Annotated in this window: 57 protein-coding genes, 3 tRNA genes and 1 pseudogene (1 of these 61 running past the window's edge); 54 read left to right on the forward strand and 7 right to left on the reverse strand. The window is 39.9% G+C overall.

From position 1 onward, the window contains the following. Window positions 1-26: 26 nt before the first annotated feature. The 6 genes from ACFPQ3_RS07680 to pcsB all read left to right on the forward strand — a co-directional run bounded on the left by ACFPQ3_RS07680 (window position 27) and on the right by pcsB (window position 2,981). Window positions 27-99, forward strand: a tRNA-Thr gene (locus ACFPQ3_RS07680). A gap of 13 nt (window positions 100-112) precedes the next feature. Next, window positions 113-186 (forward strand) — tRNA-Ile (locus tag ACFPQ3_RS07685). 8 nt (window positions 187-194) lie between these two features. Beyond that, window positions 195-282: transfer RNA gene (locus ACFPQ3_RS07690), tRNA-Ser, on the forward strand. Between the two features lie 64 nt (window positions 283-346). After that, window positions 347-1,174, forward strand: coding sequence for a rod shape-determining protein MreC (mreC, locus tag ACFPQ3_RS07695; protein WP_161978934.1), 828 nt, complete (start codon window positions 347-349; stop codon window positions 1,172-1,174). A gap of 1 nt (window position 1,175) precedes the next feature. Beyond that, on the forward strand, window positions 1,176-1,673 hold the full coding sequence (gene mreD, locus ACFPQ3_RS07700; RefSeq protein WP_156806219.1) for a rod shape-determining protein MreD: 498 nt from the start codon (window positions 1,176-1,178) through the stop codon (window positions 1,671-1,673). A 108-nt stretch (window positions 1,674-1,781) separates the two neighbouring features. Beyond that, a complete protein-coding gene (pcsB, locus tag ACFPQ3_RS07705) occupies window positions 1,782-2,981 on the forward strand; it encodes a peptidoglycan hydrolase PcsB (protein WP_156806218.1) in 1,200 nt (399 codons plus the stop codon). Window positions 2,982-3,063: 82 nt separating this feature from the next. Here pcsB and ACFPQ3_RS07710 read toward each other — a convergent pair. Then, a pseudogene (locus ACFPQ3_RS07710) lies at window positions 3,064-3,368 on the reverse strand (transposase); the annotation flags it as partial. 376 nt (window positions 3,369-3,744) lie between these two features. Here ACFPQ3_RS07710 and ACFPQ3_RS07715 point away from each other — a divergent pair. The 16 genes from ACFPQ3_RS07715 (at window position 3,745) to ACFPQ3_RS07790 (ending at window position 20,549) form a co-directional block, all read left to right on the forward strand. Further along, on the forward strand, window positions 3,745-4,710 hold the full coding sequence (locus ACFPQ3_RS07715) for a ribose-phosphate diphosphokinase (protein WP_156806217.1): 966 nt from the start codon (window positions 3,745-3,747) through the stop codon (window positions 4,708-4,710). Window positions 4,711-4,781: 71 nt separating this feature from the next. Continuing rightward, window positions 4,782-5,957 carry a pyridoxal phosphate-dependent aminotransferase gene (locus tag ACFPQ3_RS07720; protein WP_156806216.1) on the forward strand — a complete coding sequence of 392 codons (1,176 nt, stop codon included), beginning with the start codon at window positions 4,782-4,784 and terminating at the stop codon, window positions 5,955-5,957. Beyond that, the gene (gene recO, locus ACFPQ3_RS07725; RefSeq protein WP_156806215.1) at window positions 5,947-6,711 is read left to right on the forward strand and encodes a DNA repair protein RecO; all 765 of its coding nucleotides are present in this window, start codon (window positions 5,947-5,949) and stop codon (window positions 6,709-6,711) included. The genes ACFPQ3_RS07720 and recO overlap by 11 nt, the downstream gene beginning before the upstream one ends. Window positions 6,712-6,769: 58 nt before the next feature. Continuing rightward, complete coding sequence (gene plsX, locus ACFPQ3_RS07730; RefSeq protein WP_156806214.1) at window positions 6,770-7,765, forward strand: phosphate acyltransferase PlsX; 996 nt, start codon at window positions 6,770-6,772, stop codon at window positions 7,763-7,765. 139 nt (window positions 7,766-7,904) lie between these two features. Next, window positions 7,905-8,612, forward strand: a complete 708-nt coding sequence (gene purC / locus ACFPQ3_RS07735) for a phosphoribosylaminoimidazolesuccinocarboxamide synthase (RefSeq protein WP_156806213.1) — start codon at window positions 7,905-7,907, stop codon at window positions 8,610-8,612. A gap of 64 nt (window positions 8,613-8,676) precedes the next feature. Beyond that, a complete protein-coding gene (locus tag ACFPQ3_RS07740) occupies window positions 8,677-12,402 on the forward strand; it encodes a phosphoribosylformylglycinamidine synthase (RefSeq protein WP_156806212.1) in 3,726 nt (1,241 codons plus the stop codon). 153 nt (window positions 12,403-12,555) lie between these two features. After that, window positions 12,556-14,010: an amidophosphoribosyltransferase gene (purF, locus tag ACFPQ3_RS07745; RefSeq protein ID WP_156806211.1), complete on the forward strand. Its 1,455-nt coding sequence runs from the start codon at window positions 12,556-12,558 to the stop codon at window positions 14,008-14,010. Window positions 14,011-14,097: 87 nt separating this feature from the next. Beyond that, window positions 14,098-15,123: a phosphoribosylformylglycinamidine cyclo-ligase gene (purM, locus tag ACFPQ3_RS07750; RefSeq protein ID WP_156806210.1), complete on the forward strand. Its 1,026-nt coding sequence runs from the start codon at window positions 14,098-14,100 to the stop codon at window positions 15,121-15,123. Further along, complete coding sequence (gene purN / locus ACFPQ3_RS07755) at window positions 15,120-15,659, forward strand: phosphoribosylglycinamide formyltransferase (RefSeq protein WP_156806209.1); 540 nt, start codon at window positions 15,120-15,122, stop codon at window positions 15,657-15,659. Before purM ends, purN begins: the two co-directional genes overlap by 4 nt. 68 nt (window positions 15,660-15,727) lie before the next feature. Further along, window positions 15,728-16,243, forward strand: coding sequence for a VanZ family protein (locus ACFPQ3_RS07760; protein WP_018377761.1), 516 nt, complete (start codon window positions 15,728-15,730; stop codon window positions 16,241-16,243). A gap of 21 nt (window positions 16,244-16,264) precedes the next feature. Then, entirely contained in the window at window positions 16,265-17,032 is a 768-nt protein-coding gene (locus ACFPQ3_RS07765) for a GNAT family N-acetyltransferase (RefSeq protein WP_156806208.1), read from the forward strand. Window positions 17,033-17,047: 15 nt separating this feature from the next. Then, a complete protein-coding gene (locus tag ACFPQ3_RS07770) occupies window positions 17,048-17,215 on the forward strand; it encodes a hypothetical protein (RefSeq protein ID WP_156806207.1) in 168 nt (55 codons plus the stop codon). 5 nt (window positions 17,216-17,220) lie between these two features. Further along, window positions 17,221-18,768, forward strand: coding sequence for a bifunctional phosphoribosylaminoimidazolecarboxamide formyltransferase/IMP cyclohydrolase (gene purH, locus ACFPQ3_RS07775; RefSeq protein ID WP_156806206.1), 1,548 nt, complete (start codon window positions 17,221-17,223; stop codon window positions 18,766-18,768). A 250-nt stretch (window positions 18,769-19,018) separates the two neighbouring features. Beyond that, window positions 19,019-19,234: a type II toxin-antitoxin system RelB family antitoxin gene (relB, locus tag ACFPQ3_RS07780; protein ID WP_026217316.1), complete on the forward strand. Its 216-nt coding sequence runs from the start codon at window positions 19,019-19,021 to the stop codon at window positions 19,232-19,234. Next, complete coding sequence (locus tag ACFPQ3_RS07785; RefSeq protein ID WP_156806205.1) at window positions 19,231-19,494, forward strand: type II toxin-antitoxin system RelE family toxin; 264 nt, start codon at window positions 19,231-19,233, stop codon at window positions 19,492-19,494. The genes relB and ACFPQ3_RS07785 overlap by 4 nt, the downstream gene beginning before the upstream one ends. Before the next feature lie 59 nt (window positions 19,495-19,553). Then, window positions 19,554-20,549 carry a Gfo/Idh/MocA family protein gene (locus ACFPQ3_RS07790; protein WP_156806204.1) on the forward strand — a complete coding sequence of 332 codons (996 nt, stop codon included), beginning with the start codon at window positions 19,554-19,556 and terminating at the stop codon, window positions 20,547-20,549. Window positions 20,550-20,663: 114 nt separating this feature from the next. Here the strand turns inward: ACFPQ3_RS07790 and ACFPQ3_RS07795 are convergent, their stop codons facing one another. Beyond that, on the reverse strand, window positions 20,664-21,197 hold the full coding sequence (locus ACFPQ3_RS07795; protein WP_156806203.1) for a TetR/AcrR family transcriptional regulator: 534 nt from the start codon (window positions 21,195-21,197) through the stop codon (window positions 20,664-20,666). Window positions 21,198-21,329: 132 nt separating this feature from the next. Between ACFPQ3_RS07795 and ACFPQ3_RS07800 the strand changes: the two genes are divergently transcribed. Beyond that, window positions 21,330-23,771 (forward strand): YhgE/Pip domain-containing protein, encoded by a 2,442-nt coding sequence (locus tag ACFPQ3_RS07800; protein ID WP_156806202.1) that lies wholly within the window; start codon window positions 21,330-21,332, stop codon window positions 23,769-23,771. Between the two features lie 303 nt (window positions 23,772-24,074). Here ACFPQ3_RS07800 and ACFPQ3_RS07805 read toward each other — a convergent pair whose 3' ends face one another. Genes ACFPQ3_RS07805 through ACFPQ3_RS07815 form a run of 3 tightly spaced genes read right to left on the reverse strand, consistent with a single transcriptional unit; the run spans window position 24,075 to window position 25,793 of the window. Next, window positions 24,075-24,362, reverse strand: coding sequence for a CHAP domain-containing protein (locus ACFPQ3_RS07805; protein WP_269747729.1), 288 nt, complete (start codon window positions 24,360-24,362; stop codon window positions 24,075-24,077). Further along, window positions 24,359-25,558: a GBS Bsp-like repeat-containing protein gene (locus ACFPQ3_RS07810; protein ID WP_269747728.1), complete on the reverse strand. Its 1,200-nt coding sequence runs from the start codon at window positions 25,556-25,558 to the stop codon at window positions 24,359-24,361. Before ACFPQ3_RS07810 ends, ACFPQ3_RS07805 begins: the two co-directional genes overlap by 4 nt. Before the next feature lie 13 nt (window positions 25,559-25,571). Continuing rightward, a complete protein-coding gene (locus tag ACFPQ3_RS07815; protein ID WP_156806201.1) occupies window positions 25,572-25,793 on the reverse strand; it encodes a hypothetical protein in 222 nt (73 codons plus the stop codon). Between the two features lie 228 nt (window positions 25,794-26,021). On the opposite strand from ACFPQ3_RS07815, the gene purD reads away from it, so the two are divergent. The 21 genes from purD to ACFPQ3_RS07920 all read left to right on the forward strand — a co-directional run bounded on the left by purD (window position 26,022) and on the right by ACFPQ3_RS07920 (window position 47,568). Continuing rightward, window positions 26,022-27,284, forward strand: a complete 1,263-nt coding sequence (purD, locus tag ACFPQ3_RS07820; RefSeq protein WP_156806200.1) for a phosphoribosylamine--glycine ligase — start codon at window positions 26,022-26,024, stop codon at window positions 27,282-27,284. 204 nt (window positions 27,285-27,488) lie between these two features. Further along, window positions 27,489-27,977: a 5-(carboxyamino)imidazole ribonucleotide mutase gene (gene purE / locus ACFPQ3_RS07825; protein WP_156806199.1), complete on the forward strand. Its 489-nt coding sequence runs from the start codon at window positions 27,489-27,491 to the stop codon at window positions 27,975-27,977. Further along, window positions 27,964-29,049, forward strand: coding sequence for a 5-(carboxyamino)imidazole ribonucleotide synthase (gene purK, locus ACFPQ3_RS07830; RefSeq protein WP_156806198.1), 1,086 nt, complete (start codon window positions 27,964-27,966; stop codon window positions 29,047-29,049). The genes purE and purK overlap by 14 nt, the downstream gene beginning before the upstream one ends. Next, entirely contained in the window at window positions 29,034-30,650 is a 1,617-nt protein-coding gene (locus ACFPQ3_RS07835) for an NERD domain-containing protein (RefSeq protein ID WP_232323215.1), read from the forward strand. Before purK ends, ACFPQ3_RS07835 begins: the two co-directional genes overlap by 16 nt. A 14-nt stretch (window positions 30,651-30,664) precedes the next feature. Next, window positions 30,665-31,960 carry an adenylosuccinate lyase gene (purB, locus tag ACFPQ3_RS07840; protein WP_156806197.1) on the forward strand — a complete coding sequence of 432 codons (1,296 nt, stop codon included), beginning with the start codon at window positions 30,665-30,667 and terminating at the stop codon, window positions 31,958-31,960. Window positions 31,961-32,144: 184 nt separating this feature from the next. Next, complete coding sequence (locus ACFPQ3_RS07845) at window positions 32,145-33,062, forward strand: helix-turn-helix domain-containing protein (protein WP_156806196.1); 918 nt, start codon at window positions 32,145-32,147, stop codon at window positions 33,060-33,062. A 155-nt stretch (window positions 33,063-33,217) separates the two neighbouring features. After that, window positions 33,218-33,313, forward strand: a complete 96-nt coding sequence (locus ACFPQ3_RS07850; RefSeq protein WP_202913569.1) for a quorum-sensing system DWW-type pheromone — start codon at window positions 33,218-33,220, stop codon at window positions 33,311-33,313. A gap of 45 nt (window positions 33,314-33,358) precedes the next feature. Next, entirely contained in the window at window positions 33,359-33,589 is a 231-nt protein-coding gene (locus tag ACFPQ3_RS07855; RefSeq protein ID WP_156806195.1) for a hypothetical protein, read from the forward strand. Between the two features lie 257 nt (window positions 33,590-33,846). Continuing rightward, entirely contained in the window at window positions 33,847-34,845 is a 999-nt protein-coding gene (gene ruvB, locus ACFPQ3_RS07860; RefSeq protein WP_156806194.1) for a Holliday junction branch migration DNA helicase RuvB, read from the forward strand. A gap of 202 nt (window positions 34,846-35,047) precedes the next feature. Further along, window positions 35,048-35,755, forward strand: coding sequence for an N-acetylmannosamine-6-phosphate 2-epimerase (locus ACFPQ3_RS07865; protein ID WP_156806193.1), 708 nt, complete (start codon window positions 35,048-35,050; stop codon window positions 35,753-35,755). Between the two features lie 59 nt (window positions 35,756-35,814). Beyond that, on the forward strand, window positions 35,815-37,167 hold the full coding sequence (locus ACFPQ3_RS07870; protein ID WP_156806192.1) for an ABC transporter substrate-binding protein: 1,353 nt from the start codon (window positions 35,815-35,817) through the stop codon (window positions 37,165-37,167). Window positions 37,168-37,275: 108 nt separating this feature from the next. Continuing rightward, window positions 37,276-38,109 carry a carbohydrate ABC transporter permease gene (locus ACFPQ3_RS07875; protein WP_156806221.1) on the forward strand — a complete coding sequence of 278 codons (834 nt, stop codon included), beginning with the start codon at window positions 37,276-37,278 and terminating at the stop codon, window positions 38,107-38,109. 1 nt (window position 38,110) lies between these two features. Next, a complete protein-coding gene (locus ACFPQ3_RS07880; protein WP_156806191.1) occupies window positions 38,111-38,944 on the forward strand; it encodes a carbohydrate ABC transporter permease in 834 nt (277 codons plus the stop codon). Window positions 38,945-38,954: 10 nt separating this feature from the next. Then, window positions 38,955-41,057, forward strand: coding sequence for a sialidase family protein (locus ACFPQ3_RS07885; protein WP_156806190.1), 2,103 nt, complete (start codon window positions 38,955-38,957; stop codon window positions 41,055-41,057). Window positions 41,058-41,070: 13 nt separating this feature from the next. Next, the gene (locus ACFPQ3_RS07890; RefSeq protein WP_156806189.1) at window positions 41,071-42,174 is read left to right on the forward strand and encodes a Gfo/Idh/MocA family protein; all 1,104 of its coding nucleotides are present in this window, start codon (window positions 41,071-41,073) and stop codon (window positions 42,172-42,174) included. Between the two features lie 83 nt (window positions 42,175-42,257). After that, on the forward strand, window positions 42,258-42,710 hold the full coding sequence (locus tag ACFPQ3_RS07895; RefSeq protein WP_156806188.1) for a NanQ anomerase/TabA/YiaL family protein: 453 nt from the start codon (window positions 42,258-42,260) through the stop codon (window positions 42,708-42,710). A 125-nt stretch (window positions 42,711-42,835) separates the two neighbouring features. Next, window positions 42,836-43,366 carry a DUF624 domain-containing protein gene (locus ACFPQ3_RS07900; protein WP_380434015.1) on the forward strand — a complete coding sequence of 177 codons (531 nt, stop codon included), beginning with the start codon at window positions 42,836-42,838 and terminating at the stop codon, window positions 43,364-43,366. A gap of 78 nt (window positions 43,367-43,444) precedes the next feature. Further along, on the forward strand, window positions 43,445-44,362 hold the full coding sequence (locus ACFPQ3_RS07905) for a dihydrodipicolinate synthase family protein (RefSeq protein ID WP_156806186.1): 918 nt from the start codon (window positions 43,445-43,447) through the stop codon (window positions 44,360-44,362). 9 nt (window positions 44,363-44,371) lie between these two features. Then, on the forward strand, window positions 44,372-45,259 hold the full coding sequence (locus tag ACFPQ3_RS07910; RefSeq protein WP_156806185.1) for an ROK family protein: 888 nt from the start codon (window positions 44,372-44,374) through the stop codon (window positions 45,257-45,259). Further along, window positions 45,259-46,224, forward strand: a complete 966-nt coding sequence (locus ACFPQ3_RS07915) for an acetylxylan esterase (protein ID WP_156806184.1) — start codon at window positions 45,259-45,261, stop codon at window positions 46,222-46,224. Before ACFPQ3_RS07910 ends, ACFPQ3_RS07915 begins: the two co-directional genes overlap by 1 nt. Before the next feature lie 312 nt (window positions 46,225-46,536). Further along, complete coding sequence (locus ACFPQ3_RS07920; RefSeq protein WP_156806183.1) at window positions 46,537-47,568, forward strand: NADH:flavin oxidoreductase/NADH oxidase; 1,032 nt, start codon at window positions 46,537-46,539, stop codon at window positions 47,566-47,568. A gap of 47 nt (window positions 47,569-47,615) precedes the next feature. Here the strand turns inward: ACFPQ3_RS07920 and ACFPQ3_RS07925 are convergent, their stop codons facing one another. Further along, the gene (locus ACFPQ3_RS07925; RefSeq protein WP_156806182.1) at window positions 47,616-48,425 is read right to left on the reverse strand and encodes a MurR/RpiR family transcriptional regulator; all 810 of its coding nucleotides are present in this window, start codon (window positions 48,423-48,425) and stop codon (window positions 47,616-47,618) included. 193 nt (window positions 48,426-48,618) lie between these two features. Between ACFPQ3_RS07925 and ACFPQ3_RS07930 the strand changes: the two genes are divergently transcribed. From ACFPQ3_RS07930 to ACFPQ3_RS07970, 9 genes are read left to right on the forward strand one after another with little or no spacing between them, the layout of a single operon-like run. Further along, window positions 48,619-48,942 (forward strand): hypothetical protein, encoded by a 324-nt coding sequence (locus tag ACFPQ3_RS07930; RefSeq protein ID WP_156806181.1) that lies wholly within the window; start codon window positions 48,619-48,621, stop codon window positions 48,940-48,942. Next, entirely contained in the window at window positions 48,929-50,860 is a 1,932-nt protein-coding gene (locus ACFPQ3_RS07935; protein ID WP_156806180.1) for a V-type ATP synthase subunit I, read from the forward strand. The genes ACFPQ3_RS07930 and ACFPQ3_RS07935 overlap by 14 nt, the downstream gene beginning before the upstream one ends. Before the next feature lie 4 nt (window positions 50,861-50,864). Next, window positions 50,865-51,338 carry a V-type ATP synthase subunit K gene (locus ACFPQ3_RS07940; RefSeq protein WP_156806179.1) on the forward strand — a complete coding sequence of 158 codons (474 nt, stop codon included), beginning with the start codon at window positions 50,865-50,867 and terminating at the stop codon, window positions 51,336-51,338. A gap of 10 nt (window positions 51,339-51,348) precedes the next feature. Further along, the gene (locus ACFPQ3_RS07945) at window positions 51,349-51,900 is read left to right on the forward strand and encodes a hypothetical protein (protein WP_156806178.1); all 552 of its coding nucleotides are present in this window, start codon (window positions 51,349-51,351) and stop codon (window positions 51,898-51,900) included. A 13-nt stretch (window positions 51,901-51,913) separates the two neighbouring features. Next, window positions 51,914-52,897, forward strand: a complete 984-nt coding sequence (locus ACFPQ3_RS07950; RefSeq protein WP_156806177.1) for a V-type ATPase subunit — start codon at window positions 51,914-51,916, stop codon at window positions 52,895-52,897. Further along, on the forward strand, window positions 52,887-53,198 hold the full coding sequence (locus ACFPQ3_RS07955; RefSeq protein ID WP_156806176.1) for a V-type ATP synthase subunit F: 312 nt from the start codon (window positions 52,887-52,889) through the stop codon (window positions 53,196-53,198). The genes ACFPQ3_RS07950 and ACFPQ3_RS07955 overlap by 11 nt, the downstream gene beginning before the upstream one ends. Window positions 53,199-53,236: 38 nt before the next feature. Beyond that, window positions 53,237-55,021 (forward strand): V-type ATP synthase subunit A, encoded by a 1,785-nt coding sequence (locus ACFPQ3_RS07960; protein ID WP_156806175.1) that lies wholly within the window; start codon window positions 53,237-53,239, stop codon window positions 55,019-55,021. Further along, entirely contained in the window at window positions 55,008-56,393 is a 1,386-nt protein-coding gene (locus tag ACFPQ3_RS07965) for a V-type ATP synthase subunit B (protein WP_156806174.1), read from the forward strand. Before ACFPQ3_RS07960 ends, ACFPQ3_RS07965 begins: the two co-directional genes overlap by 14 nt. A gap of 4 nt (window positions 56,394-56,397) precedes the next feature. Then, window positions 56,398-57,018 (forward strand): V-type ATP synthase subunit D, encoded by a 621-nt coding sequence (locus ACFPQ3_RS07970; protein ID WP_156806173.1) that lies wholly within the window; start codon window positions 56,398-56,400, stop codon window positions 57,016-57,018. Window positions 57,019-57,060: 42 nt separating this feature from the next. On the opposite strand, the gene ACFPQ3_RS07975 is transcribed toward ACFPQ3_RS07970, so the two are convergent. Next, window positions 57,061-57,204 (reverse strand): hypothetical protein, encoded by a 144-nt coding sequence (locus ACFPQ3_RS07975; RefSeq protein ID WP_156806172.1) that lies wholly within the window; start codon window positions 57,202-57,204, stop codon window positions 57,061-57,063. 184 nt (window positions 57,205-57,388) lie between these two features. On the opposite strand from ACFPQ3_RS07975, the gene ACFPQ3_RS07980 reads away from it, so the two are divergent. Further along, window positions 57,389-57,671, forward strand: partial view of an LPXTG cell wall anchor domain-containing protein gene (locus ACFPQ3_RS07980; protein WP_156806171.1) — the start only. It continues 1,892 nt past the right edge of the window; 283 of the gene's 2,175 nt are visible here — the first part of the coding sequence; its start codon is at window positions 57,389-57,391; the stop codon falls past the right edge of the window.

Genomic DNA, 57,671 nt, shown 5'->3' on the forward strand with positions numbered 1-57,671 from the left:
TCCCTTAACCCGCATAAGAGAGATAGGCCGGCTTAGCTCAGTTGGTAGAGCATCTGATTTGTAATCAGAGGGTCGCGTGTTCAAGTCATGTAGCCGGCATTTTTTTGTATTTGGGCGCGTAGCTCAGGTGGTTAGAGCGCACGCCTGATAAGCGTGAGGTCGGTGGTTCGAGTCCACTCGTGCCCATTAATTTTGGAGAATTACTCAAGAGGCTGAAGAGGACGGTTTGCTAAATCGTTAGGTCGGGTAACTGGCGCAAGGGTTCGAATCCCTTATTCTCCGTATGCACAAACGATGTTATCTTTTAGATAACTCGTTTTATTTTTGCTAGATTTTGGGGTTTGTTGTGCGGAAATTAGGTTTTTCTCGATTTTTATTAATTTGTGTGGTGACGGTAACGTGTGTTGCTTCACTTATTTTTTTTCTTTTAAAAGAAGTCAGGATTCGTCAAAGTATTTCACAATATATTTCTAATATTTCATTAACAGTGTCATCTGCTATGTCTTATCCTCTCTCTTCTGCTAAGAATTTTCTTTCTGATTTTAACTCAGTAGATGAACTTAGAAAGGAAAATTCTAAATTAAATGAAAAACTTTCAATTTTAGAACCAAATGAAAAAAAATTAAAAGATTTAATTTCTGAAAATGAATCTTTGAGAGCTAGTTTAGATATAAAAAATTCTTTTGCCAGTCAGACAGTTTTAACTGGGAAAGTAATTAACCGTTCAACTCTTGCTTGGTTAGATTGGATTTCTCTTGATGTTGGTCATGAAGATGGAGTTTTCGAAAATATGTTAGTACTTTCAAATGGCTATTTGATTGGAAAAATTACTCAGGTCACTTCAAAATTTTCAACGGTTGATTTATTGACTAATACTGGTAAATCTATCGAAATTCCAATTAAGATATCAACTAGTACTGGTGATATTTACGGAATTTTAACAGGTTTTGATGTCCATAAGAACTCTTATTTGATAACAAAACTTAATAAAAAGTTAGATATAACTAAAGGAAATCCTGTTTTTACAAGTGGACTTGATGGTCAGACAGTAGCTAATGTAAAGGTGGGGGAGGTTGTTGAAATTATCTCAGAAGATGAATTAAATCGGACAGTCTATGTTTCGCCAGGAGCAAATTTTGATGATTTAGCTTATGTCACTTTGATAGGAGAATAGTATGGCAATCTTCAAATCTTTTTTTATGATGCTATTTTTCTTGTTTTTATCTTTTACTTTTGATAGCCAGGTAGTATTAGTTCTCAATATTTTTCTTCCAAATAATTTAGTACTCTCAAGTCATATGAGTCTCATTGCATTATTATATTTTGAAAAACGATTTTCTAATTTTGGGATATATTTGATTTATTTGTTATTTGGTTTGCTTATAGATGGTTATTATTATCATACATTTGGTTTAGCTGTTTTTCTCTATCCATTATTAGTTTATTTGGTAAAAAAACATAGCGGTCTTATTTTGATGACTTCTACACGGTTTTTAATGTTACTGGCTCTTATCTTAATATTTGAAGGGGGATCCTATTGTTTGGCTTCGATTTATGGATTAACTAACTATCCAATTAATCTTGAAATTACTAACCATTTAATGCAGACTTTAGTATTTAACAGTGTACTTTTTCTGTTAACTATTTCTATTTTTAATGTTGTTACAGAGTAGATTTTTCTTTGTTTTAAACTATCAATAAACTGTAACAATAGCGTAACATATAGTCTTGTTTTTTTTGATAGAATGAATACTGTCTTATTGAAAGGAAATTATTATTCTATGAAGAAACGTATCTTATCAGTAATTTTACTCAGTGGTATGATATTGAGTACAGCTTCAAATTTAACTCTCGTATCAGCAACTGATTATGAAGCACAAATTGCTGCAAAAGAGGCAACCATTAGTACATTATCTGCCGAACAATCTGCTGCAAAAGAACAAGTAACTGCTATTAAAGCTCAAGTAGCTTCTCTTCAAAATGAAAAAGCTAAATTGGAAGAAGAGAATAAGCGTTTGGAAGCAGAGTCTGAAAGATTAATTGCTGAAATTAAAGAATTATCGGATAAAATTATTGCTCGTACAGAGTCTTTAAAAAATCAAGCTCGTAGTGCTCAACAAAATGGTGGTGCTACAAATTACATTTCAGCTATTATTGATGCAGATTCTATTTCAGATGCTATTGGCCGTATTGCAGCAATTAGAGAGGTTGTTTCAGCTAATGAAAGTATGTTGAAACAACAAGAAGAAGATAAAGCATTGCTTGAGACAAAACAAGAAGAAAATCAAGCTGCGATTAATACTGTTTGGGAAAACCAAAGAACGCTTGCTGCTAACGAGGTTTCATTGAAAACACAACAAGCAGAGCTTGAGGTTGCTCAAATTAATTTAGCAGCTCAATTGACAACTGTTGAGAGTGAAAAGTCAGCACTTCTTCAAGAAAAAGCAGCGGCTGAGGCCGCAGCTGCAGCAGCCGCTGCCGCAGAGAAAGCAGCTCGTGAGCAAGCCGCAGCTGCAACGGCAGCTCAAGCTCAATCAGCCCAATCAGTACAAGCAGTAGTTCATACACCAGCAATTCAAGCAACTCCATCAGTTGCTGTATCTAGTTCACAAGCAGCGCCAGTAGTTGCGTCGTCACCTGCAAAAGTTACCTATTCAGCAGCAAATACTTATCCTGCTGGTCAATGTACTTGGGGTGTGAAAGCACTTGCTCCTTGGGTTGGTAATTATTGGGGAAATGCTGGTCAGTGGTTAGGTAGTGCACGTTCTGCTGGCTATTCAACTGGTACGACACCACAAGTTGGTTCAGTAGCTGTGTGGACAAACTCTTACTATGGTCACGTTGCAGTAGTAACTGCTGTTCATCCGGATGGTACTATTGAGGTAATGGAATGTAATATGGATGGTAGCGGAACACAACCAATTGCTAACTATCGTGGTGCATTTAGTCCAAATAGTGTTGCTGGATATATTTACCCATAATGTGTTAGGTAATGTTTATTAAGAATTATTTAACTATTTATATGATGAAGATAGGAGTTCTACTTGATAATTTAGGAAGCTCCTATTTTTTTATCAAGTGCTTTTTGATATGAGTCCATGTTTTCTCAATAGGATTGTACTCAGGAGAGTGGGGTGGAAGAGGTAAAAGTTTATGCCATACTCTTCACATAAGAGTTCTAATCTATTCATTCTATGGAATCTTACATTATCCATAATAATAACTGATGGTGTGCCTAATGTTGGTAGCAGAAAATTCTGAAACCAAGCTTCAAAAAGATCACTCGTCATCGTCTCTTCATCAGTCATGGGAGCGATTATGTCACCATTTATCAGCCCTGCAACCAAAGAAATCCTCTGATACCTTTTTTAAAATACTTTACGAATCATTCCCATTGTTCTTCCTCCCGGTCCTATCAAGTGATTGGAAGACTATAAAAATAAAAATCGCTACATGATGTTAACGTTTTAGCTTATCAACTTATAGAAGAACATCCATTTTTCAATATTATCGCCACAAAGTTTTGGCGTTTTCAGATATAAAGGTAATTGAATTGTTGGTGTAAGGACAGTTGGATCGCGCATAATATGGGTTATTTGATTGTTCTTTCAAAAAATTGACTTTTCTATCCTGAAATCACTCATTGAAATTAGCAACTACGGGAATGATTCTTAGTGGTAAGTCATTGAAAAATCCTTTAAAAAGGTTTACAATAGAAGTTGAGAAAAAATCTTGGAGGAAGTCATGTCTTACAATAACTTGAAGCTTTTTGCTTTGTCGTCAAATCAAGAATTGGCAAAAAAAGTAGCAGATTCCATGGGGATTTCACTTGGTAAATCATCTGTTCGTCAATTTTCTGATGGTGAAATTCAAGTTAATATTGAAGAATCTATTCGTGGTCATCATGTTTATATTCTACAATCTACTTCTGCACCAGTAAATCATAATTTAATGGAAATTTTGATTATGGTCGATGCTCTAAAACGTGCTAGTGCAGAGACAATTAATGTTGTAATGCCTTATTATGGGTATGCTCGTCAAGACCGTAAGGCACGTGCTCGTGAGCCGATTACATCAAAATTGGTTGCTAATATGCTTGAGGTAGCTGGTGTGAACCGTTTATTAACAGTAGATCTTCATGCGGCTCAAATTCAAGGATTCTTTGATATTCCAGTGGACCATTTGATGGGAGCACCGCTTATTGCAGACTATTTTGATCGTGCGGGGTTAACTGGCGAAGATGTGGTAGTTGTCAGTCCTGATCATGGTGGTGTGACACGGGCTCGTAAATTAGCACAATTTTTAAAAACTCCAATTGCCATTATTGATAAACGTCGTAGCGTTGATAAGATGAATACTTCTGAGGTTATGAATATTATTGGTAATGTTAAAGGGAAGACTTGTATCCTGATTGATGACATGATTGATACGGCAGGAACGATTTGTCATGCGGCAGATGCACTTGCTGAAGCGGGGGCAACATCGGTTTATGCAAGTTGTACTCACCCGGTTCTGTCTGGTCCAGCATTAGAAAATATTATGAATTCTGCTATTGAAAAATTGGTGGTTCTAGATACTATTTATCTACCAGAAGAGCGTTTGATTGATAAGATTGAACAAATTTCAATTGCTGATCTTTTGGCAGATGCTATTATTCGTATCCATGAGAAACGTCCTTTAACTCCTCTATTTGAGTTGGGACATAAATAATGAGCTGAAGTCATCCTTTGGGTGACTTTTTTGGTATAATAAAGTTTAATAATTCTCGGGAGGATAATGTTATGGATATGTCAAATCGTTTTAATAAAAATCTAAATAAAATTGAAGTGTCAATGATTAGACAATTTGATCAATCAATTTCAGGGATTCCTAATATTTTAAAATTGACATTGGGTGAGCCTGATTTTAATACACCAGATCATGTGAAGTCTGCTGCGAAGACTGCTATTGATGCTAATCAAAGTCATTATACTGGAATGGCTGGTTTACTTGAATTACGTGAAGCTGCGTCAGCTTTTGTCAAAGAAAAATATCAGTTAGATTATAAGGCTGAAGATGAGATTTTGGTAACTGTAGGAGCTACGGAAGCCTTGTCAGCAACCTTAACAGCTATTTTAGAACCTGGGGATATTGTACTATTGCCTGCACCTGCCTATCCTGGATATGAACCGATTGTCACGCTTGTAGGGGCAAAAATTGTTGAAATTGATACGACAACAAATGATTTTGTGTTAACTCCAGATATGTTGGAAAAAGCTTTAGAAGAGTATGGAGATAAGGTTAAGGCTGTCTTGCTTAATTATCCTGCTAATCCTACTGGGGTAACTTATACGCGTGATGAAATAGAGGCTTTTGCGACTGTTTTAGAAAATTATCCTGTCTTTGTCGTTAGTGATGAGGTTTATTCAGAGCTTAATTATACGAACGAACCTCATGTTTCGATTGCTGAATTTATTCCAGATCAAACGATTGTTATCAATGGTCTTTCCAAATCTCATGCGATGACAGGATGGCGTTTAGGATTAATTTTTGCACGAGAGACTCTGGCTGCACAGATTATCAAGAGTCACCAGTACCTTGTGACTGCGGCAACAACCGCTTCTCAATTTGCGGCAATAGCTGCACTTACAAAGGGGAAAAATGATGCTGAGCCAATGAAGGTTGAATACATTAAACGTCGTGATTATATTATTGAGAAGATGACATCGATGAATTTCAAGATTATTAGACCAAATGGGGCGTTCTATATTTTTGCTAAAATTCCTGTAACTGAGGGACGAGATTCATTTGCATTTTTACAAAAATTGGCAAATGAACAGGCAGTTGCCTTTATTCCTGGCGTAGCTTTTGGGAAATACGGTGAGGGGTACCTACGTATTTCCTATGCAGCTAGTATGGAGGTTATTAAAGAAGCTATGCGTCGTTTAGAAGTTTTCATGGAGCAATATGGAAATTAAGGAAATGCGAGGGCTAATCCTCTATAATCGTAATTACCGTGAAGATGATAAATTAGTTAAGATATTTACGGAGACGGCAGGTAAGCGCATGTTTTTTATCAAGCATGCTAGTAAATCGAAATTATCTTCAGTGATTCAACCTTTAACACAGGCTAATTTTTTGGTAAAGTTGAATGATGTCGGTCTCTCATATATTCATGATTATCATGATGCTAATCTGTATAAGGTTATTAACGAGGATATTTTTGTCTTATCTTATGCTACTTATTTGGTTGCTTTAGCTGATGCTGCTATTATTGATAATCAGCCAGATCCTCATTTATTTGCCTTCTTAGTTAAGACCTTGGAATTGATGAATGAGGGGTTGGATTATGAGATTTTAACCAATATCTTTGAAGTTCAGATTTTAGAACGTTTTGGAGCTCAGTTAAATTTTCATGAATGTGTTTTTTGCCATCGAGTTGGGCAACGGTTTGATTTTTCTTATCAGTATTCTGGTCTTCTGTGTCCTAAACATTACGATAAGGATTTGAAGCGTAGTCAGCTTGATCCGAATGTCCCCTATTTACTGGATAAATTTCAATCAGTACAGTTTGATGAGCTTAGGACAATTTCTGTTAAACCAGAGATGAAGCAGAAGCTCCGCCATTTTATAGATGGTATTTATGACAATTATGTTGGTATTCAACTCAAGAGTAAAAAGTTTATTGATGATTTGAGCAAGTGGGGAGATGTGATGCGAAAGGACAGTTAATACTGTCTTTTTGGTTTTGTGGTATAATATGAGTATCAAATGATTTTGTGAGGAAAGTATGAAAAAAATTGCAGTAGATGCCATGGGTGGTGATAATGCTCCTCAGGCTATTGTAGAAGGTGTGAACCGTGCCTTGGCAGATTTCTCAGATATTGAAGTGATTTTGTATGGGGATGACACGAAGATTCGTCCTTATTTGACAGCAACTGATCGTGTGACGATTGTTCATACGGAGGAAAAAATCAATTCCGATGATGAGCCCACTAAGGCTATACGTACCAAAAAGAATGCGAGCATGGTTTTAGCTGCAAAAGCGGTTAAGGATGGTGAGGCTGATGCTGTTTTATCAGCTGGTAATACAGGTGCTTTGCTGACTGCTGGGACCTTGATTGTGAAGCGTATTAAGGGAGTAGAGCGTCCAGGTTTGATGACGACTTTGCCAACAATGAGTGGTCAAAATTTTGACATGCTTGATTTAGGTGCCAATGCTGAGAATACAGCAACTCACTTACATCAGTATGGTATTCTAGGGTCTTTTTATGCTAAGAACGTGCGTGGTATTGAAAGACCACGTGTTGGTTTATTAAATAATGGTACGGAGGAGACCAAAGGAACTCCAATACATCAAGAGGCTTATCGCTTGCTAGCGAATGAACCGTCGATTCATTTCATTGGAAATGTGGAGGCGCGTGAATTATTGAATGATGTTGCGGACGTGGTGGTATCGGATGGTTTCACGGGAAACGCTGTGCTGAAAACCATTGAAGGGACAGCAAAGTCTGTTATGGGAGCTTTGAAATCAGCGATTACTTCGGCAGGAGTCAAAGGGAAATTAGGGGCTCTTTTGCTGAAGGATAGTCTCTATGGTTTGAAGGATACGATGGACTATTCTAAAGCTGGTGGTGCGGTGTTATTTGGTGTGCAAGCACCGGTGGTTAAGGCCCATGGCTCTAGCGATGCGACTTCGATTTACTATACGATTAAACAAATTCGTACCATGTTGGAGACAGATGTGGTGTCACAGTTAGTGACAGAATTTGCAGATAAAGCGTAAAATAGATAATCAAAAGATGTTATTGTTCGATTTAAACGAATAATAACTTTTTATTTTATCTATTTTTAGTGTTTTTCTTGATGAAAGTCGGATATTCTGGTAAAATCGTAATAATAACTGATGAAAGGCGAACTTTTTTATGTCCAATCAACTTATTTATCAAGGAAAAGCCAAAGATATTTATATGACAGAAGACGAACATGTGATTAAAGCAGTCTATAAGGACCAAGCTACAATGCTAAATGGTGCTCGTAAGGAGACGATTGAAGGTAAAGGCGTGCTTAATAATCAGATTTCGTCTCTTATTTTTGCCAAACTAAATGCTGCGGGTGTGGCAACGCATTTTATTAAACAAGTGTCAGAAACCGAACAATTAAATCAAAAAGTGACAATTATTCCTTTAGAGGTTGTGCTTCGGAATGTGACAGCTGGGTCTTTTTCAAAACGTTTTGGGGTGAAAGAAGGTCTTATTTTAGAGACGCCGATTGTGGAATTTTACTACAAAAATGATGATTTGGATGATCCTTTTATCAATGATGAGCATGTGCAGTTCTTGAAGATTGCGACAGAAGAAGAAATTGCCTATCTTAAGACTGAGACACGTCGTATCAATGATTTGCTAAAAGGGTGGTTTAGTCAAATTGGACTACGTTTGATTGATTTTAAATTAGAATTTGGCTTTGACAAGGATGGCAAGATTATTTTAGCGGACGAATTTTCACCAGATAACTGTCGCCTTTGGGATGCTGATGGGAATCATATGGATAAGGATGTTTTCCGTCGTGATCTAGGCAGTCTGACAGATGCTTATAGGGTCGTGTTGGATCGTTTGAAAACATTGGATTAGTCAGTAAGCATGGTTTAAAGAAAGGACAATCGATAGGAGTATTCTGTCGATAAAGGAGTTTAGTATGGATAGACGTATTTTCGTTGAAAAGAAGGCTGATTTGCAGGTAAAATCACAGGCTCTGGTGAAAGAATTGACCCATCGGTTGCAGTTGACTAGTTTGTCAACTGTTCGCATTGTGCAGGTTTATGATGTGTTCAATTTATCAGAAAATCTCGTTGAACGAGCTGAAGAACACATTTTTTCTGAGCAAGTGACTGATAACATTTTGTCAGAAACTGAAGTAGCGGAAGCTCTTAGTCAATCAGCCTTTTTTGCGATTGAAAGTTTGCCTGGTCAATTTGATCAACGGGCAGTTTCAGCTCAAGAAGCTCTGCTATTGCTAGGGGGGACAACGGATGTCGTCGTGAATACCTCCCAGCTTTATTTGGTGAATAAGGATATTGCAGCAGATGAGTTGGAAGCGGTGAAGCAATATCTTTTAAATCCCGTTGATTCACGTTTCAAGGATATTACGGTAGCTATTCAACCGCAGGCATTTTCAGTGTCAGATAAAACCATTCCAACCTTGGATTTCTTTGAAACTTATACGGCAGAAGATTTTTCGGTTTATAAGGCAGAGCAGGGGATGGCTATGGAGGTTGCTGACCTTGTCTTTATTCAAGATTACTTTAAATCAATTGGGCGCGTGCCAACTGAAACTGAGTTGAAGGTTTTGGATACTTATTGGTCAGACCACTGCCGTCACACCACTTTTGAAACAGAATTGAAACAGATCAATTTTTCGGAATCACAATTCCAAGAGCAGTTGCAAGCAACCTATGATAAATATTTGGCTATGCGTGAGGAATTGGGGCGTTCAGATAAGCCACAAACTTTGATGGATATGGCGACGATTTTTGGACGCTACGAGCGTGCCAATGGCCGTTTGGATGATATGGAAGTATCAGATGAAATCAATGCTTGCTCAGTAGAGATTGAGGTTGATGTCAATGGCGTTAAAGAGCCGTGGCTCCTTATGTTCAAGAATGAAACTCACAATCACCCAACAGAAATTGAGCCGTTTGGCGGAGCGGCGACTTGTATTGGCGGAGCGATTCGTGATCCCTTGTCAGGGCGTTCATATGTTTACCAAGCGATGCGGATTTCAGGGGCTGGCGACATTACAGTTCCGCTTTCGGAGACGCGTGAAGGAAAATTGCCACAGCAGGTCATTTCAAAAACGGCAGCTCATGGGTATTCTTCATATGGAAATCAAATTGGACTTGCAACGACGTATGTGCGTGAGTATTTCCACCCAGGCTTTGTGGCTAAACGGATGGAGCTTGGTGCGGTTGTTGGTGCGGCTCCAAAGGAAAATGTTGTCCGTGAAAAACCAGAAGCGGGAGATGTGGTCATTCTTCTTGGTGGAAAAACAGGTCGTGACGGCGTTGGTGGTGCGATAGGTTCTTCTAAAGTTCAGACGGTCGAATCGGTTGAAACAGCTGGCGCAGAGGTTCAAAAAGGAAATGCCATTGAAGAACGTAAAATTCAACGCCTTTTCCGTAATGGTGAAGTGACTCGGCTTATTAAAAAATCAAATGACTTTGGTGCAGGTGGTGTCTGTGTCGCCATCGGTGAATTGGCTGACGGACTTGAAATTGACCTTGATAAGGTGCCACTTAAATATGCTGGTCTAAACGGTACAGAGATTGCTATCTCAGAATCCCAAGAGCGTATGGCGGTTGTGGTGCGTCCTAGTGATGTGGATGCTTTTATCTCAGCTTGTGCGACAGAAAATATTCATGCTGTAGTTGTGGCAACCGTGACTGAAAAACCAAATCTTGTCATGACGTGGAATGGGCAAACCATTGTGGATATTGAGCGTTGCTTCCTTGATACCAATGGAGTTCGCGTAGTAGTAGATGCCAATGTAGTGGACAGCGAAGTAGCTGCTCCAGAAGTACGCGCCACTTCAGCAGAAACTCTTGAAAAAGATACTTTAGCTGTTTTGGCTGATTTGAACCACGCTAGTCAAAAAGGGTTGCAGACGATTTTTGATAGTTCTGTTGGTCGCTCTACTGTTAATCATCCGCTTGGAGGCCGTTATCAAGTGACTCCAACAGAGGCTTCTGTACAGAAATTACCAGTTCAGCATGGTGTGACAACGACAGCCTCTGTGATAGCACAAGGATTTAATCCTTATATCGCAGAATGGTCTCCATATCATGGGGCTGCTTATGCAGTCATTGAAGCGACTGCACGGTTAGCAGCAACAGGGGCTAACTGGTCGAAGGCGCGTTTCTCTTATCAAGAATACTTTCAGCGTATGGATAAACAAGCTGATCGTTTTGGTCAACCAGTAGCAGCACTCCTTGGCTCTATTGAAGCTCAAATTCAGCTTGGTTTGCCATCCATCGGTGGTAAGGATTCGATGTCAGGTACTTTTGAAGATTTGACTGTCCCTCCAACGCTCGTTGCCTTTGGGGTAACGACTGCGGCTACTCATAAGGTCTTGTCACCAGAGTTCAAAGTTTCTGGAGAGAACATTTACTATCTACCAGGTCAAGCCATCTCTGCCGATATTGATTTTGCACTGATTAAGCAGAATTTTGAAGTCTTGTCTGCCATTCAAGAAAAACATACGTTGACGTCAGCTTCCGCTGTCAAATATGGTGGTCTGATTGAAGCTCTAGCTCTAGCGACATTCGGTAATCGTATCGGTGTTTCTGTGGAAATAGCAGAGCTTGACAGTAGCTTGACAGCTCAATTGGGTGGTTTCATCTTTACTTCAAAAGAGGAGATTGCTGACGCGGTGAAAATTGGTCAAACGACAGCGGACTTTAACGTAGTTGTCAATGGTGTCAACCTATCTGGTGAGAGCTTACTAGCAGCCTTTGAAGGCACATTAGAAGATATCTATCCAACGGTGTTTGAACAAGAAACAACTTTGGAAACAGTACCCGCTATTGTCATTGATACCGTGAAACAAGCTAAAGAAATCGTTGACAAACCTTTGGTTTACATTCCAGTTTTCCCGGGGACAAACTCTGAATATGATTCGGCTAAGGCTTTTGAACAGGCCGGTGCTAAGGTGAACATGGTTCCGTTTGTCACTCTTGATGGTAAAGCGATTGAGCAGTCTGTTGACACCATGGTTGACAATATTGTTAAGTCGCATATCCTATTCTTTGCAGGTGGCTTCTCTGCTGCAGATGAACCAGACGGGTCTGCTAAGTTTATCGTGACGATCTTGCTAAATACGAAGGTCCGCTCTGCTATTGACAACTTTATCGCGCGTGGTGGTCTTATTATCGGAATTTGTAATGGTTTCCAAGCACTTGTGAAATCAGGCCTCCTACCTTATGGTAATTTTGAGGATACGACTGAAACCAGCCCAACCCTTTTCTACAACGATGCTAACCAACACGTTGCAAAAATGGTGGAAACTCGTGTGGCGAACACTAACTCTCCATGGCTTGCAGGTGTCCAAGTAGGCGATATTTATGCGATTCCAGTATCTCACGGTGAAGGAAAATTTGTCGTGACAGCAGAAGAATTTGCAGAGTTGCGTGACAATGGGCAAATTTGGAGTCAATATGTGGACTTTACTGGTCAGCCAAGTATGGATAGCCAATATAATCCAAATGGATCTCTTCATGCCATCGAAGGAATTACGAGCAAGAACGGGCAAATCATTGGTAAGATGGGGCACTCAGAACGTTGGGAAGAAGGTCTTTTCCGAAATATTCCAGGAAATAAAGACCAAAAACTCTTTGAAAGTGCCGTGAAGTACTTTACAGGGAAATAAAATGAATGAGTGAGCGAAAGTGAACTTGTAGTAGGTGCTTTTCACCGTGATAAAAAAGTGATAACATCACTCTGGAGGTGTCAAGGACTATTGATTTAGTCATGAAATAATGCCATCACCACATACGAAAAACACCCAAAAAGGAAAAATGAAATGACATACGAAGTAAAATCATTAAATGAAGAATGTGGTGTCTTCGGCATTTGGGGACACCCACAGGCAGCCCAAGTGACCTATTTTGGGCTTCATAGCCTGCAGCACCGCGGTCAAGAAGGGGCGGGGATTATCTCAAATGACCAAGGGCATCTGTTGGGCCACCGTGATACAGGGTTGCTCTCAGAAGTCTTTAAAAATCCAGCTGATTTGGAAAAATTAACAGGGACAGCAGCGATTGGACATGTGCGCTATGCGACAGCAGGCGCAGCCTCAATCAATAACATTCAGCCCTTCCTTTACACCTTTACCAATGAGCAACTAGCCCTTGCCCACAATGGGAATTTAACCAATGCGGTGTCGTTAAAAAAAGAATTGGAAGCGCAAGGGGCCATTTTTAATGCTTCATCAGATACGGAAATCTTGATGCACCTCATTCGCCGTAGCCACAATCCGGAATTTATGGGGAAGGTTAAAGAGGCTTTGAATACTGTCAAAGGTGGCTTTGCTTATCTTTTAATGACAGAGGACATGCTCATTGCGGCGCTTGATCCTAATGGCTTCCGCCCGCTTTCTATTGGAAAAATGAAAAATGGCGCTTGGGTAGTCTCTTCAGAAACCTGCGCCTTTGAAGTAGTTGGTGCCGAGTGGGTTCGCGATGTCAATCCTGGAGAAGTGCTTATCATTGATGACAATGGCATCCAGTATGATACTTACACCACTGATACACAGTTGGCTATTTGTTCGATGGAATATGTGTATTTTGCACGTCCTGACTCCACCATTGCGGGTGTCAACGTCCATACGGCTCGTAAAAATATGGGAAGAAGGCTGGCGCAGGAATTCAAGTATGAAGCTGACATTGTGGTTGGTGTGCCAAACTCATCCTTATCAGCAGCTATGGGCTTCGCTGAAGAATCAGGTCTGCCAAACGAGATGGGCTTGGTCAAAAATCAATACACGCAGCGGACCTTTATCCAACCAACGCAAGAATTACGTGAGCAGGGTGTTCGCATGAAACTCTCAGCGGTATCTGGTGTCGTCAAGGATAAACGTGTGGTCATGGTTGATGACTCGATTGTTCGAGGAACAACGTCACGCCGTATTGTTCAATTATTGCGTGAAGCTGGTGCTAAGGAAGTTCATGTGGCGATTGGAAGTCCAGAGTTGAAATACCCATGTTTTTATGGGATTGACATCCAGACCCGTCGGGAATTGATTTCGGCCAATCATAGTGTGGAAGAAGTGTGTGACATTATTGGGGCAGATAGCTTGACATATTTGTCATTGGATGGCTTGATTGACTCGATTGGCTTAGAAACCGATGCGCCAAATGGTGGGCTCTGTGTGGCTTATTTTGATGGGAACTATCCAACCCCATTGTATGACTATGAGGAAGCTTATCTTAAGAGCTTGGAAGAAAAGGTCAGTTTTCACATTGATCACGTTAAATAGCTCTGCTATTTTCCAAAAGGATTGACACTAAATTGACGGTTTGTTTACAAGGTTGACAATTTTGTCAATATCAAAAAGGAGAAAGAAATGTCTAAAAACAAAAATGCGTATGCCCAATCTGGTGTGGATGTTGAAGCTGGTTATGAGGTTGTTGAGCGGATTAAGAAGCACGTGGCGCGTACTGAGCGTCTGGGTGTGATGGGAGCTCTCGGTGGCTTCGGCGGGATGTTTGACCTAACGACAACAGGTGTCAAAGAGCCAGTCCTTATCTCAGGGACAGACGGTGTTGGGACCAAGCTCATGCTAGCAATCAAATATGATAAGCACGATACCATTGGTCAAGATTGCGTTGCCATGTGTGTCAACGATATTATCGCTGCTGGTGCTGAGCCACTTTACTTCCTTGACTATGTGGCGACTGGTAAAAATGTTCCTGAAAAGTTGGAACAAGTTGTCGCTGGTGTGGCAGAAGGCTGTGTGCAAGCTGGGGCTGCTCTTATTGGTGGAGAAACCGCTGAAATGCCTGGAATGTACGGCGAAGACGACTATGATTTAGCTGGTTTTGCAGTAGGGATTGCTGAGAAGTCTCAGATTATTGATGGCTCAAAAGTTAAAGCAGGCGATGTTCTTCTTGGACTTGCTTCTAGCGGGATTCACTCCAACGGCTATTCTCTCGTTCGCCGTGTCTTTGCAGATTACACAGGTGACGAAGTGCTACCTGAGTTGGAAGGTCAAAAACTCAAAGATGTCCTTCTTGAGCCAACTCGTATCTATGTCAAGCAAGTGTTGCCTCTTGTCAAAGCAGGGCTGGTTAATGGCATTGCTCACATCACAGGTGGCGGCTTTATCGAAAATGTGCCTCGTATGTTTGCGGACAACTTGGCTGCAGAAATTGGTAAGGATAAAATCCCAGTTTTGCCGATTTTCAAAGCTCTTGAGAAATACGGTGAGATTAAGCATGAGGAAATGTTTGAAATCTTCAATATGGGGATTGGGCTCATGTTGGCGGTTAGTCCTGAAAATGTTGATAAAGTCAAAGAACTGGTGGATGAAGAGGTCTATGAAATTGGCCATATTGTTGAAAAGACTGACCAGAACGTGATAATTCGATGAAAAAGATTGCTGTCTTTGCCAGCGGTTCTGGCTCCAATTTTCAAGTGCTGGCGGAACAATTTCCCATCGCGCTACTCTTTTCTGACAAAAAAAACGCCTACGCTTTGGAGCGGGCCAAAAATCTGGGTGTGCCCAGCTATACTTTTGAACTCAAAGAATTTGAAAACAAGGTGGCTTACGAAGAAGCCATTGTGGAATTGCTAGATAAGCACCAAATTGATTTGGTTGTTTTGGCTGGTTATATGAAAATTGTGTGTAACACCTTGTTGTCGGCCTATGAAGGACGAATCATCAATATCCACCCTGCCTATCTACCAGAATTTCCTGGGGCTCACGGCATCGAAGATGCGTGGAAAGCCGACGTTTCTCAGAGTGGTGTGACGGTTCATTGGGTGGATGCAGGTGTGGATACAGGTCAAATTATCAAACAAGTCCGAGTGCCTCGTTTAATAAATGATACCATCGAAACCTTTGAAGCTCGCATCCATGAAACGGAGTACAAATTGTATCCAGAGGTGATTAGGGAGCTGGTTTGACATTCTTTTGGGTGAGTGATAGACTGAGGTTGATTAAATCTCAGTTCTACTCATAGGAGGAATGACATATGCTAGCTTCAAAGAAAACGACGGCTTATCTGTTTATGGCCTATTTGCTTTTATTGACGTGGGGGATTTTATTTAAGTTTGAAACTCGGTTGGAATACATTACTCCATTTATGAATGTTCGTCATATCAACTGGATGCCATTCTCGGATCCTCTCATTGTCAATGGAGAAGTTGTTTTTGCTGAAATGGTAATAAACCTCCTTTTCTTCATACCGTTAGGAGTTTGCCTACCTCTGATAAAACCAGAGTGGTCAATTTGGCGCATGATGGCATCAGGCTTATTCCTAAGTCTGTTATATGAAAGCCTACAATTTCTTTTAGCTATTGGTATGACAGATATTACCGATGTTCTCCTAAATACATCAGGGGTTTTGCTTGGTTTGGTGATTCATTACTTATTTGCGAAGTTTTTACAGACACATGCAAGAAAATGGATTAACATCATAGGAATCCTTGTTGTCATGCCACCGTTCATCATTTTAATTAGTTTATTTATACTTGGTTTGTTTCATTAATTAAGAAAGGAGTTGTGGATTATGATGCACCTCTCTGTCCCAATTCTCGCAGAAACTCTTTTTTCTGATTGGCAAGAAACCATGATTTGGTCTTGCTTGCAGGGAGTGATGGGAGAGATTTGGGTTGATGACTCTGACAATCCCCAATCAGCCTTGGCAAAACTAGGAAGACTCGCTTCTTTTGGTTTTCTAGCAGGCCAACCAAATATAGAATTGCTCGAATCTTGTCAAGGAGAGGACATTATTCTTGTTCCTCAGCATCAAGGATGGTCGGATTTGATAGAAGCAATATATGGATCAAAAGCTCATGCTTTTACTCGCTATGCAACTAAGAAGGACACCCAATTTGACTGTGAGCAGCTAGCACAGTTAGCAACTAATTTGCCAGTAGATTTTGAATTGCAATTGATTGATGAACAGCTATATAAAGCTTGTTTGGTTGAAGAATGGTCGCAAGATTTGGTCGCGAATTACGATGATTATAAGCACTACGCTCAACTTGGATTAGGAGTTGTTGCCATTTACCAAGGAAAGCTAGTAGCTGGGGCCTCGTCCTACTCAACCTATAAAAATGGGATTGAAATTGAGATAGATACTCACCCTGATTTTAGGCGAAAGGGTCTGGCAAAAGCTGTCGCAGCTGAACTAATATTAACCTGTTTAGATAGTGGGCTTTATCCTAGTTGGGATGCCCATACGAAGATTTCGTTAGATTTAGCAGAAAAACTCGGCTATGAATTTTCACATGAATACATGGCTTATGAAATAGAGTGGGAATATAAACATTAAAGGTAGGACAAATAGATGAAAAAATTTTTGGTAAATTTGTTGCTGACAATGGCTGTTTTCATCGTTGTATTTTGGATAGCTGCTCTTGTTTTTAACGAACTTGGATTTTGGCATATATTTGTTGCAGCATTTATTGCTAGTGGTATTTTGACAACGATCAGAAAATATATAGATAGGAAATAGACATCATGACAAAATGCGCACTCATCAGTGTATCTGATAAAGCAGGCATTGTAGAATTTGCCCAAGAATTGACAGCCCTTGGTTGGGAGATTATCTCAACGGGTGGCACAAAAACTGCCCTTGACAATGCAGGGGTCGCAACGATTGCCATCGACGATGTAACAGGTTTCCCTGAAATGATGGATGGTCGTGTTAAGACCCTCCATCCGAAAATCCACGGTGGACTGTTGGCTCGACGTGATTTGGACAGTCATTTGCAAGCTGCTAAGCAACATGAGATTGGTTTGATTGACCTTGTGGTGGTCAACCTTTATCCATTCAAAGAGACCATCTTGCGTCCAGATGTGACCTATGATTTGGCCGTGGAAAATATTGACATCGGTGGACCTTCTATGCTCCGTTCAGCAGCGAAAAACCATGCTAGCGTAACTGTTGTCGTGGATCCAGCTGATTATGCGGTGGTGCTAGATGAGCTCAAGGCAGATGGTGAAACGACTTACGCTACTCGTCAACGTTTGGCAGCTAAAGTTTACCGTCACACAGCAGCTTATGATGCCTTGATTGCGGATTATTTCACAGCACAAGTCGGCGAAACCAAACCTGAAAAACTGACGATTACTTACGATCTCAAACAGCCTATGCGCTACGGTGAAAATCCACAACAGGATGCTGATTTTTACCAATCAGCGATTCCGACAGATTATTCGATTGCGTCAGCTAAACAGCTCAACGGTAAAGAACTTTCCTTTAATAATATCCGTGATGCTGATGCGGCAATTCGCATTATCCGTGACTTTACTGACCGTCCGACTGTGGTGGCACTCAAGCACATGAACCCTTGTGGCATCGGTCAAGCTGACACCATTGAAGGGGCTTGGGACAATGCTTACGCTGCTGACCCAGTTTCGATTTTCGGTGGGATTGTTGTTCTTAACTGTGAAGTGGATGCGGCTACCGCTGAAAAAATGCATCCGATTTTCTTAGAAATTATCATTGCACCGAGCTATTCAGCAGAAGCGCTAGCTATTTTGACCAATAAAAAGAAAAACTTGCGTATCTTGGAATTGCCATTTGACGCGCAAGAGGCGAGCGAAGTCGAAGCAGAATACACAGGTGTTGTGGGCGGCATGTTGGTGCAAAACCAAGACGTCATCAAGGAAAATCCAGCCGACTGGCAAGTCGTAACCAAACGTCAACCAGACGCGCGTGAGCAAGTGGCTCTTGAGTTTGCTTGGAAGGCCATCAAGTATGTCAAATCAAACGGTATCTTGATTGCCAACGACCACATGACCCTTGGTGTCGGACCAGGTCAAACCAACCGCGTGGCCTCTGTTCGCATTGCGATTGATCAGGCTAAAGACCGCCTTGATGGCGCAGTCCTTGCCTCAGATGCCTTCTTCCCATTTGCGGACAATATCGAAGAAATTGCAGCTGCAGGCATCAAAGCCATCGTTCAACCCGGTGGCTCCGTCCGCGACCAAGACTCCATCGACGCCGCAGACAAACACGGCATCACCATGGTGTTTACGGGTGTGAGACATTTCCGTCATTAAGATATAGTGGATAAATTTGTTATCACTCGTCGTCAGGTTTGCCTCTCCGTACACCAGTACTGCCTTCGGCTCCTTTCCTAGATTGATTTAGAATTTATCGCACTAAACGTATTGAATAGCAGAGCACCCCAGCATTCTTGCTGGGGTATTTTTCTCCCCCAATTCCGAATAAAGTAAGTATAAGAAACTTTTGACAAAGGGAGGAGAATGTCTTACAATGAGAATACAAAGTATTCAAGAGGTAAAAAATATGGCAACAATGACACTACGTATCAATGACCAAGATGGTGAATTGATTAAGAAATATATCCAAGTACACGGTTTGACCATTTCAGAATTTGCGCGTCAGGCCATGTTGGAGAAAATCGAAGATGAATATGACCTACAAGTACTTCGTCAAGCGATGGCAGAGGATGATGGGGTGAGAATTTCCCATGAAGAACTGATGAAGGAATTCGGTCTATGAGTTATCAGGTAACTTATACCAAAAAAGCAGTCAAGCAACTCAAGAAATTAGATGCTTTCACTCGTTCCACAATTTTGTATTGGATTGATAAACATTTAGCGAATACTGATAACCCTCGCCAGCATGGCAAAGGTTTAGCTGCTAATTGCTCCGATAAGAGGCACTATCGTGTCGGACTTTATCGCATCCTAGCCAAGATTTATGACGATGACATTGTGATTGAAATTTTTGCAGTCGGACATCGTAAAGAAATCTACTAAAACAAGCTGTCTGGCTTGTTTTTTGCTATAATGAAACCAGAAACTCACAGGAGGTCATTATGGCAGAAATGAAACAGTATAACTGGGCGACATTGGGAACAGGTGTGATTGCGAATGAGTTAGCGCAAGCTTTGGAGAATCAAGGCAGAAAGCTTTACTCGGTTGCCAATCGGACCTATGATAAGGGCGTAGCTTTTGCTCAAAAATATGGGATTGAAAAAGTTTATGAAGCGATTGATGAGGTTTTTGAGGACCCTGAGGTGGACATCATTTATATCTCAACGCCCCATAATACGCATATCAATTTTTTGCGCAAGGCCTTGGCTAATGGGAAACATGTGCTTTGTGAGAAATCGATTACGCTGAATTCAGAAGAATTAGCAGAGGCGATTCAGCTAGCAGAAGAAAACCATGTGGTGTTGGCGGAAGCTATGACTATTTTTCACATGCCGATTTACCGTAAGCTGTCAGAGGTGGTGGCTTCTGGCAAGTTGGGTGAGCTCAAGCTGATTCAGATGAATTTTGGGAGTTATAAAGAGTACGACATGACCAATCGCTTTTTCAGTCGTGACTTGGCAGGCGGTGCTTTACTTGACATCGGTGTTTACGCTCTTTCTTTTGTTCGCTGGTTCATGAGTTCTACCCCAAATCAGATGGCTTCACAGCTCAAGCTGGCGCCGACTGGCGTGGACGAGCAGGTGGGGATTCTTCTGACCAATGCCGAAGGGGAGATGGCGACGATTGCGCTCAGTCTTCACGCCAAGCAACCAAAACGCGGAACCATCGCTTACGACAAAGGTTACATCGAGCTCTACGAGTACCCGCGTGGGCAAAAAGCGGTCATTACTTACACTGAGGATGGTCACCAAGAAGTGATTGAAGCTGGCGATACAGCGCAGGCTCTATCTTACGAAGTGGCGGATATGGAAAAAGCTGTCGCAGGTATTGACAATCACATGTATCTTGATTATACCCGTGATGTCATGGCGGTGATGACACAGCTCCGCAGGGAATGGGGCATGACTTACCCAGAGGAAGAGTCAGTAAAAAATTAGTTTGTGAATGAAACAGTATTTTGTCTGTCTCTTAATTTTTAATAGAATGATTGATCCTAATTCTTTTGAATTAGGATTTTTGATTGAAAAAATCCCAACGCATTAGATTGGGATTTATGGTAATAGTTTCATCAAGAAATTCGTCATTTCACTTGGACTTTCTTGTTTACCATTGCTAATCCAAGCTTGACAGATTCCAACAATGGCATAGGAAAAGTAAATGCTTGTATAGTCTCTTTCTGTGGGATTTAGAGTATGAGGATTAAATGTCTCCCCTAAATCTTTTGATAGGAGTAGACGGACTTTATTGAGGATAAAATTTTGTAATTCTTGCGTTCCATTCGGACTTAAGAGTGTGGATAATAATTCCTCTTTTGCTAAAAGAGTAAAAATCTCTAAAAGAGCAGTAGCTTTATCACCATCGTGTGATAAAATAATGTCTTCTAATTTTGTAAAAAAGGTTTGTTGATAATGTTCAATCATATCATATTTATCTTTATAATGAGTATAGAAGCTTGAACGGCTGATTCCAGCTGTTCGAGCTAATTCGATGGTGGTAATATCATTGAAATTATTCTTTTCTAAGCAAGTCACCATGGCCTGAAGAAGCGCTTTTTTTGTATTTTCTTTTCGATTGTCGCCTGCCATTATTTTTTCCTATTCCACATTTTTGTACATAGTGTCTAAAAAGTTTGATTGACACTTGATTCCTCTTTTTGAACTTGTATAATAGAGTCTATCAAAAAATAGACAGTATGTCCAAAAAAGGAGTGATGATTATTGAAAAATTTAGAAAAACTGAAAAAGATTAAATTGTGGGTGACCATCATAGGAATTTCTTTGATTCCTGCCCTGTACAATCTCATTTTTCTTTCGTCTATGTGGGATCCCTATGGACGCTTAGATCAGTTACCCGTTGCAGTCGTTAATCAGGACCAATCCGCAAAATTGAATGATCAGACATTATCGATTGGTACGGATATGGTCACGCAAATGAAAGAACATAAAGATTTGGATTTTCACTTTGTTTCACAAAAAGAGGCAGAGGATGGTCTGAAATCAGGTGATTATTATATGATTGTGACATTGCCTCAGGATCTCTCAAAAAAGGCAACAACTTTGCTGACAGAAAAACCTCAGAAATTAGATATTGTATATCAAACTTCGAAGGGACATAGTTTTGTTGCAGCAAAAATGAGTGATTCTGCAATGAAATCACTCAAAGAGTCTGTTTCCAAGACTATCACCGAAACGTATACGAGCTCTGTTTTTCAAAGCTTACAGCATCTACAGTCTGGTATGAAAGATGCTAGTGTAGGTAGTGATAAACTCTTTTCTGGTAGCCGAGACTTACAGAGTGGTCATCAGCAGCTGAGAAATGGTCTATCTAGTTTAACGCAAGGAGCAGCGACTTTATCAGATGGTGCCGATCGTTTAGAAGCTGGATTGACCACATATACAAATGGAGTGGCACAGTTAGCCCCAGGCGCAGCGCAATTATCTAAGGGTGTGGAACGTTACGCTGAGGGAACGACTCAATTGACAGTAGGTGCCCAAAAAATCAGTCAAAATTCTGAAGCATTGTTAAATGGAGTCCATCAACTGAATAGAGGAATAACTGAGATGCAACCGTTGGTAGATGGAACAACTCGGTTGGCAAGTAGCTTGACACAACTATCGCAAGCCAGTGACTTATCGCAAGAAGAGCGTGAACAAATTCGTCAATTAATTGAAGGTTTACCAGCATTGCAAGCGGCGATCACTCAGTTAACGGCAACTATTTCAGGTGTGACAGAACCAGTCAGTAGTGCTGATGTAACGACGCTATTAACGGATATAGCGACTCAAGCCCAAACAATTCTATCAGCTGCAGAAGCGGATAAAAGAACGAATTTATCAGCTGTTCAAGCTACTAGTGCCTATCAAGGTCTAAGTACGGAGCAGCAAGCAGAAATTAGCTCTGCTATTTCTCAAAATCCTTCTAGTCTAGCAAATCAAGCTCAGGCTATCTTAGAAGATGCAGAAAGAATAAAAGAATCTCTAGGTGTTATTGATCAAGTGGGTTCTCAGTTGCCACTGCTTCAGGCAGGGATTCGTCAAATCGATGATCAAGCTCAAATAGCTCTACCCGGTGCTACGACTGCTTTAGGAAAATTAATTGATGGATTGGATCAAGTGCATACTGTAGTCAGTGAACAGATTAGTCCAGCGAGTCAACAAGTTGCAACAGGTGTCGAGCTTCTTCAAGAGAAGATGGATCAAGGAACTATTCAATTAGAAAATGGATTGACTGCCTATTCGAGTGCTGTGGATCAATTAGCAGCAGGTGGTCAGACATTAGTGAGCAATAGTGGAGACTTGATGGCGGGTGGTCAGAAACTATCCGCTGGCTTACATCAATTAAACGAGAATTCAGCAACCTTGGTGAATGGTAGCCAAAGTTTAGTAGATGGAACAAATCAACTCACTGGGGGAGCAGGGCAATTAGAGAGTGGGCATCAGCAGTTAAGCGATGGTCTTGTTAGTTTGGTAGGAGGTATTGAGACACTTGGTGGTTCTTTACAAAATGCAAGTAACCAACTGTCTCTTGTATCAGTATCAGAGAAAAATGCTGAGGCAGTTTCTGCTCCTGTAAAAGTAACGAAGAAAGACACGGATCAAGTGGCAACGAATGGTGTTGGTCTAGCTCCATACATGATGTCGGTCTCCTTGATGGTAGTAGCCATTTCAGCAAATGTCATTTTTGCTAAATCATTGGATGGGAAGAACTACTCTAGTCGTGTAATATGGGCTAAAAGCAAACTATTCTTCAATGGTGCTATTGCTACAGCTGCTGCTATTCTACTTGTTGGAGCCATTTATCTGATTGGTGTCGAACCAGTACATCCTTTTGCAACAATGGTTTTTACTATTTTAATAGGGTGGACGTTGATGGCTTTAGTAACAGCCCTAATCGGTTGGAACAACCGTTATGGATCCTTTATAGCGATGCTTCTCCTATTGCTTCAATTGGGATCTAGTGCAGGAACCTATCCTATTCAACTGAGTCCAGCTTTCTTTGAACGTATTCAACCGTTCTTGCCTATCAGCTATGCCGTCTCAGGACTTCGTCAAACGATTTCCATGTCTGGAGATATTGGAGGGCAGTTCACTGCTTTGGTGCTATTCCTTATCTTTTTCTGCGGACTGGGCTTAGCTATTTTCCGAAATGAAGCAGAATAAAAGCTAGATTAGTAGAGAGATGATATAAGAAAAATTGCTTTTATGTCGTACCCCAAAGCGTTAGATACAATATCTAACACTTGGGGTGTTTTTTACTATAATTAGAATTAATGATGACAAGCTAGTCAAGACTAGGCAACATAGTTTTAAGTTGGTGGGTATCTGACACTAGATTTTTCAACCTCAAATACATACCGCTAGCGTGTTTTTGACTCTTTGATATATCTGGGGGTTATTTGCAACTTTTCAATGCTCATTTATCCAACTTTTAGGATCGTATAAAATTTAAGATTTTTTGTTTGTTTAATTCGGATAAATATATTCTGTCACACCATCAGCAACAGGGTCAAACCATCCGCGGAAGTCTTCAATATATTGTTGGCCAGCATAGTTGGCTTCTTTCACACGAATACGTGTTGGACTAGATATTTCTGTTACTACAGCAACATGACCATATTCACCTGCTGTCCAGACAGCGACAGCTCCAACTCTTGGAGTACTTCCTGTCTTAAAGCCTGCGGCACGAGCAGAATACCCCCATTGGTTGGCATTTCCCCAATAGTTTCGCACCCAAGGAACAAGTTCTTTCACTCCCAAGTACATTGGCCGATAGGATAAGTGTTGGCTTCTGTTACGCGATGAGCCTGGTTTACCTGCATAGTAAAGGCTCCTAATCCCGTATTGCCTTGATAGACATGTACATGGTAGAGCCCACTGCCAGTGTGATTATTCAGTGGCATATTTCCTGTAAAAATTTTATCTGCAGATTTTGTTGCAGGATACCATTTGAGGTCATCTTGCCCATTCGTATCAGACCAAACAGCATAGTTTACGGGAGTGTTGTCATAGACATTTTTTATGGTGATACTCATATTCCCTATATAAGCTAATTGATTGGAAAACTGAACAGGTAAACGTGCACCTGATAAGTCAATCGTTTCAGCGATATAACCCACACGGCTACCATCTTCATACGTTACATAGACATGATTTTGATAATGTCCTGTCACTGCTTGATGTTCTTGGAAATGGACAGAAGCTTGGTAGTTTCCGTTTTGCAGGACAGCTTGTCGCCACTTTATGTTACTCTGATTACTAGTAGACCAAGTCGCAATATCAACTTGTTTGATTTTCTTTGTCCCAACTTGTTCTTGAACTACAATGCTGTAAGTTCCCTTGATTTTATTGATGTCTTTCAAGAAAATAGAGGGTGCTTGCTGGCTAGGAATATGTGCCTTCTCAATTGTCATACTCGAAGCTGCTATATAATTTAGTTTAGAAGAAGGGGTATCTTTTGTGTAAAGGTGAATAGTATATGCCTCTGTATCAAATTTATGATCTTTTAAGAGTACACGAACAGAGTAGCTACCATCACTATTGTATTGAGCGTTATACCATTTTAGTTCATCTTGACCGTTTTTGTTAGACCAAATCGGAACTTTTACTTCAGTTAAATTAGCAGGTAAATTCTGAATGCGAACATCTAAAACTCCTGGTTCGGGGATAGCAGTTGTAATACTTGGTATTGGTTTGGTCACAGTAGTGGTGCTTTCTTCTAAAAAGACAGGTTTGTCTTGCACGACAATGTAAGAGTGAATGATATATTGGCCATAACCTTTGTGCTGAGAAAGTGGAATAACAGTCTCTGTATCACCTGCAAGATACCATTTAAGGTCATCTTGTCCATTTTCAGCGGACCAAATAGCGTATTGAATTTTATAATTCTTTTGTTCTGTAGAGCGATTATAGAAGATAGATAAGGTTTGTCCTTTTTGTTGCGTAGTCAAAGGAGCAGTTAACTTACTGATAGTCTGTGGGATTTGTGTGGCAGATTCTGTTACGATTTTGGTCGTAGTTAGCTGGCTGTGTCGTCTGTGGCACTTGCACTTGACTGCTAGTATGAGTGGTAGCTTTTGTAGTTGTTTCTATACTCGTTGTAGTTTCAGCAGAAACAAGGGGACTTTGGACAAGGCTGGCCATCAAGACAGCTGACGATAACAATAATGTTGAATATTTTTTCATTCATAACCTCCTACCTAACCTGTTCGCAGAAGAGGATCGAAAAATGAAAAAATTGGAGCAAACTTGGTAACATTTTTGGGGAATAGAATGGAAGAAAAAATTTTTTGAAGTAATTTCTTGAAATCATGTACTCAAATCTCCGAAAAAGCGAACAAATGTGATACAATATACATATACATTCGTAAAAATTGTATTTTCGGATAAAAGAACAAAAGAGGTATCTGAACTATGAAACTTTTGGTTATCGGTTCTGGTGGACGTGAGCATGCGATTGCTAAGAAATTTTTAGAATCGCCACAGGTGGACATGGTCTATGTTGCGCCAGGCAATGATGGTATGACCCTAGATGGGTTACAACTGATTAATATCGGAATTTCCGAACATTATGCCCTGATTGATTTTGCCAAGAAAAATAACATCGCTTGGACCTTTGTCGGGCCTGATGATGCATTGGCGGCGGGTATCGTGGATGATTTTGAATCAGCAGGCCTCAAAGCTTTTGGGCCATCGCGTCTAGCAGCAGAGCTGGAGTGGTCCAAGGACTTTGCTAAGTCTATCATGGTCAAGTACGGTATTCCAACAGCCGCCTATAGCACCTTTGCCGACTTTGAGGAGGCCAAGGCTTATATCGAAAAACAGGGCGCCCCTATCGTGGTTAAGGCAGATGGACTGGCACTGGGCAAGGGAGTGGTCGTGGCAGAGACGATTGAGCAGGCGGTCGAGGCGGCGCGTGAGATGCTTTTGGACAATAAATTTGGTGACTCCGGTGCACGTGTGGTCATTGAAGAATTCCTAGATGGTGAGGAATTTTCCCTCTTTGCCTTTGTCAACGGTGAGGAGTTTTCCCTCATGCCAACTGCTCAAGATCATAAGCGGGCTTACGATGGAGATACGGGACCCAACACAGGTGGTATGGGGGCTTATGCACCAGTTCCCCACCTACCTCAGTCCGTCATCGCTCAGTCGGTGGAGACCATTATCAAGCCCCTTCTAGCAGGTATGGTGGCAGAAGGACGTCCTTATCTGGGCATTCTCTACTGCGGTCTGATTTTGACCATCGATGGACCTAAGGTCATCGAGTTCAACGCTCGCTTTGGGGATCCTGAAACCCAGATTATCCTGCCCCACCTGACCTCTGATTTTGCCCAAAACATCAGCGATATCCTAGATAAGAAAAGACCAAGCCTCACCTGGCGTGAAGACGGTGTGACTCTCGGCGTTATCGTTGCTTCTAATGGCTACCCGCTTGACTATGAAAAAGGTGTTCTACTGCCAGAAAAGACGAATGGCGACATCATCACCTACTATGCAGGCGCTAAGTTTGATGACAATAGCAGAGCCCTGCTCTCTAACGGCGGTCGGGTCTATATGCTAGTCACCACAGCTGACACCGTCCCAGCAGCACAGGAAAAAATCTATGCTGAGCTGGCAAACCAAAACACTGAGGGGCTCTTTTATCGAACAGACATCGGAAGTAAAGCATTAAAATAAAATATAATGTAATCAGAAAAACGAGCGTAAGCGAGATAAAACGGTCAGTTGCCGCCGTGCTGAAAGTCACCAAGTCAGTTTGGACTTGGAGACAGGGGATTTTCGAGACTTTGGGCTCGAAAATAAGCAATGGAACGCCGATGGCGGTCGCTTGCGTCCTCTAGCACTTAAGACAACTGACAAAAAGAAAAAAGGAACATTAAAATGAAACCAATCATTTCCATTATCATGGGCTCCAGCTCCGACTGGGCGACTATGCAAAAAACTGCTGAAATCCTCGATCAATTCAGCGTCCCCTACGAGAAAAAAGTCGTCTCTGCCCACCGTACCCCAGACCTTATGTTTAAGCACGCAGAGGAAGCACGCGGTCGTGGTATCAAAGTCATCATCGCAGGTGCTGGCGGGGCAGCTCACCTCCCTGGTATGGTTGCAGCTAAGACGACACTACCCGTCATCGGTGTACCTGTTAAGTCTCGTGCCCTCAGTGGTCTCGATTCCCTCTATTCCATTGTCCAGATGCCAGCAGGTGTGCCTGTGGCAACCATGGCCATTGGAGAAGCGGGAGCAACCAATGCGGCTTTGACGGCCCTGCGCATCCTCTCTATCGAAGATAGCGGTATCGCAGACCAACTAGCCAGCTTTGCTATTGAACAAGGAAAAATCGCGGAGGCTATGAGCGATGAACTCAACTAAAACCATCGGTATTATCGGAGGCGGTCAACTGGGGCAGATGATGGCCATTTCCGCTATCTATATGGGACACAAGGTCATTACGCTAGACCCAGCGGCGGATTGCTCAGCTTCGCGCGTGAGTGAGGTGATTGTGGCATCTTACAGCGATGTAGAGGCTCTTCGCCAACTGGCAGAGCGCTGTGATGTGCTCACTTATGAGTTTGAAAATGTTGATGCGGATGCGTTAGATGCCGTGATAACAGACGGTCAATTGCCGCAAGGGACAGACCTTCTTCGTATTTCGCAAAACCGCATTTTTGAAAAAGATTTTTTGGCCAATAAAGCTGGAGTGACTGTGGCACCTTACAAGGTGGTGACCTCTAGCCTTGATTTGGAACATCTTGACCTGTCAAAAAACTATGTCCTCAAAACTGCAACAGGTGGCTATGACGGACACGGTCAGGTCGTCATTCGTTCTCGCGCCGACCTTGAAGCAGCCAACAAGCTGGCTAATGCTACCGAGTGCGTCCTTGAGGAGTTCGTCAATTTTGACTTGGAAATCTCCGTCATCGTGTCTGGCAATGGCAGAGATGTCACCGTCTTTCCCGTTCAGGAAAATATCCACCGCAACAATATCCTCTCTAAAACCATCGTCCCAGCCCGTATTTCAGACGACTTGAGCGCTAAAGCGCAGGCGATGGCAGTCAAAATCGCAGAGCAGCTCAACCTGTCTGGCACCCTCTGTGTGGAAATGTTTGTGGCAGGCGATGAGATTTTAGTCAATGAAATCGCTCCACGCCCCCACAACTCAGGGCATTACTCCATCGAAGCCTGTGACTTTTCACAGTTTGACACCCATATCTTGGGCGTGCTAGGGCAGCCATTACCAGCCATCAAACTTCATGCCCCAGCTGTCATGCTCAATGTCCTCGGCCAACACATAGAACAAGCTAGAAGCTATGTTGCAGAAAACCCTAGCGCCCACCTCCACCTCTATGGTAAAATAGAAGCAAAGCACAACCGCAAAATGGGACACGTGACGGTGTTGGGGGAAGAAGCGGAAAGTGTGGAGGAGTTTTGGAATATAAATTGAAAAATAATAAATTTTATGAACTGGTAAGATCATCATTTAGAAGTGTTGGTAATAGGATTCAAAATTTTATAGGAAAAAATCTAAGAGAAGAGATTCGTACTAAAAGTTTAGAGGATATCAAGATTGATATATGCCAGATTGAAGATATTGATGATATTTTGAATTATATAGTGGGGTACTATAATACGTACTATTCAATTCATAATTTAAACAGACTGATGAATGTTGCCATTCTGTGTAGAAAGCAAGATCCGCATTCTGAATATTCGTTCAAGATTATGATACAACTGTATCTGTACTTAATGATAAGGCATAAAGAGGGGCTTAATAAAAATGTTATCATTTCGGATGAATTAGAAATTTTCTTTTTATTTCTAAATGTTATTCAAAATAACATATCTAATAATCAAGTAGGACAATCTGTAAAACGGGGGAGAAGTGATGCTTTACAAAGTTACCTAAACTACCATTTTGATTTTAGGAAAGAGATTTGGGAGTACTACGAGATAGCTAGAATGTTTGACGGTGAAGCACATGAGAAATATGGATTTTCTATTTATCAAAATTTTGATAAACTTTTATATATAATTTGTAATGTTAAGCACACTTCAGACGGTCTAATTCTTGATATTGGAGAATTTTCAGATTCTGAATTACAGAAAATATTTGGGAATGTTAATTATAGTAAATTGTTTATAAGTGATCCATATAATTATGACTTAAGGTACATAACTTCTTCTTTACAAGTGTTAGAAGGAGCTATTGGAATAAAAATAAACTCAACTTACTTTTTACCTACAACAGAGCATATTTTATGTAATATTGAGCAGAGTCTTATTAATTCATCAAAGAACAAAGGAGACGTTCTAGAGAAAGAATTAAAAATTATTTTAGAAACAAACTTTGGGGTTGGTAATGTTCATCACTCGCTACATTTAAAGACTATAAAAAAAGAAGAACAAGATTTTATTGTTGAAGTAGGAAACAAGATTTTACTAATAGAATGTAAAGCAAGAGACTTTAAGGAAGTTCCTTTTAATCCAGAGGTATCAGAGGAACGTCGTCGTCAAAGATTTAAGAGTGTCATACTTGGAGCCTCAGAGCAAGCAGAAAGAGCTAAAAAATATATCCTTAATAATGAGATTGCAATATTTACGGATAGTAAGGGCGTTAATGAACGACTGAAGATTGATAATAAAACTATTAAAGAAGTTTACAAAGTAGTTGTAACTTTAGATGACTATTATGATTTATCAGAAATGGCAATAAACTACTTTAAAGATGAAACTAGAGATGATTTAGTTGATACATGGGTTGTAAATTACTTTGATTTACAAAGAATACTTTTGCATAGTGGAAAAGACAAGATATTTGACTATATCAAATATAGAACATCTGGAATTGAAAGTATAAAATCTCTACAAGTTAGTGAATTGGCGCAGTATGGATATTATATCAGTCCTAATTATAATTTCATTCCACCTAATGGTTTGAATATTGAAATTAATCTTATGGGAAGATTTGAAGATTGGGTAATTCCTTTTGATAAAATGAAAAATGAATATGTTTTAAATCAAATTGGAATCTATAAAATGAAATAAAGGAGCCAAACAAAATGCTACAACGTTATTCACGCCCTGAGATGGCGAATATTTGGAGTGAAGAAAACAAGTACCGTGCTTGGTTGGAGGTGGAAATCCTCGCTGATGAGGCATGGGCTGAGTTGGGAGAAATCCCTAAGGAAGATGTGGCCCTCATTCGGGAGAAGGCGGACTTTAACATCGACCGCATTTTGGAGATTGAGGAAGAGACTCGCCACGATGTGGTGGCTTTCACCCGTGCGGTGTCTGAGACCTTGGGCGAAGAGCGCAAGTGGGTCCACTACGGCTTGACCTCGACCGACGTGGTTGATACGGCCTACGGCTACCTCTACAAGCAGGCCAACGACATTATCCGCGAGGATTTGAAACGCTTTACAGCTATTGTTGCTGACAAGGCCAAAGAGCACAAGATGACCATCATGATGGGGCGTACCCACGGGGTGCACGCGGAGCCAACGACTTTCGGTTTGAAACTCGCGACTTGGTACAGCGAAATGAAGCGGAACCAAGAGCGTTTTGAGCGCGCAGCAGCTGGTGTTGAGGCTGGTAAAATTTCTGGTGCGGTGGGCAACTTTGCCAACATTCCGCCATTCGTCGAGGAGTATGTCTGTGGCAAATTAGGCATCCGCCCGCAAGAAATTTCAACGCAGGTATTACCTCGTGACCTCCATGCCGAATATTTTGCAGTGCTGGCTGGCATCGCGACATCTATTGAACGCATGGCAACGGAGATCCGTGGTCTGCAAAAATCTGAGCAACGTGAAGTCGAAGAGTTCTTTGCCAAAGGTCAAAAAGGCAGCTCTGCTATGCCTCACAAACGCAACCCAATCGGTTCTGAAAACATGACAGGGCTTGCGCGTGTCATTCGTGGGCACATGGTGACGGCTTATGAGAACGTGGCGCTCTGGCACGAGCGTGATATTTCGCACTCATCTGCGGAGCGTATCATCACACCAGACACGACCATCCTCATCAACTACATGCTCAACCGTTTTGGCAATATCGTCAAGAATTTGACGGTCTTCCCAGAAAATATGATTCGCAATATGAATTCTACTTTTGGCTTGATTTATAGCCAACGTGTCATGTTAAAACTCATTGAAAAAGGCATGACGCGTGAGGAGGCTTATGACTTGGTACAGCCAAAAACAGCCTACTCATGGGACAACCAGGTGGACTTCAAACCGCTTCTCGAAGCAGACGAGAAGGTCACTGAAAAACTCACTCAAGACGAGATTGACGAACTCTTTAACCCAGTCTACTACACCAAGCGGGTCGATGAAATTTTTGAGAGACTAGGGTTAAATTAATAGTAATAAGGGAGCTGTCAAACCCAGCTCTTTTTTCGTTCAATTTTCTTAGGTGATGATATTCCTCAAGAAATATTAAGATAATCTTAAGATAACCATAAGATTACATAAAATCTGCTCATTATCGAAAAAATTATGCTGAAATTTGATACAATGTATATAATAAATATGTGGAGAAAATGAGATGTTAAGCGGTTTTGGTCAAAAAGTAAGAGATTTACGTGAAGGTTTGCATATTACTCGGGAAGAGTTTTGTGGTGATGAAACAGAGTTGTCTATTAGACAATTAGCGCGTATTGAAAGTGGGCAATCTATTCCAACGCTAGCAAAAGTAGAATACATTGCTCAACAATTAGGGGTGACTGTGGGAAGTCTCACAGATGGAGAAAACTTAGAATTGCCCAAGAGATATAAGGAGTTAAAGTACCTGATATTAAGAACTCCCACTTATCTAGACGAAGAGCGCTTAAAAGTTCGCGAAGAGCAATTTGATGAGATTTTTGAGGAATATTATGATAAGTTGCCAGAAGCTGAACAGGTTACAATTGATATTATTCAGTCTCGATTTGAAGTTTTTAATAGTGGTAATATAGATTTTGGAACGGATGTTTTACAAGATTATTTTGAACAAGCTAAGAAAAAGAAAGTCTATAATATCAATGATTTAGCCTTAATTGATTTGTATTTTATGTGTTCGATTGCTTCAGGATTTACAAGTAATATATTTAATGTTACTGTATATTTTGCTTTTGTAGAAAAACTTTTGAAACAAGATAAATTTATTCAAATTGAAGAACTGTCATTTTTAAACAATATTGTATTAGTGTCTGCAGAGATTGCAGTGCGTCTGCAACTGTACGATATTTTGCGAATGTTATTATCATATAGTCATGAATTGATGATGAGGATACAGGATTTTCAAAAGATGCCACTTTATAATATATTAGAGTGGGAGTATGCTCTGTTCTATTCTAGAGATGAAAGGAAAGCTAAATATTATTATAGTCAAGCTCTGATGTTTGCGACAATGACTGGGGATGATCATTTAGCTAGTAAAATAGAAGAAGAATGGATAAAAGATTTGGAAAAACATAATTTATGAGAGTAGCAAAAATCCCTTAAAGTTAAGAAAAATTGAATACTTAAAGTATTTTTTCATAATTATATTCAACATGACATCTTTGTCATGTTGTTTTTATGTTATTTGCCATATAATTTATATTGTAAATAAAACATAGAAAGTGTTAGGAAAAAACAATGTCAAAATATAAATTTTATCTATTTACAACAACTTTATTTATTGCAAATATCATTGCTTTATGTGGGGATATAGATTGGTGGCGCATAGGGTAATATAGATTTTATTTTAGAATTCAATATTTTACAAGGAGAATAAACATGCAACTTATGATTACCAACAAAACCTTTATTCCACAGTTGATTTGGATTTCGTCACCTGATACGCTCACTGAAGAGGTGATTCTGTTAAAATCTCGTGAAACGAGATGTGTGAAAGGAAATTCTTCTTTACGTGATGTAACGGTTTGGGATAGAAGTGTTGACTATCGTTTGGGACAGCTTGACAAGAAACGTATGCGTAGACATTTTAGCATTAAGACGATTGGGTAAATTTGTCTAAAATTTTTTGAAAAGAGCCATTTATAAGGAATTAGAACACTGATTTGACCTGATTCCTTGTAAGTGGTTCTTTTATGATCAAATGACAGAGTTGACCTTTCAGAAGAACTTCTATTTTGATAATATAGTTTGGAAAAATTATAGTAGTGACTCCATAAACGCTAAATGTCGATATCAATCAAATAAGAGTCCTTTTCGTGCCAATGCTCTGCCTTTATTTTTAACTACCGAAGTGATAAAATACTGTTATGACAAGATTTTTAGATGCAGAAACAATGGGAGATGAAGCGGCTGTTGAGCGCACGCTTCGCCCGCAATATTTTAGGGAATATATCGGTCAAGATAAGGTTAAAGACCAGCTTTCGATCTTTATAGAGGCTGCTAAATTGCGTGATGAGGCCTTGGACCATGTTCTTCTTTTTGGGCCTCCTGGTCTTGGTAAGACGACGATGGCTTTTGTGATTGCCAATGAACTTGGCGTTAATCTCAAGCAAACTTCGGGTCCTATTATTGAAAAAGCCGGGGATTTGGTGGCGATTTTGAATGATCTTGAGCCTGGTGATGTCCTTTTTATTGATGAAATCCACCGGATGCCGATGGCGGTTGAAGAAGTGCTTTATAGTGCTATGGAAGATTTTTACATCGACATCATGATTGGTTCCGGCGAGACTAGCCGAAGTGTTCACCTTGATTTGCCACCGTTCACGCTAATTGGGGCGACGACTCGGGCAGGGATGCTTTCCAACCCTTTGCGTGCTCGCTTTGGGATTAGTGGTCACATGGAGTATTATGAGTTGGATGATTTGGCGGAAATAGTAGAACGTACGGCTGATATTTTTGAGGCGGAAATTACACATGAGGCCGCAATCGAGTTGGCTAGACGTAGCCGAGGGACGCCTCGTATAGCTAATCGTCTGTTGAAACGCGTGCGTGACTTTGCTCAAATTATGGGTGATGGTTTAATTGATGACCAAATGACCGATAAGGCTCTCAATATGTTAGATGTTGACCATGAAGGTTTGGATTACGTTGACCAGAAAATTTTGCGTACCATGATTGAAACATACGGCGGAGGTCCTGTTGGTCTAGGGACGTTATCAGTTAATATTGCAGAAGAACGTGATACCGTAGAAGACATGTACGAGCCCTACCTCATTCAAAAAGGGTTTATTATGAGGACACGGACAGGACGGGTTGCCACAGCTAAAGCCTATGAACATTTGGGATATCCTTATCAGGAAAAATAAGAGACAGAGTCTCTTTATAGAAATACAGAACAAGTTAAGATTGATGTCTTAGCTTGTTTTGCATTTCTGAATGGATTTTCTATTTTACTTTTATCTTCTGAATGCTTATTCTAAATAGGGGAAAAGGGTTGAAGTAAATTGTGTATTGGTTATAATAAAAATGTAAGCGGTACCAATACAAATTTTCTAAAAAGGAGAAACTATGTCACAACGTATCACAAAAGAAGAATTTCTAGGGATGATACGGTCAGGGATTATTGTTTCTTGCCAAGCGTTACCAGGTGAGCCTCTTTATACTGAAAAAGGAGGGGTTATCCCTTTGCTAGCCCTTGCTGCTGAACAGGCAGGTGCAGTCGGTATTAGAGCCAATTCAGTCCGTGACATCAAAGAAATTCAAGAAATCACAGATTTACCGATTATCGGTATTATCAAAAAAGACTATCCTCCAGAAGAGCCATTCATCACACCGACAATGGCTGAGGTGGACGAGTTAGCCAAGTTAAATATTGCAGTTATTGCCCTAGATTGTACACAAAGACCACGTCATGATGGACTAACAGTAGTAGAATTTATTCGCCAAGTTAAGGAAAAGTATCCAGATCAACTATTGATGGCAGATATTTCAACATTTGAAGAAGGGGCTTTGGCGGCTGAAGCGGGTGTTGATTTTGTAGGCACAACGCTTTCGGGATATACATCTTATAGCCGTCAAGCAGATGGGCCTGATGTTGATTTAGTACATCGCTTGGTAACAGCGGGTCTAGATGTTATTGCTGAGGGTAAGATTCATTCACCTGAGGATGCGAAACTAATCAAAACACAGAATCCAGCGGGGATTGTTATTGGTGGCGCTATTACACGTCCTAAGGAAATCGCGAGTCGCTTTATCAAGGCATTAGCTGAAGATTAAAGAGGCAGTTATTATAACCGTCATATAAACTATTATCACTAACAAAAGGAGTTAAGGATATGAAACTTAAGAAAACGCTTATGTCTCTCTTTACAGGAGCAGCCGTCCTATCACTGGCCGCTTGTGGAGGTGGAGGAAAAACTGAAAAAGCAGCTGATACTGGTTCTGGAGAACTATCTGGAGATATAGTTATGTGGCATTCTTTTACACAAGGTCCACGACTTGAGAGTATTCAAAAATCAGCAGAAGAATTTATGGAAGAACATCCCAAAGTAAAAATTAAGATTGAAACTTTTTCATGGAGTGACTTTTATACTAAATGGACTACTGGTTTAGCAAATGGGAATGTCCCAGATATTAGCACCGCCCTACCTAATCAAGTTATGGAAATGGTAAATGCTGATGCAGTAGTTCCTCTCAATGATACAATTGATAAGTTAGGGGCAAGTAAGTTTAATGAGACAGCGCTTAATGAAGCAAAGGTTGGGGATAACTATTATTCAGTACCTCTTTACTCACATGCCCAAGTTATGTGGGTTCGTACCGATTTGTTAAAAAAGCATGGTCTAGAAGTGCCAAAAACATGGGATGATTTGTACGAAGCAAGTAAGAAACTAAAAGAATCAGGAGTATATGGTGTATCAGTACCTTTTGGAACTAATGATTTAATGGGAACCCGATTTTTGAATTTTTATGTACGTAGTGCAGGTGGAAGTTTATTAACCAAGGATCTTAAAGCAGACTTAACGAGTGATTTGGCACAAGAAGGCATTAAATATTGGGTGAAAATGTATAAAGAAATTTCTCCACAGGATTCATTAAATTTTAATGTCCTACAACAGGCAACTTTGTTCTACCAAGGTCAGACAGCTTTTGATTTTAATTCAGGTTTCCATATTGGAGGTGTGGAAGCAAATAGTCCGCAATTATTAGATTCTATTGATGCCTATCCAATGCCTAAGGTAAAAGAATCTGATAAGGATTATGGTATTGAAACTTCTAATATTCCGATGGTAGTTTGGAAAAATTCAAAATATCCAGAAGTAGCAAAAGCATTTATGGAATATCTTTTTGAAGAAGATAATTATCTCGAATTCCTTGATTCTACACCAGTTGGCATGCTTCCAGCATTTAGTGGAGTATCAGATACAGATGAGTATAAATCAAATGAGACACGCAAAAAATTCCAACATGCTGAGGAAGTTATTTTGAAGGCTGTGGCCTCTGGAACGGCAATTGGTTATGAAAATGGACCAAGTGTACAAGCAGGTATGCTAACTAATCAACATATCATTGAGCAAATGTTCCAAGACATCATTACAAATGGAACAGATCCTATGAAAGCAGCGAAAGCAGCAGAAAAACAACTTAATGATTTATTTGAAACAGTGATTGTTGAAATAGATAAGTAGTTAATTTGATGGGCTAAGGAATGGCTCCTTAACCTTATTTATAGAGAAAGGAGAAAGAGTGCCTTGGAAAAACGAAATTTGACACGTTGGGTCTTTGTTTTGCCAGCTATGATTATTGTAGGTGTATTATTTATTTATCCATTTTTTTCAAGTATTTTTTATAGTTTTACAAATAAAAACTTGATTATGCCTAATTATAAGTTTGTTGGCTTTGATAACTATGTTGCAGTTTTACAAGATTCTAATTTCTTTAATGCATTCTTTAACTCACTAAAGTGGACGATACTTTCACTTAGTGGACAGGTTCTAGTTGGATTTATTTTAGCTTTATCACTTCATAGAGTGAAGCATTTAAAAAAGTTCTATCGTACATTATTGATTGTACCGTGGGCCTTTCCTACAATAGTCATTGCCTTCTCATGGCAATGGATTTTGAATGGAGTATACGGTTATTTGCCAAATGTTTTAGTAAAACTCGGTTTTATGGAAGTAGCTCCTTCATTTTTAACAGATAGAACATGGGCATTTATTTGTTTGGTATTTATCAATATTTGGTTTGGTGCTCCAATGATTATGGTTAATGTATTGTCAGCATTACAAACTGTACCAGAAGAACAGTTTGAAGCAGCTAGAATTGATGGGGCATCTTCTTGGCAAGTCTTTCGTTATATAACCTTTCCACATATTAAGGTAGTAGTTGGACTATTAGTAGTATTGAGAACCGTTTGGATTTTTAATAATTTTGATATTATTTATCTTATTACGGGCGGAGGACCCTCTAATGCAACAATGACTTTACCTATTTTTGCTTATAATCTAGGTTGGGGAACCAAACTTTTAGGACGAGCATCAGCTGTTACAGTATTGCTATTTATTTTCTTACTAAGTATATGTTTTATTTACTTTAAAGTAATTAGCAAATGGGAGAGAGAGGGAAGATAGAATGCACAAAAAAAATAGCTTATTTTTAGATATTGGTTCTCACCTTATATTGATTACGGCTACAGTAATTGCAATATTTCCTCTTTTGTGGATTATACTTTCATCAATAAAGGGTAAAGGAGAATTAACACAATTTCCAACAAGATTTTTTCCAAAAGAATTTACTTTAGATTATTTTACACATGTTATCAATGATTTGAATTTTTTAGCCAATATAAAAAATAGTTTATTAATTTCTTTAGGTTCGACAGTAGTTGCAACGATTGTTTCTTCAATGGCAGCCTATGGAATAGTACGTTTTTTTCCGAAGTTAGGTGCCATTATGTCAAAACTGCTTGTAACAACTTATATTTTTCCTCCTATTCTTTTAGCAATTCCCTATTCAATTGCAGTTGCAAAGATGGGATTGTCGAACAGTTTGTGGGGACTATCAATGATTTATCTTTCTTTTAGTGTTCCTTATGCAGTATGGCTTTTAGTAGGATTTTTCCAAACGGTGCCTATAGGAATCGAAGAGGCAGCTAGAATTGATGGAGCAAATAAATTTGTTACATTTTATCAAGTAGTTCTTCCAATTGTTGCACCTGGTATAGTTGCAACAGCGATTTATACCTTTATAAATGCATGGAATGAATTTTTGTATGCACTGATTTTAATTAATGATACAAGTAAAATGACTGTTGCCGTTGCGCTTAGATCGTTAAATGGTTCAGAAATTTTAGACTGGGGAGATATGATGGCGGCATCAGTAATTGTTGTATTACCATCAATTATTTTCTTTTCAATTATTCAAAATAAAATTGCTGGTGGCCTATCAGAAGGGGCTACTAAATAAGGAGGTCAATATGGTCAATACGCAAAAAAAGAACTTCATTAGTTCTATTGGGATTGCTTTAATAGCGATAACATTGCTATTAAGTATTCCGCTAACTGTTAGTGCAGTTGATTTTGGTGCAAGTCAATTAATTCAAGATTCAGTATATCACTCTGGAAAAGTTGAGTTAAATAGCCAAGGCATTGATATTACTACGGGTACTCTTGATAAATTCAAATCTGATAGTCAAAGCATAGTTGTAAAGTTCGCATCTAATAAACCTAATGCATTGCAAAGCCTTATAGGAATTTCAAATAGTAGTCGTGGATATAAAAATAATTATTTTTCAATTTTTATGCGAGATAATGGTGAAATAGGTATTGAAGTCCGTGATGCTGGTAAAGGAATAAATTATTTATTTTCTCGCCCAGCTTCTATTTGGGGAGAGCACAAAGGAATAGCTGTTGAAAATACAGTAGTATTTGTTAGTGATGCCACTAATAAAAGCTATAGTATGTTTGTTAATGGAACAAAAATTTTTACAGAATATGTAGATAATTATATCCCGATTTCAAGTATTGAGGGGCAGGATAATATTTCTTTGGGAGGTGTAAATAGAGAAGGAAAATACCATTTTGGAATGGTTGGTACAATAGCAGATTTATCCTTATATAATCGTTCGCTTAGTTATGAGGAAATTAAGGAAATATCACATAATTCTCCTGCGAAACTTATTTTTCAATCTGGTGATACAACTCAAGCTAATTATTTCCGCATACCGGCTCTCTATACTTTGAGTAATGGAACTGTGTTAGCTAGTATTGATGCTCGTTATGGAGGAACTCATGACTCTAAGAGTAAAATAAATATAGCGACATCATATAGTGTTGATAATGGTGAAACGTGGTCAGACCCTATTTTTGCAATGAAGTTTCATGACTATGAAGAGCAATTGGTTGAATGGCCACGTACGGGAAATGCTAAAAATTTACAAATTTCGGGAAGCGCATCATTCATTGATTCAGCAATAGCAGAAGATAAAGCAACAGGTAAAGTCATTTTACTTGCAGATGTGATGCCGGCTGGGATAGGAAATAGAAATGCTGATAAATCTGATTCAGGATACAAAGAAATTTCTGGAAATTATTATTTAAAGTTGAAAAAAGAAGGAGAAAGTAGTTATAATTATACAGTCCGTGAAGATGGAGTCATTTATGATGATAGAACAGGAAATCCGACGCAATATAGTTTAAACGCTAAGTATGAAATTAGCGAAGCTGGTTCTCCATTAATGCAAGAACAGTATTCTGTAAGATTTGAAGGTGAATCTTTACAAGAAGTGAAAAATGGTGTACAGATACCAATGAATATTTTTTATAAAGATAGTTTGTTCAAAGTATCTCCAACCAATTATATCGGGGTATCTACGAGTGATAATAGTGGGCAAACATGGAGTGACTTTAAGTTGTTACCACCGTTTTTAGGAGTTAATCACAATGCGACATACCTAAGTCCTGGGCAAGGTTTGGCGTTAAGTAACAGTAACCGTATTATTTTTGCAACATATACTAGCGGAGAATTGACATATCTTATTACAGAAGATGCAGGGCAAACATGGAAGAAGGTTTCAGCTAAAATTCCCTTTACAAATGCTACAGCAGAAGCTCAAATGGTAGAACTTGGTGAAGGGATTATTAGGACATTCTTTAGAACAACTACCGGTAAAATTGCCTATATGACAAGCTATGATTCCGGAGAAAGTTGGTCTGAGACTTCCTATCTTGATAATATTACGCAGACTAATTATGGTACACAGGTATCTGCTATTAAGTATTCACAGTTAGTTGATGGTAAAGAGGCTATTATTTTGAGTACATCCAATGCTACAGATGGGCGTAAAGGAGGTCAACTAAATGTTGGTTTAGTTAACCCAGAAGATTATTCAATTGATTGGAAATATAGTTATAATGTTGATTTACCCAAATATGGATATGCTTATTCTTCTCTAACAGAACTACCTAATCATAAGATAGGGGTTTTATTCGAAAAATACGATTCATGGTCACGTAGTGAGCTACATTTAACAAATGTTGTACAGTATATTGATTTAGATATAACTGATATTACTAGATAGAAAGAAGATAATTATGATTAAATATGGAGTAGTTGGTACAGGTTATTTTGGTGCAGAATTAGCAAGAGCACTAACAACAAATGAGGGAGCAGAAATTACAGTTGTTTATGACCCTGAAAATGCAATAGCTATTGGTGAAGAATTAGGTGCTCGTGTAGCAAGCTCGCTAGATGAATTGGTATCTAGTGCAGATGTTGATTGTATTATTGTCGCGACTCCTAATAATTTACATAAAGAACCAGTTATTAAAGCAGCACAAAATGGGAAACACGTCTTTTGTGAAAAGCCTATTGCTTTATCCTATCAAGATTGTCGTGAGATGGTTGATACTTGTAAAAAGTGTGGTGTAACCTTTATGGCTGGACATATTATGAATTTCTTCAACGGTGTTCACCACGCTAAAGAATTGATCAATGATGGCGTCATTGGTGATATTCTTTATTGCCATACTGCTCGGAATGGTTGGGAAGAAGAACAAGAAACGATTTCTTGGAAAAAAATTCGTGAAAAATCAGGTGGACATCTTTATCACCATATTCATGAATTAGATTGTGTCCAATTTTTAATGGGTGGTATGCCAGAAACAGTTACAATGACTGGTGGAAATGTTGCACATAAAGGTGAGAATTTTGGTGATGAAGATGATATGATTTTTGTAAACATGGAGTTTTCAGGAAAACGGTTTGCACTTTTAGAATGGGGATCAGCATATCGTTGGGGAGAACATTATGTACTTATCCAAGGAACTAAAGGTGCTATTAAAATTGATATGTTTAATTGCCGAGGCACGCTAAAAGTTAATGGTGAAGAAACCTATTTCTTGGTACATGAAACTCAAGAAGAGGATGATGATCGTACAAGAATTTATCATAGTACTGAAATGGATGGAGCAATTGCTTACGGTAAGCCAGGAAAACGTACTCCTATGTGGTTATCTTCTATTATTGCAAAAGAAATGCAGTATCTACATGGTATTATGGAGGGAAAAACGGTGTCAGAGGAATTTATTAAATTGTTAACAGGTGAGGCTGCTCTAGAAGCCATTGCGACAGCAGATGCGTGTACTTTATCAATTAATGAAGATAGAAAGGTAAAACTTTCAGAAATTGTAAAATAGTTTAATTAGACAGCAGGACTATCTCATAGAAGATATTTCTACTGTCTAAATTATTAGGATATATACAGTACGAGGAGTTAAAAATGATTTACGACCACATCAAAAATCTTGGACTCTACAAAGGTATTCATCCCAATTTGGATAAGGCGTTAACTTACCTTGAGGAAAATGATGTCAGCAAATTGACAGTAGGTACTTATGATATTGATGATAAAAATGCTTTTTTCTTTATTCAAGAAAATATATTGGATGATAGTTTAGAAAATCGTTTTGAATACCACGAAAAGTACCTAGATTGTCACCTTATTATTGAAGGTGAAGAACTCATTCGTTATGGTTCTGGAGAAAAGGTAGAATTGGTTGACTTTGATAAGGACAGAGACATCGGTTTTGTTTCTTGTAAACGAAGCTATGATTTTGACCTTGTTGATGGTTATGCCACTTTGTTCTTTCCTGAAGAACCTCATCGACCAAATCTTTTTAAAGAGCATTTAAGAGCCGTTAAAAAGTGCGTAATTAAGGTTTTAATTGATTAATTGAAAATATAGGAGGTAAAGATGAAAAAAACATCAACGAGCATCATCAAAACGATTTTTGGGCTAGACAATGCCTTTGTGCGTATCTGTGCCCTTATCTTATCTATGATTTGTTTTTGGTTAACGTGATTTTCATCTTAACTTGCTTACCTGTATTTACAATTGGTATGGCCAAACGTAGTCTCTATGTGACCTTAGTTAAGAGGCGCCAAAGCGCGCAATTAGCAGTGGTTAGAACTTATTTGCAGGAGTTTAAAAGTAAAAAAGGATTTATCTTAGGATTAATAGAATTGTTCTTGATTGCCGTATGCTTTCTTGATATTGTCCTCCTTTTAGGTCAAGAAATGCTGGTTGCGCAGCTTATTAAAGTGTTAAGTTTTAGCATCTTGTTCCTTGTGGCCATGACTTTTCTTATAGTTTACCCTTTAGAAACAAGGGTAGAACTACCAATCAAAGAAACCCTTAAACGCTCATTTTTACTGGCTGGCATTCATTTACCAGTAACTCTAATCACGATGACAGTCTTATTGGGTATCCTATTTATTCTTTTCTATTCAGGATTTACCTTATTGATAGGTTTGTCACTCTTGAGTCTAGGAGGATATGCTGGCTTAGTTTATGGGCATCTTTACTTAATTGAAAAAAGGATAACATAATGCCGAAGTGTTTATCATATGATTGAACAGTTCTTGAATAGATATCCTATGATTTAGAAAATTGGAGAAAATAAAATAATGAAAAATCTCGAAAAATATGAGGGCGTCATTCCAGCTTTCTACGCTTGTTATGATGAAGTTGGTGAAATCAGTCCAGAAGGCGTACGTGCTTTGACACAATATTTTATTGATAAAGGTGTTAAGGGACTTTATGTGAATGGTTCTTCCGGGGAATGTATTTATCAAAGTGTTGCGGATCGTAAATTAGTTCTTGAAGAAGTGATGGCAGTGGCGGAAGGGAAATTAACCATTATTGCCCATGTTGCTTGCAATAATACGAAAGATAGTATGGAACTAGCAGCTCATGCAGAAAGTCTTGGAGTTGATGCGATTGCAGCTATTCCACCAATCTATTTCCGCCTACCAGAAGCCTCAGTAGCAAACTATTGGAATGCAATCTCAAGTGCTGCTCCAAATACTGATTTTGTCATTTACAATATTCCACAGTTAGCAGGAATTGCCTTAACTCCAAGTCTTTACCGTGAAATGTTGAAAAATCCACGTGTTATTGGTGTTAAAAATTCATCAATGCCTGTCCAAGATATTGAGACTTTTAATGCTATTGCAGGTGATGGCCATCTTGTGTTCAATGGTCCAGACGAACAATTCTTAGGTGGTCGTTTGATGGGGGCTGCTGGTGGTATTGGTGGTACTTATGGTGTTATGCCTGAACTTTTCTTGAAACTTAATGAGTTAATTGCTGAGAAAGATTTAGAAACTGCTAAAGATCTTCAATACGCTATCAATGCTATTATCGCTAAACTTTGTTCTGGTAAAGGTCATATGTATGCTGTTATCAAAGGTGTTATGGCTATTAATGATGGTCTAAATCTGGGTTCTGTTCGCTTGCCACTTAGCCCGTTAACTGAAGAAGATCAAGTGGTGGTAGAAGAGGCAGCTAGTCTTATTCGTGCGGCTAAGGAACGTTTTTGCTAGGAGGTAGCTATGGTTACTTTAGCGATTGACATTGGGGGAACGGCTGTCAAGTATGGCTTGATTGATGATACTGGTAGCATCATTGAACGTCATGAAACGCCAACTGAAGCTCATTTGGGTGGACCTCACATCTTAGAACTTGTTTGTTCACTCGTTGTATCTTTTAAAGAAAAGGCAGAGCTAAAGGGAGTTGCTATTTCTTCCGCGGGGATGGTTGACCCTGTTAAAGGAGAAATTTTCTACGCAGGTCCTCAAATCCCAAATTATGCGGGAACTCAGTTTAAAAAAGTCATTGAAGAGCGCTTTAATCTTCCTTGTGAAATTGAAAATGATGTAAACTGTGCTGGTCTAGCAGAAAGTATTTCTGGAGCTGGAAAGGGAAGTTCATTATCACTTTGCTTAACAATTGGAACAGGTATCGGAGGCTGTCTCATTCAGGGTGGACAGATTTTCCATGGGTCATCTTATTCAGCCTGTGAAGTTGGCTATATTCCTCTGCCAAATGGAGCTTTTCAAGATATTGCCTCAACGACTGCTCTAGTTAAAACAGTTGCGGAAGCTACAGGTGATGATGTTAGTGATTGGAATGGACGTCGTGTTTTTACAGAAGCTAGATCAGGCAATGACATTTGTCGCTCTGCTATTTCACAACTCGTTAAAAATCTTGCTTTAGGGATTGCTAGTATTTGTTATGTGGTCAATCCTGAGGTGGTTATTTTGGGTGGTGGTATCATGGCTCAAGAAGATTACTTGCGGCCTGAATTAGAGGCAATGCTCAAGGAAGTTTTGGTTTCAAGTATTGCTGAAAAGACACGATTAGCCTTTGCCAGACACCAAAATGATGCAGGTATGTTAGGTGCATATTACCACTTCATGAGTAAATTGGAGGAAAAGTGATGAAGGATACGATGACTTTGCAGGAGATGAAAACCTATAAAGGTCGTGATGAGATTCCTGCAGATTTCGATGAGTTTTGGAATAGTCTTTTGTTAGAAACGTCAGTACCAGACTATGAGTTAACTGAGAAAGACTTTGGTCTCAAATCAGTTGATTGTTATGAGTTGAGATTTCCTTCGCCAAAAGGGTCTACCATTTATTCTAAATGCCTCTTTCCTAAAGGGGTCACCTCTTGTCCTGTAGTCTTTTATTTCCACGGTTATCAAGGTAAAAGCCCCGACTGGACAGAAGGGCTCAAATATACTGCAGAAGGTATGGGAGCGGTCTTTATGGATGTTCCTGGACAAGCAGGGCAGTCACGTGATGTGGGAGATTACTCGGGAATTACGGTTAAAGGGCAAGTGATTCGTGGGATGTTAGACGGTCCTAAAGAGTTATTCTTTGTAGATGTTTATCGCTCAATTGTGAAACTGATTGATATCGTGGCTGATTTTGAATGGGTAGATGAACAACAATTATACAGTTACGGAGCTTCTCAAGGAGGTGCTTTAGCCCTTATTGCGTCAGCTTTGTCACCCAAAATCACAAAAACCGCTAGTATCTATCCGTTTTTATCTGATTTTAAGCGTATCTTAGAATTAGGGTTGACAACGGAGCCTTACGATGAATTTTTCCGATATTTTAAATATTCAGATCCTTTCCATGAAACTGAAAAAGCGGTGCTAGATACTCTATCTTACATGGATGTGAAAAATTTCGCTCATCGTATCACGTGTCCTGTTCTTTTTATAACAGGATTGGAAGATGATATTTGCCCACCATCAACTCAATTTGCCATTTACAATCGATTGACAACAGAGAAATCACACTATATCTTACCAGATTATGGACACGATGCTATGCACGTCAAAGTAAATGATTTGGTCTATGATTTTCTGACGGGAAGTTGTGTTTTAACTTGTTAAAAATAATGACTTATTGTCAACAGTAGTGGGATTTACTCATTCCACTACAGAAATTATAGAGCCAAAATAATGAGGTTGGGATAAAATATCTCAACCTTCTCTTTTTGTATAGTAATAACAGATCACCGCAGTGGTTGATTGGAGGTCTACAACTGGACACCTCTTCATTTTCAAGTGTCCACCTAAAACATCCACTGGATTTTTGTCCCACTCTCATTTTTCTTTTATGACAATACTGGCATTTTTTGCTACAATAACGGCAATAATAAGGTAAGTATCTGTTGGGCTTACTGACGTGAAAAGGAGGTTGCTATGTCAATGTTATTGTCACCAGTTGAACTAGCTGGTCTATCGCTAAAAAATCGTGTGGTCATGCCCCCAATGTGTATGTACGAGGTTAAAGCAGAAGATGGTCTTCCTACTGCTTTTCACCATGCTCACTACGGTGCGCGTGCTATAGGAGGGGTTGGCCTTATCATTCAAGAAGCGACAGCTATTGAACCAGATGGACGTCTAACGAAGCATGATTTAGGGCTTTGGAATGATGACCAAAAGGACGCACTATCAGCATTAGTTGCTGAACTGCATGCTTTTGGAGCTAAAGTGGGTGTTCAGTTGGGGCATGGTGGCCGTAAGTCTGCGGATGCACCAACACCCTATGCTCCAAGTGCCATTCCTTTTGACGATAGCTACAACGCTCCTCAAGAGATGACCCTTGCTGATATCAAACGTATTAAAGCTGCCTTTGTTGCGTCAGCGATTCGTGCCGACCAAGCAGGTTATGACATGATTGAACTTCATGGAGCTCATGGTTACCTCATTAACCAATTTTTAGAACCAATGACAAACCAACGTACGGATGCCTATGGTGGTTCTTTGGAAAATCGCTTCCGCCTCCTAAAAGAAATCGTTGAAGAGATTAGAAAAGTCTTTTCAAAACCTATCTGGGTCCGCCTATCTGTGACATCATACGATGAAGCTGGAAATACACTTGAAGATTACCAACACATTTCGAAGTGGTTAGAAAAGTTAGGGGTTGCAGCGCTGGATATTTCGACAGGAGGTCTCTTACCAATCCGCCCTAATATCCCAATTTACGGTGGATACCAAGCAGGATTTTCAGCAAAAATCAAGGAAGTTGTCACAATTCCAGTTACTGCGGTTGGGCTTCTTAATAGCCCAGAACTCTGTGAGTATATTTTACAAAATGGCCAAGCAGACTTGATTCAAGTTGGACGAGGTCTGATTCGTAATACCAATTGGTTAGCTGATGCAGCAGAAGTGCTTCATGATCATGACTATAAAGTTTATAACAATTCATACAAACGTGGACAAGTCAGATAATTAAAAAATCCTAATACTTACCTTGAAATAGAAGTATTAGGATTTTTTTATGATTTAATAATTGTTCCTTTGAAAATTTGTTCTTTCTTTGCTTTGTTTATTTCTAAGAAGTAGGCGTAGAGAATATCAACTATGACCAGCATTGGAAATTGTGGTGAAATCCGATTACCATAGTCCAAATGGTGCGTAGAGGCGACACGAACAACATCTGTAAAACTTGGTTTATGCTCAAAATTTGCTGTCGTGATGAGAACTGTCTGTGCTCCTTTATCATGAGCTTTTTCAAGACTGGATAACACAGAGTGTGTTTTTCCCGACAGTGAAAATCCAATGACGAGACAGTTTTTAGTCAGACTATTAGTATTCCAAATCATGCTCTCAGTGGTACTAATAGCATCACAAATGAGTCCCAATCTCATGAGTCGAAGCTTTAATTCTTGGGCAACAAGGGCAGAGCTTCCCTTTCCATAAAAGTAAACCCGATCTGCTTTTTCCAACATTTCAGCGATGGCTTGCAGTTGCTCCTCATCAACCAAATCATGGGACTGTTGGATAAGTTCATGGTAATCAAGCATGACACGTTTGGTTAAATCCCAATGAAAAATCTCAAAATCTTTTTTATCTGATTTCTGACTATTGAGGTATTCAAAGACAAATTCACGATAGCCTTTAAAGCCACATTTTTTAGCGAAACGTGTCAAAGTTGCCTGAGAAATATGTAAAGTCTGAGTAATTTGCGTCGTCGCTAAATCGTACTCCGTAAGTTGCTGAGAAATAAAATAATCTGCAATACTACGCTCCAAACTTGTCATACTAGGTAAGTAGGCAGAAATCTTTGTAGTGAGAGAACTTGTCATAGAAAGCCTTTTCAAATATAGGATAAATTAAGTATAACATAAAAAATTTAAAACCCCCAAATTTAGGGTTCTTATATATAGGAAGAAAGCGGTAAATATATTGTTATTATAAGGTTTTTTGGTTATTTTCCCTGATGAAAAAACGTGACCTTTTGTGAAAAAAGTGCTATGATAATTCCTAAGGAGGTGGACTATGAGTCTTGCATCACAAGCTATTTTAGAGGTCGAAGGAAAAATTTCAGATCGTCTAAGAGAGCATGAGGAGGCAATTTCAGCCCTTAGTCACAAGACAGACCAAGATTTAGCAGCTGCGGCAGAAGCTAGTGGCAAAGCGATTTTAGCATATCAAAAAGCTAAAGAGTCTCAGTTGACTGGCGAAATTGCCCAAAAAGAAACGGCATCTCAGCAACAGATTTCAGAAGAAGTTGCGAGATTAACAGATAAGGTTGCTCAGAAAGAAGCTGAGCTTATTGCTAGCATTTTAGAGGAGGTAAAGACGCGGTATGGCGGTATCTAAAATGCAAAAACTTCTCATTCTGACGGATTATCAGACGAGAGGTGAACTTTTAAAATCCGTCCAAGAATTTCAAGCTTTCGAGCCGGCTGCGGTAGAGGATATGCGTTATGGGGACAATACATTGAGTGAGTTAACAACTCAAATACAGTCCCTGGAGACAGAATTAGCTCAAGTAGCGCAGGCTCAGACTTATTTGAAAGCTGTCACCCCTAAAAAAATTTGGAGTGACCGTTTCCATTTAACTGCACAAGCTTTTGCCAAAAAAATGACAGAGGTAAGAGAACGTGACCTTTTAGGACAAGTTCTGGCTCTTCAGCAAAAGGAAACTTTACTACAGAAGCAATTGGCGGATTTGGATGAAAATATCGAGCTTGCCAATAAGTGGAAGACACTTTCCTTTTTGAAAAAAGATCGCAGAGCATTGAAGGCAACTTATGCTATCATAGGGACTTTGCCTGAGGATCCCAATCAAGAAAAGCTAAATCAACTTTTGGCGCGTGACGATTTCTATGTGGAGCGTCTGTTCCAAAATGATTTAGAACAAGGATTGGTGGTTTATGCGGATCGTTCTGCTAAGCATGAGCTCAAGGAGTTTTTGGACACTCTTCACTTTGATCAGTTTGATTTTCCGTTTGGAAAATTACCTGCCGAGCAATTGGAAGATTTCAAGATTGAGCGTTCTGAATTATTAGCTGAACAAAAAGCAGGTGCTACTAAATTAAAGGCTCTCAGTCAAGATTATGCAGATTTGATGTTCTTAGAAGAAGACCTTTACAATCAAAAAGAACGCCTTCGTGCTGAGCAATTATTGGCATCTGGTCAAGAATTGGTTGGTTTATCTGGCTGGGTCAGAGAAGATGATATCTCTCACTTGAAAGAGCTGTTAGCAGAGACTTTGCCGGAAGGCACTTACATCAGTTTGGTTGATAATACTGAGGTTTCTGAACAAGAGATTCCAACGCAATTAGTCAATCATCCGCTTGTTGAACCTTTCGAAGCATTAACTGAGATGTATAGTCTGCCTAAGTATTCTGAGGTTGACCCAACGCCTCTTTTGGCTCCGTTTTATGCGGTATTCTTTGGAATGATGGCTGCTGATGTGGGATATGGTTTATTATTATGGTTCGGAACCTGGTATTTGTTGAATAAGACAAAAGCGTCTAAAAGTGCGAGAAAGAACTATAAACTGTTTCACATTTTATCCTATCCAACTATTTTATGGGGGCTCTTCTTTGGTTCCTTCTTTGGAGTAGAATTACCTTTCCATGTGCTATCAACGACGACAGATGTTATTTCAATTTTAGTATTGTCAGTAGTCTTTGGTTTGGTGCAGTTACTGTTTGGTTTGGCAGTCAATACACAGTTACAACTCAAAGCTAAGGATTACCCTTCTGCGATTTCAGATGGTCTGGGTTGGATTGGATTACTGGTTGGTGTGATTTTATTAGTCCTACAAAACTTTACAGGACAAGCTGTACTGGGAGATATTGCTAAATGGTTAATCATTCTTAACGTGGCTATGATTATCCTTGGAACAGCAGTAGGTAGTAAGAATAAACTACTAGGTATTGGTTCAGGATTGTACAAATTATACGGCGCAACTTCTTATATCGGAGATATTGCTAGCTATACTCGTTTGATGGCCCTCAGTGTGTCTGGAGCAAGTATTGCGGCTTCCTTTAATATGGTGGTTGGTCTATTGCCACCCGTAGCACGCTTTACAGTAGGCATTCCTCTGATTATTGCTTTACAAATGCTCAATATGGGAATGTCCTTCCTAGGTGCATATGTGCATGCTATCCGCTTACAATTTGTAGAATTCTTTGGTAAATTCTACGAAGGTGGTGGTCATGCCTTTAAACCTCTTAAAACTTACGAAAAATATACCGATTTAAAAACAAGAAAAATGGAGAAATAAACTCATGAAAGACTTTTTAGAATTTTTAACTTCTGCAAATGGCGGAACAATGATGGCGGCAGCTGGTATGGCATTCTCAATGATTATGGCTGGTACTGGTTCTGCGAAAGGAACTGGTATGACTGGTGAAGCAGCAGCTGCACTTGCAAAAGAACAACCTGAAAAATTTGGTAAATCATTGGTACTTCAATTGTTGCCAGGTACGCAAGGTTTTTACGGTATGATCATTTCATTGATGATTTTTGGTCAAATGGGCAGCGGTCTTGATTTCCAAACCGGGGCAAAATTATTGGCAGCTGGTTTGACAATGGGATTCACTGGTCTAACTTCAGGTATTGCTCAAGGTCGCGTTGCAACAGCTGGTATTCAAATCTTAGCTAAAAATGAAGAACACTTCATGAAAGGTGCTATCTACGCAGGGATGGTTGAAATGTACGCTATCTTAGGCCTTGTTATTGCCCTCATGATGATTATCTAAGGGTGAGCCTATGACAGAATTACAGGAATTTACGGCTAATATTTTAGCCCGTAAAGAGGAAGAATTGTCGCTTTTATTAGAAAAAGCAACAGCTGATGAGAAGGCAAGACTAGAAGCAGGTTTGATGGCTATTTCTGAAAAAGAAAGAGCAGAAAAAGCAAAGCTAGATAGTAAATTTGCCTTAGAAACGGCAACGGCCTTGCAAGGTATTGACAATAAAAGTCGTAATGCCATTCTTTCAAATCGACAAGAGCAGTTGCGTAGCTTATTTGACAAGGCCTATCAAGCCATGGCAAATTGGGACAGCCAAACTTTTAACAGCTTCTTACAAGGCGTCTTGGAACAGTTGGATAAACGTAAACACTACAGTTTACAGCTAGGTGAACAGAGTCAACATGACTTAAACCTGCCATCTCATGTGAGTTTGAATGCAGAAAATATTCCAAACGAAGCAGGTTTTGTTCTTGAAGCTGATGGTGTGCGTTACAATTACCTTTTCCGTGCCCTTTTAACTGATTTGACCCAAGACATGATGGGACGTTTGTCACGTCAACTTGGATAGCAAGGAGGTTGCTATGCTAGATATTGACTATGCAAGTATCAATACGGCTGTCCGTATTCGTGAAAAGGAATTATTGAGTCGAGATACCTTTGAAAGTCTGCTAAAGGCTAAAGACTTCGTTCAAGCTCAGCAACTGTTGAAATCAACTCAATACCATGATCTTACTGAGGATTTTGAACCACTATTAATGGCAGAGTTGGCTAAAACATCTGAATTTGTGACAGAACAAGTTGAAGATGCCCCAGTAGCTCAGATTTTTTCTCTGATTTATACTTATCATAATCTAAAAGTACTTTTGAAAAATCATTTAGCAGGTTTGGAGTTAACAGATCTCCTCTTACCTATGGGGGGGTATCCTATTGATGAGTTGAGAAATCTAGTCAAGACAGAACAATCTGAAACCTTACCAGAACTCTTGGTACAAGCGGTGCAGGATACCTGTCAAGATTATCGTGAGTATGGACGACTAGAAAGTGTTGATATCCTTCTTGACCGTCGTTACTTCAAACACTTGGTAGCAGTTGCGCGCGAGTTAGATGACTCAGTTATTCTTAACATGGTACAGGCTTGGGTTGACCTTTATAATTTGAATTGTATTTTCCGCTTGCGGGATAAAAAGCTGTCGCGAGCCTTTCTGATAACTGTTTTATCAAATGAAGGTCAACTTAATCAACTAGAACTCATTGGGCTAGCGCAAGCCAATCGGTACGAAGAGATTCTTAACTTGTTGAATGAAACAGCCTATGCTGGTGCTCTAGCAGGTATGATTGATCAAAATGGAAACTTAAATTTATCGCTCGAACTGGCACGTGATCGTGTATCACATGTCTATTTGGATGAGGCTCGCTTTGAAGCCTTTGGCTATTTACCATTATTAGCCTATCACTATTACAAGGAAATGGAAGTCAAAAATCTTCGCCTCATCTTAACAGGCAAGGTAAACCATTTTGACCAAGCTATGCTGAGAGAAAGGATGAGACCGATTTATGACTTATAAGATTGCTGTTGTCGGTGATAAAGACTCGATTCTCCCTTTCAAGATGATTGGCTTTGATATTTTTGATGCGAAAACAAGCCGAGTGGCTCGCCAAACGATTGACCAATTGGCTCAGGATAATTATGGGATTATTTATGTGACAGAAAGTCTGGCTCAAGAAATCCCTGAAACGTTAGAGCGCTACCGCAGTCAGGCAGTGCCTGCAGTTATCCTAATTCCTGATCATAAGGGGAGTTTGGGGCTAGGTATGCAAAATATTCAAGATAATGTTGAAAAAGCCATTGGGCAGAATATTCTCTAGAAGATAAAACACGAAAAGATCTGATGAAAGGAGCTCGTGTGAAAACTGGAACAATTATAAAAGTATCTGGTCCGCTGGTCATGGCTAGTGGCATGGAAGATGCTAATATTCAAGATATTTGTAAGGTCGGAACTATTGGCCTTATTGGTGAAATCATTGAGATGCGTAAAGATGTCGCATCTATTCAGGTTTACGAAGAAACATCAGGAATTGGTCCTGGTGAGCCAGTTGTGACGACTGGTGAAGCTCTCTCAGTAGAGTTAGGACCTGGTATTCTCTCGCAGATGTTTGATGGAATTCAACGTCCTTTAGATACCTACCATGAAGAAACAAACAGTGACTTCCTTTTACGTGGTGTAGAAGTTAAGCCTCTAAGCCGACAAAAAGTATGGCATTTTGCCCCAACAGTTACAGTTGGTGACAAGGTGGTTGCTGGAGATATTGTCGGAACGGTTCAAGAAACCTCTGTTATTGAGCACCGCATTATGGTACCTTTCGGTAAAGAAGGGGTTGTTAAGTCTATCAAAGAAGGTGACTACACCTTAGATGATACGGTTTATGTTCTTGAAACAGCGACTGGCGAAGAAAGCTTTACCTTGATGCAAAAATGGCCAGTTCGTCGTGGTCGTCCATTTGCTCAAAAATTAAATCCAAGAGAACCGATGTTGACTGGTCAACGTGTCATTGACACTTTCTTCCCAGTTGCTAAGGGTGGTGGAGCTGCGGTACCTGGACCATTTGGTGCTGGTAAAACTGTTGTGCAACACCAAGTGGCGAAATGGTCTGACGTGGACATCGTCGTTTACGTTGGTTGTGGGGAACGTGGAAATGAAATGACTGACGTTTTGAATGAGTTCCCAGAATTGATTGACCCAAATACTGGCCAGTCATTGATGAACCGCACCATTTTGATTGCTAATACGTCTAACATGCCCGTAGCGGCACGTGAGGCCTCTATTTATACAGGTATCACCATCGCAGAATACTTCCGTGACATGGGTTACAATGTTGCGATCATGGCTGACTCTACCTCTCGTTGGGCAGAGGCGCTCCGTGAAATGTCGGGGCGTTTGGAAGAAATGCCTGGTGACGAAGGATACCCAGCTTATCTTGGTAGCCGTATTGCAGAATACTATGAGCGTGCGGGTAAAGTCATTTCACTTGGTAGCACAGGGCGTGAAGGGTCTGTTACAGCTATTGGTGCAGTATCACCTCCTGGAGGAGATATTTCTGAGCCTGTTACGCAAAATACGCTTCGTATCGTTAAAGTGTTCTGGGGCTTGGATGCTCTCTTGGCACAAAAACGTCACTTCCCATCAATGAACTGGTTGTCATCTTATTCACTTTATTCAGATGAAATTGGTGAATACCTCAATGAAAAATTGGGAACAAACTGGTCTGAGAAAGTAACGCATGCCATGAAAACTCTTCAAGAAGAGTCAGAATTGGAAGAAATCGTGCGTTTGGTTGGTCTTGATTCCCTATCTGATAAGGACAAGATTACCATGTTGATTGCCCGTATGATCCGTGAGGACTATCTCCAACAAAATGCCTTTGATGAAGTGGATACCTTTACGTCTTATGCAAAACAATCACTCATGCTTGACTTGATTAGTACCTTTGAAAAAGAAGCGCGTAAAGCGTTAGAGCTAGGTGCCTACTACAATGAAATTTTATCAGGGACAGTTGCTTTACGTGACCGTATTGCGCGTGCCAAGTATGTTGCTGAAAAAGACCTCGATCAATTAGAAGCTCTGCTATTGTCAATCCCAGAAGAGCTTAAAGCGATTGTGGCGAAAGGAGGAATGACTGCCAATGATTAAAGAATACAAAACGGTCAGCGAAGTTGTCGGCCCTCTGATGATGGTTGAGGGTGTTGAAGGCATCAAGTTTGATGAGCTAGTTGATATTCAAACCCAAGATGGCTCAACCCGTCGCGGTCAAGTCTTGGAAGTTCAAGAAGACAAGGCTGTTGTGCAGCTCTTTGAAAGTGCCGCAGGAATTAACTTGCGTGATACGAAAGTTCGTTTCCGTGGTAAACCGCTAGAACTTGCGGTGTCAGAAGACATGCTTGGACGTGTCTTTGATGGAATGGGTAAGGTCAAGGATGGTGGTCCAGAGATTTTGGCAGAGCAAAGCCTTGATATCAATGGCCAAGCGATTAACCCAATCCGTCGTGACTACCCAGATGAATTTATCCAAACAGGTATCTCAGCCATTGACCATTTGAACACGCTCGTGCGTGGTCAGAAATTGCCAGTGTTCTCTGGCTCAGGTCTGCCTCATAAGGAATTAGCTGCTCAGATTGCCCGTCAAGCGACTGTACTTAACTCAGATGAGAAATTTGCCGTTGTCTTTGCAGCAATGGGGATTACCTTTGAAGAAGCGGAATACTTCATGGAAGACTTCCGTAAGACAGGTGCCATTGAGCGTTCAGTCATGTTTATCAACTTAGCTAACGACCCAGCGATTGAGCGTATTGCCACACCAAAAATGGCCTTGACGACAGCTGAGTATTTGGCTTATGAAAAAGACATGCACGTCTTGGTTATCATGACAGACATGACCAACTACTGTGAAGCCCTTCGTGAGGTCTCAGCAGCTCGTCGTGAGGTACCAGGTCGTCGTGGTTACCCAGGTTACCTATACACGAACTTGTCAACCCTTTACGAGCGTGCGGGACGTTTGGTTGGTAAAAAAGGGTCTGTGACTCAGATTCCAATCCTGACCATGCCAGAGGATGATATCACCCACCCAATTCCTGACTTGACTGGTTATATTACAGAAGGTCAGATTATCTTGGCGCGTGACTTGTATAATGCTGGTTACAAACCACCAATCAATGTGTTGCCGTCTCTTTCTCGTCTGAAAGATAAAGGAACGGGTGAAGGCAAGACGCGTGCTGACCATGCAGCAACCATGAACCAACTCTTTGCAGCTTATGCCCAAGGGAAGCAGGTTAAAGAATTGGCAGTCGTTCTTGGGGAGTCAGCCCTCTCTGAAACGGATAAATTGTATGTGAAATTCACGACCCGTTTTGAGGAAGAATACATTAACCAAGGCTTCTACACCAATCGTAGCATCATTGACAGTTTGACCCTAGGATGGGAACTCTTGTCAATCTTGCCACGAACAGAGTTGAAACGGATTAAGGATGACATGCTAGACGAATACCTTCCAAAAACGGAGGGCTAGTCCTATGGCAAGACTTAATGTAAAACCGACCCGTATGGAGCTATCAGTCCTTAAAAAACGATTGAAAACCTCTACCCGTGGTCACAAATTACTCAAGGATAAGCAAGATGAACTCATGCGTCGCTTTATTGACTTGATTAAGCAAAATAACCTCTTACGTCAGTCGGTTGAAGAGCGGCTAACGCGTGCGATGCAGGCCTTCGTCCTTGCCAAGTCAACCCTGTCAGAAAGTTTCATTGAGGAATCCTTTGCCTTGCCAACACAGGCTGTCAATTTACAGATTGATCAGAAAAACATCATGTCAGTCGATGTGCCTCAGCTTCACGTCCAGTTACCTGAGAAGACAAGTGAGTTTCAATACGGTTTCTTAAACTCCAATAGTGAGATGGATGATGCCATTGATACCTTCCAAACCATCAGCCAGGATTTGTTAGAATTGACTGAGATTGAGAAAACCTGTCAGCTCTTGGCAGATGAAATTGAAAAAACCCGTCGTCGTGTCAATGCCTTGGAACACATGATTATTCCTCAGCTACAAGAGACGATTGATTATATCCAGATGAAACTGGAAGAAAATGAACGGAGTAACATTATCCGTATGATGAAAGTCAAAGACATCCAGTAAAGAAATATCAGTCTCAAACGTAAGAGAGTGGGGTAAAAATCGTTAAATCGTCAAAAAATGACGATGTCGATTGTCCTCGCTCTCTGTTTTTTTATGCTCAGGCTGAAATTGTCCAGTAGACGATTCGGGCGAACGCAGAAAAATGAAGAAGAGACCATTTCCAAGACCTTCAATTAACCACTGCATGATATTGTCTTTAGTTTATAATTCAAGAGGGCAGAAGGCTTTTTTCAAGCCGCTTTTTCTTTAGTCATTCCTTGCTTAGTACGTTTTCCTAAAAAAAGTAGACGAAAAACAGATTTCAGGTAGGTAGCTAATAGGATAATAAACTATAATTTAGCTATTAAACAACGAAAGAAGGTTTTTTTCAATGCGATCACGCAAACTAAGAAGAATATGTAGAGTTGCCTTGACAGCTGCGCTCTTGTCTGGGATGGCGGTTAGTCAGACAGGAGTGGTGTTGGCGAATGAAAGTGCAGAGACAGCAGAATGGAATAGAATTGTAAGAGAAGATAGTTCTATTCAAAAGTTGATATCTTCTTTTAATGGAAAGACTTTTGAAGAGGAGAAAGCGAAAGAAGTCCTCGGAGAACTTAGTAATGAAGCGGTCAGCTTACTATATCGCAGTCCACAATTTATTTCGGTAGTTGTGG

The sequence above is a fragment of the Streptococcus caledonicus genome (assembly GCF_042656225.1).
Lineage (GTDB): Bacteria > Bacillota > Bacilli > Lactobacillales > Streptococcaceae > Streptococcus > Streptococcus caledonicus.

What these genes read in the sequence shown, in the direction of transcription:
- ACFPQ3_RS07895 (WP_156806188.1), top strand. Translation starts at nt 42,258, where the DNA reads ATGATTTACGACCACATCAAAAATCTTGGACTCTACAAAGGTATTCAT.
- ACFPQ3_RS07740 (WP_156806212.1), top strand. Translation starts at nt 8,677, where the DNA reads ATGGATAGACGTATTTTCGTTGAAAAGAAGGCTGATTTGCAGGTAAAA.
- recO (WP_156806215.1), top strand. Translation starts at nt 5,947, where the DNA reads ATGGAAATTAAGGAAATGCGAGGGCTAATCCTCTATAATCGTAATTAC.
- ACFPQ3_RS07875 (WP_156806221.1), top strand. Translation starts at nt 37,276, where the DNA reads ATGATTATTGTAGGTGTATTATTTATTTATCCATTTTTTTCAAGTATT.
- ACFPQ3_RS07845 (WP_156806196.1), top strand. Translation starts at nt 32,145, where the DNA reads ATGTTAAGCGGTTTTGGTCAAAAAGTAAGAGATTTACGTGAAGGTTTG.
- ACFPQ3_RS07760 (WP_018377761.1), top strand. Translation starts at nt 15,728, where the DNA reads ATGCTAGCTTCAAAGAAAACGACGGCTTATCTGTTTATGGCCTATTTG.
- purH (WP_156806206.1), top strand. Translation starts at nt 17,221, where the DNA reads ATGACAAAATGCGCACTCATCAGTGTATCTGATAAAGCAGGCATTGTA.
- ACFPQ3_RS07795 (WP_156806203.1), bottom strand. Translation starts at nt 21,197, where the DNA reads ATGGCAGGCGACAATCGAAAAGAAAATACAAAAAAAGCGCTTCTTCAG.
- mreD (WP_156806219.1), top strand. Translation starts at nt 1,176, where the DNA reads ATGGCAATCTTCAAATCTTTTTTTATGATGCTATTTTTCTTGTTTTTA.
- purK (WP_156806198.1), top strand. Translation starts at nt 27,964, where the DNA reads ATGAACTCAACTAAAACCATCGGTATTATCGGAGGCGGTCAACTGGGG.
- ACFPQ3_RS07970 (WP_156806173.1), top strand. Translation starts at nt 56,398, where the DNA reads ATGGCAAGACTTAATGTAAAACCGACCCGTATGGAGCTATCAGTCCTT.
- ACFPQ3_RS07715 (WP_156806217.1), top strand. Translation starts at nt 3,745, where the DNA reads ATGTCTTACAATAACTTGAAGCTTTTTGCTTTGTCGTCAAATCAAGAA.
- ACFPQ3_RS07905 (WP_156806186.1), top strand. Translation starts at nt 43,445, where the DNA reads ATGAAAAATCTCGAAAAATATGAGGGCGTCATTCCAGCTTTCTACGCT.
- relB (WP_026217316.1), top strand. Translation starts at nt 19,019, where the DNA reads ATGGCAACAATGACACTACGTATCAATGACCAAGATGGTGAATTGATT.
- ACFPQ3_RS07915 (WP_156806184.1), top strand. Translation starts at nt 45,259, where the DNA reads ATGAAGGATACGATGACTTTGCAGGAGATGAAAACCTATAAAGGTCGT.
- ACFPQ3_RS07765 (WP_156806208.1), top strand. Translation starts at nt 16,265, where the DNA reads ATGATGCACCTCTCTGTCCCAATTCTCGCAGAAACTCTTTTTTCTGAT.
- ACFPQ3_RS07720 (WP_156806216.1), top strand. Translation starts at nt 4,782, where the DNA reads ATGGATATGTCAAATCGTTTTAATAAAAATCTAAATAAAATTGAAGTG.
- ACFPQ3_RS07925 (WP_156806182.1), bottom strand. Translation starts at nt 48,425, where the DNA reads ATGACAAGTTCTCTCACTACAAAGATTTCTGCCTACTTACCTAGTATG.
- ACFPQ3_RS07790 (WP_156806204.1), top strand. Translation starts at nt 19,554, where the DNA reads ATGGCAGAAATGAAACAGTATAACTGGGCGACATTGGGAACAGGTGTG.
- ACFPQ3_RS07885 (WP_156806190.1), top strand. Translation starts at nt 38,955, where the DNA reads ATGGTCAATACGCAAAAAAAGAACTTCATTAGTTCTATTGGGATTGCT.
- ACFPQ3_RS07930 (WP_156806181.1), top strand. Translation starts at nt 48,619, where the DNA reads ATGAGTCTTGCATCACAAGCTATTTTAGAGGTCGAAGGAAAAATTTCA.
- ACFPQ3_RS07815 (WP_156806201.1), bottom strand. Translation starts at nt 25,793, where the DNA reads ATGAAAAAATATTCAACATTATTGTTATCGTCAGCTGTCTTGATGGCC.
- ACFPQ3_RS07865 (WP_156806193.1), top strand. Translation starts at nt 35,048, where the DNA reads ATGTCACAACGTATCACAAAAGAAGAATTTCTAGGGATGATACGGTCA.
- ACFPQ3_RS07940 (WP_156806179.1), top strand. Translation starts at nt 50,865, where the DNA reads ATGAAAGACTTTTTAGAATTTTTAACTTCTGCAAATGGCGGAACAATG.
- ACFPQ3_RS07950 (WP_156806177.1), top strand. Translation starts at nt 51,914, where the DNA reads ATGCTAGATATTGACTATGCAAGTATCAATACGGCTGTCCGTATTCGT.
- purE (WP_156806199.1), top strand. Translation starts at nt 27,489, where the DNA reads ATGAAACCAATCATTTCCATTATCATGGGCTCCAGCTCCGACTGGGCG.
- ACFPQ3_RS07920 (WP_156806183.1), top strand. Translation starts at nt 46,537, where the DNA reads ATGTCAATGTTATTGTCACCAGTTGAACTAGCTGGTCTATCGCTAAAA.
- ACFPQ3_RS07890 (WP_156806189.1), top strand. Translation starts at nt 41,071, where the DNA reads ATGATTAAATATGGAGTAGTTGGTACAGGTTATTTTGGTGCAGAATTA.
- ruvB (WP_156806194.1), top strand. Translation starts at nt 33,847, where the DNA reads ATGACAAGATTTTTAGATGCAGAAACAATGGGAGATGAAGCGGCTGTT.
- purM (WP_156806210.1), top strand. Translation starts at nt 14,098, where the DNA reads ATGTCTAAAAACAAAAATGCGTATGCCCAATCTGGTGTGGATGTTGAA.
- ACFPQ3_RS07785 (WP_156806205.1), top strand. Translation starts at nt 19,231, where the DNA reads ATGAGTTATCAGGTAACTTATACCAAAAAAGCAGTCAAGCAACTCAAG.
- ACFPQ3_RS07910 (WP_156806185.1), top strand. Translation starts at nt 44,372, where the DNA reads ATGGTTACTTTAGCGATTGACATTGGGGGAACGGCTGTCAAGTATGGC.
- purN (WP_156806209.1), top strand. Translation starts at nt 15,120, where the DNA reads ATGAAAAAGATTGCTGTCTTTGCCAGCGGTTCTGGCTCCAATTTTCAA.
- ACFPQ3_RS07870 (WP_156806192.1), top strand. Translation starts at nt 35,815, where the DNA reads ATGAAACTTAAGAAAACGCTTATGTCTCTCTTTACAGGAGCAGCCGTC.
- ACFPQ3_RS07975 (WP_156806172.1), bottom strand. Translation starts at nt 57,204, where the DNA reads ATGCAGTGGTTAATTGAAGGTCTTGGAAATGGTCTCTTCTTCATTTTT.
- purB (WP_156806197.1), top strand. Translation starts at nt 30,665, where the DNA reads ATGCTACAACGTTATTCACGCCCTGAGATGGCGAATATTTGGAGTGAA.
- ACFPQ3_RS07945 (WP_156806178.1), top strand. Translation starts at nt 51,349, where the DNA reads ATGACAGAATTACAGGAATTTACGGCTAATATTTTAGCCCGTAAAGAG.
- ACFPQ3_RS07850 (WP_202913569.1), top strand. Translation starts at nt 33,218, where the DNA reads ATGTCAAAATATAAATTTTATCTATTTACAACAACTTTATTTATTGCA.
- purD (WP_156806200.1), top strand. Translation starts at nt 26,022, where the DNA reads ATGAAACTTTTGGTTATCGGTTCTGGTGGACGTGAGCATGCGATTGCT.
- ACFPQ3_RS07880 (WP_156806191.1), top strand. Translation starts at nt 38,111, where the DNA reads ATGCACAAAAAAAATAGCTTATTTTTAGATATTGGTTCTCACCTTATA.
- ACFPQ3_RS07855 (WP_156806195.1), top strand. Translation starts at nt 33,359, where the DNA reads ATGCAACTTATGATTACCAACAAAACCTTTATTCCACAGTTGATTTGG.
- pcsB (WP_156806218.1), top strand. Translation starts at nt 1,782, where the DNA reads ATGAAGAAACGTATCTTATCAGTAATTTTACTCAGTGGTATGATATTG.
- ACFPQ3_RS07770 (WP_156806207.1), top strand. Translation starts at nt 17,048, where the DNA reads ATGAAAAAATTTTTGGTAAATTTGTTGCTGACAATGGCTGTTTTCATC.
- plsX (WP_156806214.1), top strand. Translation starts at nt 6,770, where the DNA reads ATGAAAAAAATTGCAGTAGATGCCATGGGTGGTGATAATGCTCCTCAG.
- purC (WP_156806213.1), top strand. Translation starts at nt 7,905, where the DNA reads ATGTCCAATCAACTTATTTATCAAGGAAAAGCCAAAGATATTTATATG.
- purF (WP_156806211.1), top strand. Translation starts at nt 12,556, where the DNA reads ATGACATACGAAGTAAAATCATTAAATGAAGAATGTGGTGTCTTCGGC.
- ACFPQ3_RS07935 (WP_156806180.1), top strand. Translation starts at nt 48,929, where the DNA reads ATGGCGGTATCTAAAATGCAAAAACTTCTCATTCTGACGGATTATCAG.
- ACFPQ3_RS07955 (WP_156806176.1), top strand. Translation starts at nt 52,887, where the DNA reads ATGACTTATAAGATTGCTGTTGTCGGTGATAAAGACTCGATTCTCCCT.